The sequence below is a fragment of the Calditrichota bacterium genome, from assembly GCA_013152715.1.
Lineage (GTDB): Bacteria > Zhuqueibacterota > Zhuqueibacteria > Thermofontimicrobiales > Thermofontimicrobiaceae > 4484-87.
This window is the reverse complement of the sequence record JAADFU010000184.1, coordinates 1-51,826: the sequence shown is the minus strand read 5'-3', so window position 1 is coordinate 51,826 and position 51,826 is coordinate 1. Positions and strand designations below refer to the sequence as shown.

Annotated in this window: 41 protein-coding genes; 11 read left to right on the top strand and 30 right to left on the bottom strand. The window is 45.2% G+C overall.

All coding sequences use genetic code 11. The features are described 5' to 3' along the window. Nucleotides 1–166 precede the first annotated feature (166 nt). The gene (locus tag GXO74_14115; GenBank protein ID NOZ62803.1) at nt 167–1,021 is read right to left on the bottom strand and encodes a bifunctional methionine sulfoxide reductase B/A protein; all 855 of its coding nucleotides are present in this window, start codon (nt 1,019–1,021) and stop codon (nt 167–169) included. Between the two features lie 344 nt (nt 1,022–1,365). Here GXO74_14115 and GXO74_14110 point away from each other — a divergent pair, with 344 nt between their 5' ends. The 6 genes from GXO74_14110 (at nt 1,366) to GXO74_14085 (ending at nt 9,264) form a co-directional block, all read left to right on the top strand. Then, entirely contained in the window at nt 1,366–1,788 is a 423-nt protein-coding gene (locus GXO74_14110) for a hypothetical protein (protein ID NOZ62802.1), read from the top strand. Between the two features lie 64 nt (nt 1,789–1,852). Further along, the gene (locus GXO74_14105; GenBank protein ID NOZ62801.1) at nt 1,853–2,812 is read left to right on the top strand and encodes a diacylglycerol kinase family lipid kinase; all 960 of its coding nucleotides are present in this window, start codon (nt 1,853–1,855) and stop codon (nt 2,810–2,812) included. 160 nt (nt 2,813–2,972) lie between these two features. Continuing rightward, nucleotides 2,973–5,981, top strand: coding sequence for a tetratricopeptide repeat protein (locus GXO74_14100; protein NOZ62800.1), 3,009 nt, complete (start codon nt 2,973–2,975; stop codon nt 5,979–5,981). Beyond that, nucleotides 5,982–7,625: a TonB-dependent receptor gene (locus GXO74_14095; GenBank protein NOZ62799.1), complete on the top strand. Its 1,644-nt coding sequence runs from the start codon at nt 5,982–5,984 to the stop codon at nt 7,623–7,625. Between the two features lie 15 nt (nt 7,626–7,640). Further along, a complete protein-coding gene (prmA, locus tag GXO74_14090) occupies nt 7,641–8,513 on the top strand; it encodes a 50S ribosomal protein L11 methyltransferase (protein NOZ62798.1) in 873 nt (290 codons plus the stop codon). 82 nt (nt 8,514–8,595) lie between these two features. Next, the gene (locus GXO74_14085; GenBank protein NOZ62797.1) at nt 8,596–9,264 is read left to right on the top strand and encodes a DUF4390 domain-containing protein; all 669 of its coding nucleotides are present in this window, start codon (nt 8,596–8,598) and stop codon (nt 9,262–9,264) included. A 58-nt stretch (nt 9,265–9,322) separates the two neighbouring features. Here the strand turns inward: GXO74_14085 and GXO74_14080 are convergent, their stop codons facing one another. The 6 genes from GXO74_14080 to GXO74_14055 all read right to left on the bottom strand — a co-directional run bounded on the left by GXO74_14080 (nt 9,323) and on the right by GXO74_14055 (nt 16,018). Further along, nucleotides 9,323–10,282 carry a pyridoxal-phosphate dependent enzyme gene (locus tag GXO74_14080; protein NOZ62796.1) on the bottom strand — a complete coding sequence of 320 codons (960 nt, stop codon included), beginning with the start codon at nt 10,280–10,282 and terminating at the stop codon, nt 9,323–9,325. 385 nt (nt 10,283–10,667) lie between these two features. Beyond that, complete coding sequence (locus GXO74_14075) at nt 10,668–12,203, bottom strand: AMP-binding protein (GenBank protein ID NOZ62795.1); 1,536 nt, start codon at nt 12,201–12,203, stop codon at nt 10,668–10,670. A 192-nt stretch (nt 12,204–12,395) separates the two neighbouring features. Continuing rightward, nucleotides 12,396–14,153 (bottom strand): NAD+ synthase, encoded by a 1,758-nt coding sequence (locus GXO74_14070; GenBank protein NOZ62794.1) that lies wholly within the window; start codon nt 14,151–14,153, stop codon nt 12,396–12,398. Nucleotides 14,154–14,164: 11 nt separating this feature from the next. After that, nucleotides 14,165–14,578 carry a YjbQ family protein gene (locus tag GXO74_14065; protein ID NOZ62793.1) on the bottom strand — a complete coding sequence of 138 codons (414 nt, stop codon included), beginning with the start codon at nt 14,576–14,578 and terminating at the stop codon, nt 14,165–14,167. 195 nt (nt 14,579–14,773) lie between these two features. Beyond that, entirely contained in the window at nt 14,774–15,292 is a 519-nt protein-coding gene (locus tag GXO74_14060; protein ID NOZ62792.1) for a hypothetical protein, read from the bottom strand. Nucleotides 15,293–15,322: 30 nt separating this feature from the next. Next, nucleotides 15,323–16,018, bottom strand: a complete 696-nt coding sequence (locus GXO74_14055) for an HAD-IIIA family hydrolase (GenBank protein NOZ62791.1) — start codon at nt 16,016–16,018, stop codon at nt 15,323–15,325. Between the two features lie 356 nt (nt 16,019–16,374). Between GXO74_14055 and GXO74_14050 the strand changes: the two genes are divergently transcribed. Together GXO74_14050 and GXO74_14045 are read left to right on the top strand one after the other, a co-directional pair. Next, nucleotides 16,375–17,286 (top strand): serine hydrolase, encoded by a 912-nt coding sequence (locus tag GXO74_14050; protein NOZ62790.1) that lies wholly within the window; start codon nt 16,375–16,377, stop codon nt 17,284–17,286. 163 nt (nt 17,287–17,449) lie between these two features. Continuing rightward, entirely contained in the window at nt 17,450–18,916 is a 1,467-nt protein-coding gene (locus GXO74_14045; protein NOZ62789.1) for an aminoacyl-histidine dipeptidase, read from the top strand. A gap of 46 nt (nt 18,917–18,962) precedes the next feature. Here GXO74_14045 and GXO74_14040 read toward each other — a convergent pair whose 3' ends face one another. The 22 genes from GXO74_14040 to GXO74_13935 form a co-directional block, all read right to left on the bottom strand. Beyond that, the gene (locus GXO74_14040) at nt 18,963–19,289 is read right to left on the bottom strand and encodes a nucleotide pyrophosphohydrolase (protein NOZ62788.1); all 327 of its coding nucleotides are present in this window, start codon (nt 19,287–19,289) and stop codon (nt 18,963–18,965) included. Between the two features lie 25 nt (nt 19,290–19,314). Next, nucleotides 19,315–20,397, bottom strand: coding sequence for an A/G-specific adenine glycosylase (mutY, locus tag GXO74_14035; GenBank protein NOZ62787.1), 1,083 nt, complete (start codon nt 20,395–20,397; stop codon nt 19,315–19,317). Nucleotides 20,398–20,403: 6 nt separating this feature from the next. Next, entirely contained in the window at nt 20,404–21,204 is an 801-nt protein-coding gene (locus GXO74_14030) for a 3'-5' exonuclease (protein NOZ62786.1), read from the bottom strand. A gap of 158 nt (nt 21,205–21,362) precedes the next feature. After that, entirely contained in the window at nt 21,363–22,727 is a 1,365-nt protein-coding gene (locus GXO74_14025; GenBank protein ID NOZ62785.1) for a TrpB-like pyridoxal phosphate-dependent enzyme, read from the bottom strand. 40 nt (nt 22,728–22,767) lie between these two features. Next, a complete protein-coding gene (locus GXO74_14020; GenBank protein NOZ62784.1) occupies nt 22,768–23,622 on the bottom strand; it encodes a hypothetical protein in 855 nt (284 codons plus the stop codon). 269 nt (nt 23,623–23,891) lie between these two features. After that, a complete protein-coding gene (gene trxA / locus GXO74_14015; protein NOZ62783.1) occupies nt 23,892–24,218 on the bottom strand; it encodes a thioredoxin in 327 nt (108 codons plus the stop codon). 354 nt (nt 24,219–24,572) lie between these two features. Next, nucleotides 24,573–26,441, bottom strand: coding sequence for a PorV/PorQ family protein (locus tag GXO74_14010; protein ID NOZ62782.1), 1,869 nt, complete (start codon nt 26,439–26,441; stop codon nt 24,573–24,575). A gap of 30 nt (nt 26,442–26,471) precedes the next feature. Next, a complete protein-coding gene (locus tag GXO74_14005; protein ID NOZ62781.1) occupies nt 26,472–29,336 on the bottom strand; it encodes a hypothetical protein in 2,865 nt (954 codons plus the stop codon). 1,426 nt (nt 29,337–30,762) lie between these two features. Continuing rightward, on the bottom strand, nt 30,763–31,686 hold the full coding sequence (locus GXO74_14000) for a peptidoglycan DD-metalloendopeptidase family protein (GenBank protein ID NOZ62780.1): 924 nt from the start codon (nt 31,684–31,686) through the stop codon (nt 30,763–30,765). A gap of 324 nt (nt 31,687–32,010) precedes the next feature. Continuing rightward, nucleotides 32,011–32,805, bottom strand: a complete 795-nt coding sequence (locus GXO74_13995; protein ID NOZ62779.1) for an inositol monophosphatase — start codon at nt 32,803–32,805, stop codon at nt 32,011–32,013. Nucleotides 32,806–32,936: 131 nt separating this feature from the next. Continuing rightward, a complete protein-coding gene (locus GXO74_13990; GenBank protein ID NOZ62778.1) occupies nt 32,937–33,923 on the bottom strand; it encodes a dipeptide ABC transporter ATP-binding protein in 987 nt (328 codons plus the stop codon). 45 nt (nt 33,924–33,968) lie between these two features. Beyond that, complete coding sequence (locus GXO74_13985; protein NOZ62777.1) at nt 33,969–34,496, bottom strand: hypothetical protein; 528 nt, start codon at nt 34,494–34,496, stop codon at nt 33,969–33,971. A 64-nt stretch (nt 34,497–34,560) separates the two neighbouring features. Beyond that, nucleotides 34,561–35,820, bottom strand: a complete 1,260-nt coding sequence (locus GXO74_13980) for an adenosylhomocysteinase (GenBank protein ID NOZ62776.1) — start codon at nt 35,818–35,820, stop codon at nt 34,561–34,563. 154 nt (nt 35,821–35,974) lie between these two features. Next, a complete protein-coding gene (locus GXO74_13975; GenBank protein NOZ62775.1) occupies nt 35,975–37,108 on the bottom strand; it encodes a methionine adenosyltransferase in 1,134 nt (377 codons plus the stop codon). A 151-nt stretch (nt 37,109–37,259) separates the two neighbouring features. Continuing rightward, nucleotides 37,260–38,315: a bifunctional phosphoglucose/phosphomannose isomerase gene (locus tag GXO74_13970; GenBank protein NOZ62774.1), complete on the bottom strand. Its 1,056-nt coding sequence runs from the start codon at nt 38,313–38,315 to the stop codon at nt 37,260–37,262. Nucleotides 38,316–38,332: 17 nt separating this feature from the next. After that, on the bottom strand, nt 38,333–40,102 hold the full coding sequence (gene ptsP, locus GXO74_13965) for a phosphoenolpyruvate--protein phosphotransferase (protein NOZ62773.1): 1,770 nt from the start codon (nt 40,100–40,102) through the stop codon (nt 38,333–38,335). Nucleotides 40,103–40,104: 2 nt separating this feature from the next. Beyond that, on the bottom strand, nt 40,105–40,371 hold the full coding sequence (locus GXO74_13960) for an HPr family phosphocarrier protein (GenBank protein ID NOZ62772.1): 267 nt from the start codon (nt 40,369–40,371) through the stop codon (nt 40,105–40,107). Between the two features lie 134 nt (nt 40,372–40,505). Continuing rightward, entirely contained in the window at nt 40,506–41,264 is a 759-nt protein-coding gene (locus GXO74_13955) for a PTS system mannose/fructose/sorbose family transporter subunit IID (GenBank protein ID NOZ62771.1), read from the bottom strand. A gap of 49 nt (nt 41,265–41,313) precedes the next feature. Then, complete coding sequence (locus tag GXO74_13950) at nt 41,314–42,018, bottom strand: hypothetical protein (GenBank protein ID NOZ62770.1); 705 nt, start codon at nt 42,016–42,018, stop codon at nt 41,314–41,316. Further along, nucleotides 42,015–42,986, bottom strand: a complete 972-nt coding sequence (locus GXO74_13945; GenBank protein ID NOZ62769.1) for a polyprenyl synthetase family protein — start codon at nt 42,984–42,986, stop codon at nt 42,015–42,017. Before GXO74_13945 ends, GXO74_13950 begins: the two co-directional genes overlap by 4 nt. A gap of 140 nt (nt 42,987–43,126) precedes the next feature. Then, nucleotides 43,127–44,194, bottom strand: a complete 1,068-nt coding sequence (locus GXO74_13940) for an LD-carboxypeptidase (protein NOZ62768.1) — start codon at nt 44,192–44,194, stop codon at nt 43,127–43,129. Between the two features lie 18 nt (nt 44,195–44,212). Continuing rightward, entirely contained in the window at nt 44,213–44,701 is a 489-nt protein-coding gene (locus GXO74_13935; protein ID NOZ62767.1) for a RidA family protein, read from the bottom strand. Nucleotides 44,702–45,115: 414 nt separating this feature from the next. On the opposite strand from GXO74_13935, the gene GXO74_13930 reads away from it, so the two are divergent. Genes GXO74_13930 through GXO74_13920 form a run of 3 tightly spaced genes read left to right on the top strand, consistent with a single transcriptional unit; the run spans nt 45,116 to nt 48,584 of the window. Then, complete coding sequence (locus GXO74_13930) at nt 45,116–45,601, top strand: zinc ribbon domain-containing protein (GenBank protein ID NOZ62766.1); 486 nt, start codon at nt 45,116–45,118, stop codon at nt 45,599–45,601. A 14-nt stretch (nt 45,602–45,615) separates the two neighbouring features. Next, nucleotides 45,616–46,503, top strand: coding sequence for a hypothetical protein (locus GXO74_13925; protein ID NOZ62765.1), 888 nt, complete (start codon nt 45,616–45,618; stop codon nt 46,501–46,503). A 56-nt stretch (nt 46,504–46,559) separates the two neighbouring features. Then, nucleotides 46,560–48,584, top strand: coding sequence for an alpha-galactosidase (locus GXO74_13920; GenBank protein NOZ62764.1), 2,025 nt, complete (start codon nt 46,560–46,562; stop codon nt 48,582–48,584). Between the two features lie 194 nt (nt 48,585–48,778). On the opposite strand, the gene GXO74_13915 is transcribed toward GXO74_13920, so the two are convergent. Then, nucleotides 48,779–51,382 carry a tetratricopeptide repeat protein gene (locus GXO74_13915; protein NOZ62763.1) on the bottom strand — a complete coding sequence of 868 codons (2,604 nt, stop codon included), beginning with the start codon at nt 51,380–51,382 and terminating at the stop codon, nt 48,779–48,781. Nucleotides 51,383–51,826: the final 444 nt, after the last annotated feature.

Genomic DNA, 51,826 nt, shown 5'->3' with positions numbered 1-51,826 from the left:
CTGTGCGCAGAAATTATTTTTTCAATAATCGTCTGTCCCATTTGTGTCTCCGAATTTATTTTTTGATTTTAATTTTCAATATTTAGGAATGAAATATATTAAAAATTTAGTATTAAAGCAATGGGAAAATAGCAAAAGCAGAAATGGTGAAAATGAAAGATTCCGCTCAGTCAAATCTTTTTTGGAAAAAATGGCAATACGGCAGCGTGCCTTTTTTGTTGTAATAATCCTGATGATATCTTTCCGCTTCCCAGAAATAGCCCGCTTTTTCGACCTGCGTCGCTATTTTGTAGCCCTTCTTCTCCAGAAGTTTAATCAATTTTTCAGCGACCTTTTTCTGACTATCGTCTGCGTAAAAAATTACCGATCGGTATTGCTCGCCATAATCAGGACCCTGATGATTGACTTGCGTTGGGTCATGAATCTCGAAGAAATATTTTGCTACTTCTTCATAGGAAATTTTTTGCGGGTCAAATATGACTTCAACCGTCTCGGCGTGTCCCGTCATTCCTCGACACACGTCATCGTAAGTCGGCTCTGCTTTGTGACCTCCCATGTAACCGACACGAGTAGAAATAATTCCTGACAATTGTTGAAATAAATATTCCACGCCCCAAAAGCAGCCGCCGGCGAAGTAGGCTTTTTGGGGGTCAATTTTTTTAGCCGCCGGGATGAAATTGAGCGAAATGGAATTCACGCAGTGGCGCACATTTTTCGCAGTAAAACCTTCGCCCAAAAAGACGTGTCCCAAATGAGCGCCGCAATTGGCGCAGAGAATTTCCGTACGAATGCCGTCCGCATCAAGTTGACGTTTCACAGCACCGGGAATTTCATCGTCAAAACTGGGCCAACCGCAGCCGGCGTCGAATTTATTGTCCGAACGATACAGCGGCGCGTTACAGCGTTTGCACACGTAGGTCCCTTTTTCGCTGAACTGATAATATTTTCCGGTAAACGGCGCTTCCGTGCCTTTGTTGACGATGACGCGTCTTTCCTCCGATGTGAGAGAATTGTATTCCATTTTTTTGTCCTGACCTTGAAAACGAAACGGGTAAAATGTCGCACTCAAAAAAATGATCAAACTGGCGATATGCATAAACTGAAAAATTTTTTTCTTTTTCATGGACAAAGCCTCCATGATTCGTTTTTTATTTATTAGAGCGAGTATTCGCGGCAATGATTCACATTTTTTCATTTCTTATTTCAACATGGACAGTTGGCAAAAGTTCAAAAAAATTTACTCAGACGCCGATAAAATTCTCTTGACTTTTGCCCTGAACATCAGTACTTTAGGAATAAATACTACGACCAAATTTCCCGGTCAATTTTTTGAATCCCAGAAAATGCACGCAATGGAATTAGAAAATGGCAGCCTCTTATCTTGAGGAAAAATCTAACTTGAAATACAGAAAAAAATACTTAATAATCAATCTCCTTTTGCTGGCGCTGCTTTTTGGCTCGGTTTCGTTCAATAAAGAATATTTAAGGCCCCTTTTCAGAAATGTCCCCTTTATCGGGATTTTGTTAGGGTGCTTTCCGAATTTTATCGCCGCTTACGTTGTCAGTCTTTTCCCGATTGGCGGCGCGTTGGCGCGAAAATTAAGCAAGGGCAGAGCTATCATTTACTCGAGTGCGGGTTTGGTTTTCATTTTATTAGCCGCCGAAGAACTGAGACCTTTTTTCAATGCGAGCAAAGTATTTGACTTCTGGGATATTGTTGCCAGCGGAGTAGGCGCTTTGATGGCTGTGCTGACTTTTGAGCTCGTTGTTTTCTGGCGAAAAAAATGAAGATGGCTGGCAGTATTTCAAAAAAAAAGGAAACGGATTGAACATTCACGGAGTCTAACGAAAAATGGGACACGGCAAAAAAATCAGATTTATTTACAATCCGCGATCGGGCATAATTCACCCCAAGGGGCTCATTTTACGGCTGATTGACCATTATTTTCCGCCGAATTTATGCGAGTATGATTTCTGGATGACGGAATACAAAGGTCACGCCATTGAGCTTTCTAAAGACGCGGCGGAAAAGAATTACGACATTGTCGTTGCCATAGGCGGCGACGGCACAGTCAATGAATCTGCCACAGGATTAGTGAACACAGATACCGTTTTGGCGCTTGTGCCTTTGGGATCAGGAAACGGATTAGCGAGATCTTTGTCCGTACCCCTATTTTTTCGCAAGGCGCTTCAACTGGTGACTCGCGGAAGCGTTCATACCATTGACGCCGGAAAAGTGGGGGACAGATATTTTTTTGTCACGGCAGGTCTTGGATTCGACGCCATCGTCGGCAAGCGATTTGAAGACACAAAAGTGCGCGGTCCCGCTCCGTACTACGTTTTCAGCGTCCAGGAATTTTTCCGCTATCACGCGCCTCTTTTTGAGATAAAATATGAGGGAAAAAAAATTCGCACGCGAGCTTTGATCGTTGCGGCGGCTAATACAAATCAGTACGGCAACAACGCCATCATTGCGCCGGGCGCCCGTCCGGATGACGGATTGCTCGATCTGGCGATTATCAGCGATGTGAATTTAGCCACCACGCTTTTCTATTTGCCGACGCTTTTCACCGGAAAAATCGAAAAAACACCGGTCTATCAAATTTATCGCTCGACTCATTTTGACATTTATCGCGAGACGCCGGGACCGTACACGCTGGACGGAGAGGTTTTTGAAGGCGATCGCCACATTGAAGTTTCTCTGTTGCCGGGCGCGCTGAAAGTCATTGTCGGAGAAAATTATTTTGAAAATGCAAAAGAAGAAAAAGCGCGTCATAAAAAACAGCCGCAGGAGCTTGCCGCTAAAAAGTGATTGGAGAATTTCTTCAATAATGAAATTTTAATTTTGACATTCAAATACAATATTATGCGTTGCTGACTACCGGAAATGTTTTCCTGACAATGCAAAGGAAATTTTTTGCAATGAGTTCGTATAACAACAAAACAGAATTTCATTAAAATTAGGGACGTCGATGGGAAGGCATGTTTATCTGATAGCGACCATTTTGCTCCTTTTCGCCGTTGCCGGGCTGGCGCAACGATCACCGTCTTCTGAGACTCAGTCTTTTCGCACGGCAAAGGGCATTTATGACGACGGTCTGTACAAATTGGCTGCGGATCAGTTTGCTTCATTTCTGGCAAAATATCCGAAAAGCGAACTGACGACGCCAGCGACGTATTACCTCGCTGAATCATATTTTCAATTGAAAAAATACAAAAAAGCGATTTCTTTTTACGAAAAATTGCTGCAAAGCGACGCTGCTGTCAAATATCGTTCGCTCATTCGACTGCGTTACGGCGAGGCTTATTTCCACAGCGGAGATTTCCGCAAGGCAAAGCAACTCCTCGGCAAATTCATCAGCGAATCCGCTGAGGGGAAGCAACTGCAGGACGGCTATTACTGGCTGGCGGAAAGCGAGTTTCGGCTGGGGCAAACGGATGAAGCGCTGCGGCATTACCATGAGATGCTCAATCTTTTTCCCGAGGGACAGTTTGCCGATTACGCCCAGTATTCCATTTCCTACATTCAGGAAGGAAAAAAGCGCTACTCAGACGCTGTAAATTCCTATCGCCGACTACTGTCCCGCTATCCCAAAAGTCCGCTGGTTGCGGCGGCTCTCTATCGGGCCGGATTTTCAGCGAAAAAAGCAAACGACGATGCACTGGCGGAAAAACTGATTAAAGCCGCCATCGAAAAATATCCGGATTACAAATATCGCGGTCAGGGTGAGTTTCAACTGGCGGAAATCTATTTTCGGCAAAAAAAATATCAGCAGGCAATCGATCAATATCGGCGAATTATCAGAAAAAATCTGGCTCCCGAGTTGACTGATGACTGTTACTACGGCATCGGCTGGGTTTACATGGCGCAGGAAAAATACGTCGACGCTATTGCTCAATTCGACGCCATGCTCCAGCGCGTTCCGAACAGCGAACTTGCGCCGACCGCCATGTTTCAGAAAGGACGCTGTTACGAAAAACTAAACCAAAACCAGCAAGCGAAACAGACATTTTTGCGATTGGTCGAAAAGTACGGTAGCCACAAAATAATTCCGGCGGCGCTTTACGAGTTGGGAAAAATTGATTTCACAGAAAACAATTTCCCGCCGGCGCAGCAATATTTCGGACAAATAGTTGACAAATTTCCCGGCGACGATATTGCGCCGGAGGCGTCATTTATGATTGGCGAAACTTATCGCGCCCAAGGCAAACTTGCTGAAGCGGAAAAGGCGTACCGCGAGACGATTAGCAAATTTGCATCTCACAAAACTGCGCCGCTTGCTCTGGAAAAATTGGGCTGGACATTTTTAAAAGGGAAAAATTTTCAGCACGCCATTGATACTTTTAATCAACTATTAGAGGAATATCCGAATTACAAATCGCTCGATGAGGCGATCTTTGGACTGGCAGAGGCGTATTTCGGTTTAGAGCAATGGGCGCAAGCGGAGAAATTTTACCAGCAGGTTGTGACACAATTCCTTGAATCACATCGTCTGGCGGAAAGCTATTACGGTCTTGGCTGGTGTCAATTTCGTCTGGAAAATTTTGCTTCCGCAGTGAAAAATTTTGATCGCGCTGCGGAAATGTCCCGCGATGCTGCGGTCAAAGCCGACGCCTTGCTGCGCAGCGGAGATGCTCTGTTTAATTTGAAAAAATACACCCAAGCCATCAAAAGATACCGCCGCGTAATCAGGCTGGCGGTTGATCCTGAAGTCAAGGCAGAAGCGCAATTTCAAATAGGCCAAAGCTATTTTCATCTGTCAAATTTTACCTCCAGCGTAAGCGAATTTCGCAAAGTCACCCGCTGGTACCGCAACGCCAGTCTGGCGGCGGAAGCGCAGTTCATGACCGGAAAAGCCTATTTTCAGTCCGGTGATTACCGACAGGCGCTGCGGGAATTTGACCGCGTGGTCACGGATTTTCCGTCGAGCAAATTTTTGGCAAAAGCGATTTACGCCAAAGCGGATTGCTATTACAACCTCGGCGATTACGTGGACGCCATTACAAAATATCAGGAAATCATCGACAAATATCCGGACAGCGGTTTGCTGGACGAAGCTTTGAGCGGAATGCAATGGGCGATGATTCAGCAGGGCAGAACTTCCGAGGCGTTATCGCTGGTGGATTCCTATTTGAAAAAATTTCCCGATGCGGACTGGGCGCCGGATCTCATTTTTCGCAAGGGGGAGTTACTGTTCAATCTAAAAAATTACAGCGAAGCGAATAGCGCTTTTCAACAATTGGCGAAAAATTACCCGCAATCAAAATCGGCGCAGTCGGCGTGGTACTGGATCGGCGAATGTTATTTGAAAATGGATGAAAAACAAAAAGCGATTCAATCTTACCAGCGACAATTTGAGATGAACCCGGCGAATGATTTTTCAAAGAGTGCGCTGCTGACAATTGGGAAAATTTTGCAACGGGATCAAAAATACGAACAAGCAGTGCAGAATTATCAGGAATTAATCCAAAATTACCGGGGGAGCGAAGCTGCGGCGCGCGCGCGAGTGCAAATCGGATTTTGTCGGCTCAAACAGGGCGATTTGCTGACCGCACAGAAAGAATTTGAGACGGTAATTGAAAAATTTCCCGGCACGGAAACCAGTTTTCGCGCGCAGATCGAATTGGCAAAAATGGAAATGAAAACCGGCAAAGATGAGCATAGTCGAAAAATACTGGCAAAAGTTCTGAATTGTCCGTTTCCGAATTTGGCGGCGGAAGCCCAGTACTTCATCGGCGAGAGCTACTTTCAAGACGGCAATTATCAGCAGGCAATTGTTGAATATTTGAAAGTAAAATATCTTTACGGCACGGCGACGGACTGGGTCGTGCGCGGCATCTATCAGGCGGCGCTGGCAAATGAAGTGGTCAAACAATACGCCGAAGCGCGCCAGCTCTATCGAACGTTGATCGACAAATATCAGGATGAAGAATTCCGTAAAAAAGCACAACTACGATTAAATGAAATAGCCGGAAAATAGATGAGACAGATCAGAATTTTTATTTTTGGAATTTTTGTTGTCCTGGCCATGACGAACTTGCTGCTCGGGCAAACGCGATCCGCGAGCGATTCGCTGAAAAAGCAGCAGAAAAAATCGGCGCGGCTGCAATTGCCAGACGAAATCATTTATGGTCAGAACAAGAGCAGGCGAATCGTCAAAAAAAACAAAAAAACTTTTTCATCCGAAATCTCCCTTCTGCCGGCAAAAGTGGCGTCGCTATCTCCGGTGATTGAGTTTGCTGCTAACAAATCGGTTTTTTCCCGTTCAGAGAACACAAAAGATGCCAGAAAATCGCTTTTGCTGCACTGGGGACGCTTTCAGGACGCCAATTTTGCGGGGACATGGTCACAGCAGACGCGGCTGGTGAATTTTCGCGCGGCTGGTCAGTTTCGGCGTATTGGCGGACAATTTGAAAACAGCCAATTTCAGCGCACTGTCATCGCTGCTGATGTAAGCAGGAGCGTGACGGAAAATTTGTCCGCAGCGCTCTCCCTGGACGGAAATGTACGTGACTATGGTCTGTTTCAAGCGCGGCAATCCAACGCCGCGACACGCGATGTTCAGCAACTGCAGACTGATTTTTTTGTCAATTATTTAAATGAAAAAGGCCACGCGCTGAATGGGCGCATTTTCTATCGCGGAAACCATTTTGAGGATGCCGATTCCGCAAAAGTCAGCCAGAAAGATCGCTGGTTCGGATTTAATTTTGATTACAGCAAAAAAATCAATGCAACACTTCTGAGTGTCAGTAGCGATTATCAGCACAACAGTTTTGGCGAAAATCAACAACAGAGTATTTTTGAAGGGAAATTAGGAATTGGCTTTGCTCCGCTGCATTTTCTGCGCGTGAAAGTTAGTGCTTTTTATCAGGATGTCGAAGTCAGTGAATTGCAATCGCGGACAAAATTTTCGCCGGAATTGGAATTGATTTTTACGCCGCTGGAAAATTTTGGCGGAAAAATTTTTGCCAAACGCGAGATTGCGCCCATTGCGTTCGATCGCTGGTTTCAGGCAAATCCCTACCTTGATTTTTCCGCGAATTTGCAGCCGATGGAAAAAGACCTGCAATTGGGCGCGTCTTTTGAATATTTGCCCGCGGAAAATCTGGATTTGCGCGCTGATTTGAAAATTGAAAAGACAAAGAATGATGTTTATTGGACGCAAAGCCCGCAAACGGGCTTGTTCGGTCTGAATCGGCTGGAGTCAACAACAGTGACAAAATTTTCGCTGGCAGCGGCATGGGATTTGGCGCCGAACATCCGGCTTGACGGAAAATTCATGGCAACGTTCTATTCCATCGGCGACGATTCTCTCCGTGCCGCTGATGCGCACTTGCCCTACACGGAAAATTTCAGCTTACCGTTGTCGCTGGAATGGCAATTTGCCCGGAGCTGGCGTTTTGACCTGGGAATGAACTGGGTCGGAAGCCGTTTCACGGCAGTACAGAGAAATGAAAAACTTCCTTCTTTTCTGTGGTTGTCGGCGAAATTGGAAAAGAGAATTTTCTCACAATACCGCCTGTTTCTGCAAGGGACCAATTTGTTGAATCAAGCGGTTGAAATCTGGCAGAATTTCCCGGAGCGCGGCGTTTCTCTGCTCGCCGGCGTTCGCGCTGAATGGTAAAGTCGGGAAGAGCAAATGAAGTCCTCAGAGAAAAATCGTTGGGTGAAAATCTCCCTGCCGGTCGACGAGCAATCGGAAGAGTCGATCGCGAATTTCCTGTTTGAGTTGGGCAGCGCCGGCTGCCACACGGAAAAAGGGATTTTGCACGGTTATTTTTCGGACAAGGATTGGCGTCAGTCAAAGGCGGAGAAATTTGACCGTTATTTGCGGGAATTGGGAAAGCTTGGTTTCAAAATCCAAATCGAAAAAATGAAAGTCCGTGTTTTTGCTGATCGCGACTGGAATGCGGAATGGAAAAAAGGGTACAAGTCCGTCGAAATCGGCGGGAAAATTTTGATCAAGCCAAGTTGGGAAGAAAAAGTTGCTGCGGCGGATAAGATCACCATTGAAATAGATCCGCAGATGGCGTTTGGCACGGGCACGCACGAAACTACTCAGCTCATTCTGGAAATAATGCTGAAACAAAAGCGGGATTTCAAACGTATTCTCGACATCGGCGCCGGAACCGGTATTTTGTCGATCGCAGCGGCAAAGCTTTTTTCCGGAAAAATTTTTGCCTTTGACCGCGATCCCGTTGCCGTGCAAACGGCGCGCAAGAATGCCGCGAACAACGGCGTCGGCGAGCGGATTTACTTTTTTTGCAGCGATCGCCTCTCTCTGTCACCGAAAAAATTTGATCTCATGTTAGCAAATATCGATCGCACCGCGCTGGAAAAGATGCTTCTCGATATCGAAGGCAACCTTTCTCCTGACGGGCTGGTCATCTTTTCCGGCATATTGGTCGAAGAGCGGGATCAATTTTTATTTTCGCTATCGCCGACAGCTTTACGCTCACGGGATGAAGCGACAAAAGAAGAGTGGATCGGAATAACGGCGGGCAGAAATTGAAATTTTCCATGAGAAATTATTTTTGCGAAAGCCAAAATTCTGAAGTGAAATTTTTCAGGCATGACGGCACAGGGCACGTTGAATGAAAAAAATTTATTTGCTAATTCTCTGGTTGACCTTTTTGACTTCTTTTTTGCTCGCTGATGAAAAAAAAGTGTTCATTGATTCCATCGGCGTCAAAGAAGGAAATCTTGTCGTCAGCTTTCACACCCAGGGAATTTTTGACGACAAAACCATGCAGGGGCTACGCCGCGGACTGACCAGTACTTTTCAGTACGAAATTCAATTGTGGGAGCGCAAGAGCCGCTGGGTCAATAGTTTAATCGCCGGCCAGTCCCGGCGCATTAAAGTCTATTTTGATAATTGGGAAAAGAAATTCGTCGTTCTGAGCCCCGAGGAGCGGCGGCTGACCCCTTCTCCGGAAAAAGTTCAGCGATTGTGCACCGAGATGAGCGACATGGGTTTGCTTCCGCAGAAAAAAATTTCAGCGAAGAAGAAATATTTTGTCACCGTGAAAGCGATTTTGCGGCCTCTTTCCATGGAGAATTATCAGGAAATAAAAAATTGGCTCTCCGGCAGCGCGAAGAATTTAGACTTGAAAAATTTAGATGATTCAAAAGAGCAGGAAAAACGCTTCAAAGGCGGGTTTTTGAAATTGTTGCTCTCTTTGACCGGTTTTGGCGACAAGATTGTTTCGGGAAAAAGTCAGGTTTTTCAAATGCAGGAAGGAAAAATTTTATTCCAAAAATGACGCGCAAAAAACACCTGCTCGCTCAATCCGGTCAATGAGCGAACGCCAGCCTCAGAAATTACGTCCGCAAAATTTTTTTTACAATTTTCAAATCAATATTTCTCCCGGAAATAACGATGGCAATGTTTTCGTTTTCCCCTGAAAGGTGTCTGTTTTTGACAGCAGCGATGCCGACGGCAGCGGCGCCTTCGACGAGAATGTGTTTTGTCTCCAGCAAATAAAGCATGGCGTCGACGATTTCTTCCTCCGAAACAAGGACAAAATCATCGACGTACTTCTGAACCGTTGCCAGCATGGTCGGACTGACCAGTCTGCCGGCGAGGCCATCCGCGACGGTTTCCCTGATCGGAGATTCGATTGCCTGATTAGATTTCCAGGCGCGGTACATTGCCGGCGACGCTTCGCTTTGCACGCCGATAATTTTAATGTTAGACTTAATTTGTTTCGCCGCGATGGCAACTCCCGAAATGAGTCCGCCTCCGCCGACGGGGACGACGATCATGTCTGCCTCCGGCAGCGATTCCAAAATTTCCAGCGCGATAGTTCCCTGACCGGCGATAATGTAGGGATCTTCAAAAGCGTGCACAAAAGTGAGCTGACAGTCATTTTCGATGCGATGTGCTACATCTTCGGATTCGTCGTAATCACGACCCGCCTGCACAACTTCGACGCCGAAATTGTGCAGCATTTGAATTTTTGTGGGAGCGGCGGAAACCGGCGCCACAATCCGCGCCTTTATGCCCAATAATTCGCTGGCGTACGCTACGCCCAAACCGTGATTCCCGGCGGAAGCAGTAATCACTCCATCGGATTTTTCTTTTTCGCTGAGAGTTAGCATACGATTCAATGCGCCGCGCACTTTGAACGAGCCGGTTTCTTGCCAATTTTCCAATTTCAAAAATATTTTGTTGAAGGTTTGTTGCGACAATTCTTTGAATTCATCGAGGGGCGTGTGGCGGATATATTTTTTGATTCTCCGCAGGGCAGATTTGGATTTGACGGTTGTTTCCGAATACATGAGCATAGGTTCTATCGGCCTTTTTTATCGTCAAAAATTTTTCAGGTCTATTTCAAAATCAGGATGGCGCGTGCTTATGATAATATAAAATATATTCTAAAATGTCAAGTTAATTTTGCGACAAATTGAATTTTCTGTGATTGTCAGCAAGCAGAGAAAGCCGCAGAGACCACCGAAAATTTTCAAAAATCTTTTATTGGACTCGGTTTTCATGTTTTTGTGTCTCTCTGGCTGAAAAAGCGCTCTTTCTTTTTGAACAAAAGACACAAAATTTTGCAGGAACGAATAGAGGCTCATTGCAATTAAGATTTTTTCAAAATCGGTAAAATAAAAAAAGAGCGGGAAATTGTCGAAAAGTCCCGCTCCTTGAATTTTTCTGCTAATGCTATGCTTCAGAATTATTTTCCGCTTGTAGTTTTCGCCGCACGATACGTCCGATCGTGCGAAAATCTATTTTGCCAGTGCCCATTTTGGGCATTTCTTCAATCACAACGAATTTGCGCGGCATGGCTATCGGCGGCAATTTTTGCGAAAGTTTCGACACAATTTCTTTCTCATTGAGGGGTTGGGTAACAGCCGCGACAATTTTAGAGCCTTTCAAGGAATCCGGCACATCAACGATGCAGCAATCGACGTCGTCGGGAAGCAGGCGTTCCAACTCGATCTCAGTGCGCACCAGGGAGACCATTTCACCGCCGATTTTGACGAAACGTTTGAGTCGGCCTTTGTGCCACAAATACCCGTCTTCGTCTATTAATCCCATGTCGCCGGTATCGTACCAGCCGTCACGAATGTGCAGAGAAGTTTCCTCTAAATCGTCCAGATAGCCTTTCATGATAAGATCGCCTTTCACCAGTATTTTGCCTTCTTTACCAGGAGGCAATTCCTCGCCGGTGTCCACATCAGTAATTTTCACCTGCACACTGGGAAAAACTTTCCCAATACTACCCGGACGATTATGTTCTGGGGAATTGGCGGAGACAACCGGACTTGTTTCTGTGGCGCCGTAACCTTCAAGTAGAACTTTGTTGTGTTTCTTCAAAAATCCTTCACGCAAAGAATTAGGCACTTTATCCGCGCCGGCGATAATGATGCGAAGACTGTCGAAATCTCCCGGACTTGATTCACGCAGATAGCCGGTCAAAAATATCGGCGTGGCGGCGACCATGGTGGTTTGTTCTTCTTTCATATATTTTGGAACTGATTTGTATTCCAACGGATTGGCGACAGTAACTGCTTTCATGCCAACGGTAAGTGGTAGCCAGAAATTCACGTTGTGTCCGAAGACGTGAAATAGCGGTAAAATGGACATAATAGTGTCGTCTGGCGTTAATTTGAAGACTTGAAGAATATCCTGAATGTTGGAGTAAAAATTTCTGTGCGTCAACTGAACCGCCTTGGGATCTTTCTCGCTTCCGCTGGTGAAAAGAATTGTCGCGTTATCGTCCGGGTTTACTTTGGGCAGAGATTTGATGATTGCCGCGGCGGGCATTTTTGATTTCAACGCAGCGGCTAACTTCTGGCCTGTAGTGATTTGTTCCATGATATCTTCGATGAAAACCATGCCCTTGACCAATCTGCAGCCTAATTTCTCTAGCAATCCTCTGGAGGTAATGATCGTTTTGAAACCGCATTTGTCCTGGGCATATTCGCAGTTATCGGAAGCGCCAGTCGAATAATTTATCATGACCGGCACCCTGCCCGCCATCAACGTGCCTAAAATGGAAAGCATGGCGCCCGCCGAAGTAGGGATCATGATGCCAATGTAGCCTTCTTTGTATTTCCCGATTTTTTTTGCCAGAATGAGAGCGGCGATGAGCGCCCTGGAGTATGTGACCTCCCGATTGGTAGTTTTATCGGAGATCGCGACTTTCTTGCCGTATTTCTTAGCTGTTTTAATAAACTCATGGTGAAGAACCATTTTTTCCTCCTGTTATTGAACTATTTTTCCAAAAATGAATGACATTCATTTTTATAGTTTAATAAAAAAAATGAAATATGCAAGTAAAATTTTTAATCGACATATTTTACTACGCGATCAGAGCTTTCAACAGGATTCCGCGCGTCCTTTTGTTTAACAAAAAATTCAACGAGCTTAACATGTTCAAAGCCGCTAATTGTCAGAAGAATGATGATAATGATTGGTAATTGGCATCCGCCTATCCTTTCCGAAAGCGCGCGGCGTGATTTTTATTCCCGGAGGCGCCTGGCGTCGTTTATATTCCGCGCGGTCAACCATGCGTACGACGCGGCGAACAATGTCAGAATCAAATCCCATGTCAATGATTTCCTTGATGGATAAATTTTGTTCTACATAAGCCTGCAAAATCGGATCAAGAATTTCGTAAGGCGGGAGACTGTCAGAATCTTTCTGGTCGGGGCGCAATTCCGCTGACGGCGGCTTCGTGATCGTATTTTCCGGAATAATTTCATGGTCGCGATTCTCGTTCAAATATCGCGCGAGTTGATAAACCATCATTTTGGGGACGTCTTTGATCACGGCGAATCCGCCGACCATGTCGCCGTAGAGCGTGCAATAGCCAACGCTGAGTTCGCTTTTGTTGCCCGTGGTCAGCGCCAACCAGCCAAATTTGTTGGAGAGCGCCATGACGATATTGCCGCGAATTCGCGCTTGAATATTCTCCTCGGTGACGTCATAGGGAAGATCGGAAAATTGCGGTTTCAACATTTGCAAATATTGATCGAATGTATTTTTGATAGGGACTATTTTGTATTCAATCCCCAAATTCTGCGCCAGTTGTCGAGCGTCTTCCAGACTGGAATCTGAAGAAAACTGCGACGGCATGGCGATGCCGACGACATTTTCAGCGCCTAACGCATCCGCTGCGACGGCGGCGGTCAGCGCCGAATCGATGCCGCCGCTCAATCCTAAAACAACTTTTTTGAAGCCGTTTTTGCGGACATAATCTCGCGTACCAAGCACCAAGGCATGGTAGATTTCTTCAATCTGAGTGAGGGACGAATGCTGCGACTTCTCAATCGGATTTTTGGGGAATTGTGCAATGGATTTTTTTAACTGAATTTTTTCAAATTTGAATTTCTGCGGGAAAGACGCCTGGCGCTGCTGAAATATCTGGTCTTGTGATCTATTTTGTCTGATCGTTGCCACATCAATATCAACCAGAACAAGATCTTCGGCGAATTGGCGGCAGCGAGAAACAATTTTACCCCCATCGTCAACGACAAGGCTGGAGCCGTCGAACACTAACTCATCCTGACCACCGATGAGATTGACGTAACACATAAAAATACGATTTTTACGCGCGCGATCAATGACCAGAGCTTCCCGCTCTTCAATTTTGCCGGAACAGAATGGCGAAGCAGAAATATTGATCCCGACGAGACAGTCGCCCCAAAGCGCCTGACTGTCGATCACGCTGTCCGGAATCCAGAGATCTTCGCACACGCTGAGTCCCACTGAAATATTATTCACAGTGAAAATTAGCGGTTTTTTTCCTTGTTTAAAATATCTTTTTTCATCGAAAACGCCATAATTGGGAAGATGGATTTTGTGGTAGATGCCTTTAATTTCTCGATTTTGGACGACAGCGGCGCCGTTGAAAAGTCCGTTTTGCTGTTGGTCTGCGAATCCGACAATGGCGACGACGCTGTCACAGGCGGAAACGACCTGTTCCATCGCCGCGTGATTGTCAGCGACAAACTGTGGCCGCAAAAGTAAATCTTCCGGCGGGTATCCGGGAATTGTGAGCTCCGGAAAGGCGACGATGTCCGCCTGTTGTTTTTTTGCTTGATGAATATAATTTATTATTTTTTCCACATTGCCAGCCAAATCGCCGACAATGACATTAATTTGCGCCAGGGCAATGCGCAGCGTTCCATGTGAATCCATCGATTTTTCCTTTATTCGCCAATCGCCTTGATGATGAGTCTTTTTCGTCTTCTGCCGTCAAATTCGGCGTAGTAAATCTGCTGCCAGGGACCCAAATCCAAATCACCGTCAGTGATAGGAACGATGACTTCATGCCCGATGAGGAGATTTTTCAAATGCGCGTCGCCGTTGACCTCACCGGTGCGGTGATGGCGATAGTCAGGGCCTTCAGGCGCCAGCTTTTGAAGCCATTCCTCAATATCCTGAATCAATCCGGACTCGGCGTCGTTGACGTAAACGCCGGCGGTGATGTGCATGGCGGAAACCAAAACCATACCTTCCTTGATCCCGCTTTCCCGAACGACACGTTCGACTTCTCCGGTGATGTTAATGTACTCTCTTTTTTTCGATGTATTAAACCACAGGTACTCGGTTTTTGCTTTCATGGAAATTTCCTCAAATTTACATGATTATTATTTTGAAAAATAAACTTGATTTTTTGATTACAGCCGGAAAAATCACCCTTAAAAAGAAATGAGACTCAAATTTTTAAACTCCGTTTTCCCGATAAAATGAAGCGAATGACCGGGCAAGTCATCCGCCGAACAAAAAAATCAACTATTCAGTGCGGACAAAATAGATCAAGCCTCATCTTCCTGACCCAGAAATATGAATTCCCGCTCTGTCAAAGATTGGTTGAAGCCGTCAATCAAGTCATAGATATGAGCCAACAGATCGGGCAACTCATGTTCTGCAAATTGGTCGGGCAAATGCGTAAACTCGTCTTCCAAAATCAGCATCTGTTCCACCAGTTTGCTGTCGTGGTCGTGCAATTGATCGATTTGCTGTTGCGTCAGGCGATTGTTCGCTATTTTCCCTTGGCTGCAATAACAGGGATTTTTTAGCGATTCAGCGACCGCGTCCATGCTCTGGAGAATATTGCTAATCATTTCCCGGTAATTCTCCCGGCCCGAAGACAGAAGCTGATCTTTTTTTTCATTGAATTGGGAAGTCGCGAGACGCAATTTGTCGCTCAAATAGCGACGTAATTGATTGTCGCTATTGTCGAGATCATTCCTGTTCTGATAGCCGGAATAGCCCGGAATTTCTTTATTCAAAGTCAGAACAGGGTCCGCGGCCGCGCTAATTTCATCTTTCATTGCATTGCTCCCTGAATAGTTGAAATATGGTTATAGATTCAATACTTCAAAAATTGCCGATAAACTTTGAATTTCCCAATCTGGCTTTGGCAAATATTCGTTAAAAATTTTTCCGTGTCGATTTATCCAGATGGCGCGTATACCAACATTTTTTGCCCCGCCAATATCTGGCGCCGGCGAATCACCAACCATGATGGCTTCTGCAGGCGAAAGCGCCAATTTCTTCAGCGTCAGCTCATAAATTTTTCGATCTGGCTTATAACATTTTGCCTGCTCGGAAGTGACGATCGCATCAAATTTTACTCCGCAGCGGCGAACTATTTCAAGCAGCGGATCATCAGCGTCAGCGTTGGAGAGCAGCGCTAATTTGAATTTTCCGGATAGTTTGTGCAAAACCTCGGGAACCTCAGGGTAAAACTGACACGCCGCCAAAGATTCCCACAGAAAATTCAGATCATTTTCAATGTTGCGGTCAACGTTGAAGTGGCGGTAAATTTGCTGCAATCTCCTTCGGTGAATTTCGCGAACCTTGACAAAGGGATTTATCTCGGGCCAATTGAAAAGTTGTCTGGTAATCTTATCATAGAGCTCAAAATAAAGCTCTCGATTGACCGTCACGCCCGATTTTTCAATGAGTCGCCAAATTCGATCTCTGGGAAATCCGGAATCATCAACGAGCGTTTTGTGGACATCGAAAATGACTCCCTTTAAATTTTCAATAACCATAGCTTCAAAATAATTTCAGGGCGAATACAATATCGCGTCAAACTTCTATTTCAAATTGTATTAAAAAAACCATCGGGGAGGAATTTATTTTAGATTTCTGACAAACAAAATATTTTTTTCACATCACAAATCGCTACGTCGTCGCTTTCCTACTTTGTCAGATTTGTGCAGGAATTTATGTATGATAAAATTTGAATTAGCGGGAAATTCATTAGCGCCTAAAGTTAATTAATTGAAATTAAAAAATCAAGAGAAATTTTATAAAATTTGAATAACACCATGAAAAAACTTGATTTTAATGAATTGTTTCGCTATTATAAGGGCGGTAATTAAAATGAGCCTGCAGGAGATCGGGAATGAAACATTTTTGGAAAAAAATACCGCTAATTTTATTGACAGGGATAGTTTTCATGTTATCTGGTTGCGCCAAAAAAACATTGGATACGGAAAAATTAAAACAGGAAATCGAGCGTTTGTGCGCAGATTTTCCGCAGGCAACAGTCGCCGTCGCTTTTGAAGATTTACCGAGCGGGGCAAGTTTGTTCATTAACGAAAAAGTGCAAATGCACGCCGCGAGCACCATGAAAACGCCGGTGATGATTGAAGTTTTCAAGCAAGCGCAGGAAGGACGTCTTCGCTTGACCGATTCCATTGAAGTGAAGAATGAATTCAGATCCATTGTCGATGGCAGCAAATTTTCGCTCAGCGAGATCGACGACAGCGATGATATTGTTTATCGACATCTGAATAAAAAGATGACCATCCGGGATTTGGTCTATCAAATGATCACGGTGAGCAGCAATTTCGCCACAAATTTGCTCATCGATCTGGTGGGCGCTGAAAATGTATCAGCAACCATGCATTCCATCGGCGCGAAAAATATTCAGGTGCTACGCGGAGTAGAAGACCTCGAAGCGTTTCGCGCCGGATTAAATAACACGACCGATGCTTACGATATGTATTTAATCATGAAAAAAATTGCGCTGAAAGAAGTCGTCTCGCCTGAGGCGTGTGACGAAATGATTGCCATTCTTGTCGACCAGCGATTCAAAGATAAAATTCCGCGCTATTTGCCTTCCACAATTCGCGTCGCGCACAAAACCGGCTGGATCACCGGCATAGATCACGATGCGGCGATTGTCTATTTAACGCCGGAGCATCCTTACATTTTGGTCGTGATGACCAAAGGCATCAAGAATCATGTTCAAGCGCAAGAATTAATAGGCCAGATTTCCAAAAAGATTTTTGAAGAAATCAATTCTATCTAAGAAGGCAATTTTCGGGTAACGGCTAAAATTTGTATTTTATGTTTGACACTGAACAATTTTTTTATTATATTCAAGTTCAATTCCATGACAAAATTGGATTTGTTTGTTTGATTTGATTTTTTTAACATACTGTGCGTTTTAAAATTAAAATGAGGAGAAATTTATGGAAATTGCCCACGCAAAGACCCGAGAAGTTTTGAAGTGGTTTGAGAAAATCACGCAAATTCCTCGCTGTTCCAAGCACGAAGAAAAAATTGCCAACTGGCTCAAAGATTGGGCGAAGGAACACGGATTTGAGGTAAAAACCGACAAAGTGAACAACATACTCATTAAAGCGCCAGGGACTCCCGGCTATGAAAATTCTCCTGTCGTCATACTTCAGGGGCACATGGATATGGTATGTGAAAAAACGCCGGAATCCACACATGATTTTACAAAAGATCCCATCAAGCTGGTTTATGAAGGAGAGTGGCTGACTGCGGACGGAACTACTTTAGGAGCGGACAACGGAATCGCTTTGGCGATGGCGATGGCAATAGCGACGGACAAAGAAATGGAACATCCGCCGTTAGAACTATTGTTTACAGTTGACGAAGAAACCGGTTTGACGGGCGCCAATGAATTGCAGCCAGGATTCCTGGAGGGAAGAATCCTGATTAACGTTGATTCTGAAGACGAAGGCGTTTTTACCGTTGGCTGTGCCGGAGGAATCAACACGACGGCGTCTGTGCCATTTGAGACAGAATCAACGCCGGCAAACTACAAGCAATTTAAAATTATCGCCGGCGGCATGAAGGGAGGCCATTCCGGAATCGATATTGCAATGGAAAAGGCCAACGCTATTAAAGTATTGTGCCGCGTCATGGATAAGATAGTCAAATCCGGCGTGGACTTGAGAATTGCCGATTACGTCGGCGGCAGCGCTCACAACGCGATTCCCCGCGATTCTGAATCAGTGGTATTCTTCCCGGAAGCGGAACTGAAAAAAGTAGAGTCTGTCATTTCTGACATGGAAGCCACGCTGAAAAAAGAATACAAAAATACAGATCCCGACTTGACTATCAGCATCAAAGAAAACAACGCCACTTTTAACAAAATCGCGACCGCAGACGGCACAAAAAAAATAATCAACTACGTTTACGCGGTTCCTCACGGCGTCGCTGCGATGTCCACCGACATCGAGGATTTAGTAGAAACTTCCAACAATCTTGCCAATGTCAGTATTGAAAATGGCGAAGTCAAAACTTTGACCAGCCAACGCAGCTCGATTGTGTCGCGATTGGACGCATTGACCTACAGAATCGAAGCGATTGCACGATTGGGAGGCGGACAAGCCAAGAGCGGCGATGGTTATCCGCCCTGGCCGCCAAATATGGATTCCAAGTTGCTGAAAAAAAGCGCTGAATTGTACGAACGCATGTTTAACAAAAAACCGATCGTGGAAGTCATTCACGCGGGATTGGAGTGCGGCATCATTGGCGACAAATATCCGGGAATGGATATGATCTCCATCGGCCCGACCATCAAATACCCGCATTCGCCGGACGAAAAAATTCATGTCGAATCAATTGGCCTGGTGTGGGATTTCATGGCGCAATTGCTGAAAGAGATGAAGGAAATTTTTGCTTAATTTTTTCGCTTGCCAGGAACCAGATTTCTTTAAAAAATCTGGTTCCTTATTTCAATTTCTCATTATTCCGATGTCTGGAAAAATCGCGACGGGTTCTCTTTTCCATTCCTTTCTGAAAGGCTTCCGTCAAATCGATGCCCGTCTGATTGGCAAGACAGACGAGCACAAAAAACACGTCTGTTAGCTCCTCTGCCAAATCTTTGCCCTGATCGCTGTCTTTGAAACTCTGATCCCCGTAAGTGCGGGAGATAATCCGCGCAACTTCGCCGACTTCTTCCACTAATTGAGCGAGATTTGTCAATTCCGAAAAATATTTCACTCCTACGGTTTGAATCCAATCATCGACAATATTTTGACATTGGCGGAGAGTAATTTCTTCCATTTTTTCCTTTCTGAAATTATTTCAATTCCTCTTTTTTCAAAATTTCAATTATTTTCAGATGAGCGCCGTGGATGGGCAATTCTCGGCTTTCTACAAAATTTACCCAGACAAAATCATCGTGATCGCGAAGCACCAGTTTCGCAACGACAGGCTGGCAGAGAAAAATTTGAACGACGATTTTGAAATGAGAATAGGAATGTTTGACGACACCGATATTTTCCCCCACGGTGACCGCAATTCCGCATTTTGCCTGAATTTGTCGCGCGCACGCATCGGCTGCCGTTTCTGCGGCTTCGATTTTTCCGCCGGGAAATTCCCAGAAACCGCCGAGCAGTCCGAATGGATTTCGCCTCACGAGCAGAAATTTTCCCTCGTTTAAAATTACACCAACGGCGAGACGACGTTCGGGTATCGGATTCTTATTCTTTTTTCGGGGAAAATCTTGTTGCGTTGAATTGGCAAAAGACGCGCAAAATGGACTGAGCGGGCAGTCGTCGCAGCGCGGATTTCGCGGTTTGCAGATCAGCGCGCCCAATTCTATCATCGCCTGATTGAATTCGCCGGGGCAGCGATCGTCAAAAACTAACCGCACTGCCTGATTGACGGCGCGCTCTCCGGCGCTGTTAGTCATTGGTTCCGCAATCTCAAAAATTCTGGCGAAGACGCGTTTGACATTGCCGTCGATAGCGGGAAGCGGCGTACCTTTCGCCAGACTGTAAACAGCAGCGGCGATGTATTCGCCAACGCCGGGCAATTTTTTGAAATCACTCACACTATTCGGCGCGCGACCGTCGTATTCATCCAGCAAAATTTGCGCCGCCCGGTGCAAATTGCGCGCCCGGGCATAGTAGCCGAGTCCCTGCCAAAGGCGGAGCGTTTTTTCGAGCTCCGCTTCCGCGAGCGTTTTGACATTCGGAAACTGCTCCAAAAATCTCTGGTAGTAGTCGATGACTTTGACGACCTGGGTTTGTTGGAGCATGACTTCCGAAACCCAGATCGAGTAAAAATCGCTCGTCTTTCGCCAGGGAAGTAAACGGCGATTCTTCTTGTACCATTGCAATAAACGGCGGCGGAACTGTGCGCGTTGCTGGTTTGTCATTTGTGATCAATCACCGTTTTCAGCAGATTCATTTTTTTGAACGGGAAATTTTCCTTTGAGCGCTGATCTGATGATTTGGCGAGTGGGCTCAGAAAAATCCTGATTCAGCATCCACTGCAAATAGTCGGGATTTGAAGCCACAATTTTTTCCAGCGGTTTCCCACGGTACTTTCCGAAATTAAAGCAGGCGATGCCGTTATCCCAATAAAATTTTCTGTCAGGATCGACAAAACGATCGTTCCGTTGATTGCAAAAACTATGAAGGTCTTCCGCTGTCTGCGGCAGATCGTCATATTTTTCAGTCTGCGCTTTTAAAATCTCAAATGTCGCCTGCGCGTCCTTTAGCGCGCTGTGCGCGTCTTCTAATTCTTTGTGGCAATAAAAACGGTAAGCAGCACTCAAATCGCGGCGTTCTTTGCGCCGGAAAATCGTCAGCACATCCACGACATTCACATTTTCCGTGGAATAGTCAATTCCCGCCCGCCTGAATTCATTGATCAAAATCGGAATGTCGTAATTGGTGAGATTGTAGCCGGCAAGGTCGCTGTCTTTGATTATTTCATAAACGTCCCTGGCAATTTCACGAAATGGAGGTTTGTCCATGACGTCAAAATTATTGATGCCGTGAATCTGCGTCGCGCTGGCGGGAATGGGAATTTCCGGATCGACAAGCGTGAGAAAAGTATCCTGCGACCCGTCAGGAAATAATTTCAAAATGGCAATTTCGACGATGCGCGCGCTACTCGTATCCAATCCGGTGGTTTCCAGATCGAAAAAGACTAACGGTCGCTTGAGATCAAGCCTCATGAGAAATTCCGTTTTTACTATTGAAATGATATTATTTTTGATTTGCCTGAATTTAAGAAAAAAAAATGAATGAATCAAATATTATTTCAATAGTCGATTTTTTTTTTGAGGAAAAACTCCCCGGAGCCGCAGACGAGAAAGTGCTCCGGGGAACCAGATTAGTCGATTTGCGGATAATTTTTGGTCACTTCCAGCGCTTTTTTAATTTCGTCTTCGGGAAGCGCGTGGTCTGGTAGTTTTCCGTCGAAATAGGCGTCGTAGGAAGCCATGTCAAAATGTCCGTGACCGCTGAGATTGAACAGAATGGTTACCGGAACGCCCGCTTCTTTTGCCTTCAGCGCTTCGACAATTGTTGCATGAATGGCGTGAGTGGACTCTGGCGCTGGAATTATTCCTTCCGCGCGGCTGAAAAGCACGCCTGATTGGAAAATTTCCAATTGTTTGTAAGCGACAGCTTCCACATATTTTTCGCGGACGAGATGGCTAATAATCGGTGCCATTCCATGATAGCGCAAACCGCCAGCGTGAATTGGCGGAGGCACAAAATCGTGTCCCAGCGTATACATCGCCAGCATCGGCGTCATTTGTGCTTCATCGCCAAAATCGTAGGCATAGGGGCCGCGAGTCAAAGTCGGACAGGAAGCCGGTTCGACGGCGATGGCACGCAATTTTTTTCCTTCCAATTTATCTTTGATAAAGGGCAAGACGATTCCGCCGAAATTGCTGCCGCCGCCGACGCAGCCGACGATCACATCCGGGTAATCTCCGGCAATTTCCATCTGTTTTTTCGCTTCCAGACCGATCACTGTTTGGTGCAGCAGCACGTGATTTAACACGCTTCCCAGCGAATATTTCGTGTCGTCCCGCGTCGCCGCATCTTCCACGGCTTCGCTGATGGCGATTCCCAAACTTCCCGGCGAGTCCGGATATCTTTCCAGAACGCTTCTTCCGGCGTTGGTATCCGGGCTTGGACTGGGGACAATAGTGGCGCCCCAGGCGCGAATCATCGACTTGCGGTACGGTTTCTGATCGTAGCTCACTTTCACCATATAGACTTTGCATTCAATATCAAAAAAATTACAAGCGAGACTCAGCGCGCTACCCCACTGTCCGGCGCCGGTTTCTGTCGTGATCCGTTTGACGCCTTCCTGCTTATTGTAATAGGCCTGAGCAATCGCCGTGTTGGGTTTGTGGCTCCCGGCAGGGCTGACTCCCTCATACTTGAAATAGATTTTTGCCGGCGTATCGAGCGCTTTTTCGAGCCGACGCGCGCGAAAGAGCGGAGACGGTCTCCAGAGACGATAAATATCCCGCACTTGCTCCGGAATATCGATCCATCGTTCGGTGCTGACTTCCTGCTTGATGATTTCCATTGGGAACAGAGGCGCCAGGTCGTCGGGCCCGATGGGCTTATGAGTCGCCGGATGCAACACGGGCGGCATTGGCTTGGGCAAGTCCGAAAGAATGTTGTACCACTGTTTTGGCATTTCATTTTCCGATAGGAAAATTTTTGTCTGTTTCATCGCTTACTCCTCATTTAAATTAGTAGGTCAGGTTGATGATTTATTCATCAAATAAAAATGTTGGTTCATGATAAAATCGAATGGATTTGTCTGAAATTTGTTCATTGATGCGCTTCTGCAGCCAATGATTTTTTTGGTCAATAGAAACGTCGAATCTTAGAATATCCAATGGCGCGTTGACGCGCAGAGCGCGCTTAGGCAAGATGACTCGCGTAATGCCGCTGGGAATCAGAATTTTCTTTTCCGTTAGCTGGACCAATTCCTCTTTGGTGAATTCCCGGAAAACGACAAGCGCACAAAAATCAGGATAGTTGTGTTTCAGATGCTGCAGATTGGTGTAGCTGACGCGATCCATGTAATAGGAGCCTTTGTAGAGTGCGGTGATTTGTTTCAAATCTTCGACTCTTTGGAATAAATCCGAGTGAGCGCGCACTGCGTAAAGGCTGCCGTCTCCAAACAGAATCTGGCAAAGCAAGTCCCCATTTTCATTCGACTGCAGCGTACCAGCCGCCATTCGATTGATTTTAATTGAAGGGATTTGCCGGAGTTTGTCCACAAATTCCCGTTTGGAAAAATGTTCCACAGCGTGACGCCAATGAAGAAAAATAAGCCCCTCATCGAACAGGTCAATCACTTGCGCCAGAACATCGGGAATTTGCAATCGACGCAGTGCGGTAATTCGATTCGCTCCGTCTAATAAAATGTAATGATTATTTTTACCGTAAGTAGCGACGACAGGAGGATTTTTCAGTTTATTCTCTTTGCGCAAATACTCAATGAGTTTTCCGGAACGCTCTTCATCCGGCTCTTCGTGAAAAGTAATATTCGCGATTGGCATAATTTGCAGTTTCGGCAATTCTCCGATCTTTAGCTGTTGGTCGTTCAATGTGTTCACTTTCCCTCCGAATTTAGGCAAAAAAAAACCCACCTTCATAAAAGTGGGTTGAATTTATTTTTCTCATATTGTTATCGTTGAAATTAAGTCGTCAATAAATCCTCCCCAAATATGGACGTACGCCACCACCACCAATTACTATCGGTTGTCAAAGCGAAGTTCATATTTGAGACGATGATTTTATTCACGATTAATTTCCCATATAATTTTTTATAATATAATACGCATAGCTGAAAAATGCAAGCGAAAAATTCGTTTTTTTGATTTTTTTATGACAAAACAGCCTTTACTTTTTCAGCGATATGATGTTTGGGAACAGCGCCGATAATTTGTTCTTTGACTTCACCGTCTTTGAAAATCAGCACAGTGGGAATGCTACGGATGCCGTACTGCGAAGCAATCGCCTGATTGCTGTCGACATCGCATTTGCCGGCTTTCAGTTTTCCTGCGAATTCTTTCGCCATGTCCTCTACTATCGGGGCAATGAGTTTGCAAGGGGCGCACCAAACAGCCCAAAAATCGATCAGTACAGGCACGTCGGATTTCAATACTTCGTCTTCAAAATTTTCCGTGGTAATTGTCACCAGTTCGCTCATTATTCTTCCTCTGATTGCTAATAGTTATTCATTTAATTTTTTTAGCCAATAAAGATAATCAGATTGTTGCAAAATTGCAAGGAATTTTTTTAAAAAATTTGAACAAATTTTTCAAACCTATAGCAAAAAAGACACACCGCGTTTTTTTGCAAATTTTTTTTCACCGCAAAGACGCAGAGAACGTGAAGCTTAACAATGAGTTTTTTCCTCGGCACACTTTGCACTTTTGCAGTGAAATTAGGCAGCTTGCTGTGCTGTGAATAGTTGGTTATTGACGGATATGAATTCAAAAAAGCCCTTGTGCTTCTTCATTTTCACAAGGGCTTTTCGAAAAGAAAATGAGCTGTCTCATGACTATCTAGCGCGAATATAAACGATATTGTCTTTTGTGGCGATGTCATATTTAATTGGCGATTTCAAATCCAGCACTATTCGCGAAAATTTTTCGTCAGGATGATATCCCACACGGGCGCGAAGGAAAATATCGTTATTGAAAGCGAAAGTGGCTTTTGTTGACAAAAGGAAAATTTTCGGAAAATCGATCACGATGCGGTCCGGGTTGGTCATGAATTTGTGTTCAAATTTTACCTTCCCATTGCAAATGATTTGAACAGTGGAATCGTCTCTCATTTCAACAGATTTTATCGCGGAACCTTCCGGCACAGGAAGGGCGTTGTCTGTGGTGTAAATGACGAAATCGACGCGCCTGTTTTTGAAGCGGCCTTCGCGCGTATTGTTGTCTGCAATTGGTTTCTCTTTGCCGTAACCGATGGGATAATAAAATCTATCGAAATCCACACCCTCTTTTTTGTTCAGAAAAACCATCACGCTATCCACGCGACGATGAGACAGTCGTATGTTATATTCTTCGGTGCCGATGAAGTCGGTGTGTCCGGAAATATGAACTTTCGTGCCAGGGTAGGTGTTAAGAATTTTTCCGATGCGATGCATGGTTTCAAATTCATCAGGACGAATGTTTGCCCTGTCAAAATCGAAATTAATCCGCATGGTCACCCAAACGCTGTCGGTCGGAGTTTGTGTGTGAACTTCGATTTTGCCTTTACTCTCTTTGGCGATCTGCTGCACTTGATTCAATCGATCCGCCATCAATCTGGCCACTTCTTTTGCCTGTTGTTCGGCTTTTTCCGTTTCCAAACGAGCTTTTTTCGCCGCATCAAGTTGCTGTTGAAGCTCGGCGGTCATCTCAGATATTCTTGTCTGATCCACTCCTAATTCAGGTCCCAGACTGCGAAATTCAAAAAGCATGGAAAAGCGATGCGTTGAACCGCCGAGCAAATCAAGCGGAGAGTAAGAATAATCAATTCTCACTTTGGACCCGTTAAGCCATTTCATCGGGATGTAAAGACCCATCCCTGCTGCCCAGCGATTGACCTCAAAATTGTGAAATTTGTATCCGCCGCGCAGCGCGATAATATCACCGATGATAACTTCGCCGCCGCTATAAATGCGGATTTTTTGGCTTGCTAACCAAGCAACATCTGTCGCCAGATTGATTTTTAAATTTTTTCCCAATTTTGTGTTAAATCCGATTCCACCGCGATAGGTTTCTGGTAAAGAAAATTCTTTTTCGAGGAATTTTAATTTGGTGATGGAAAAATTTTGAAGAGACGCGCCGTAAGAAAATCGCCCCTTTTTCAGCAGAACCCCCAAATCCATGCCCAGAGCGGTGGCTGAGTGTTCCGCCAAATTTTGTCGAATAACTTTCGCGGCGCCGCCAAAAGAGGCCTCCATGCCGAGAATCCGTTTGCGAAAACCTCCGCCAAAACTCATGGCGACATCAGTACTGTTCAAAATAGCGCCGGTGGGATCGAAATTGTTGTTAAGTTCGGTGATTTCGCCCTCATTGAAATAAATAATATCGACGCCGACTACGGCGAATCCCAGCGGCATGGCTATTCCCATCGACCCTTGCTGAGTGTCGCCAATCCACTTGTGGTAATTCAATCCGAGCGTGGTTTTTTTGAGCATACCCAAGCCGCCGACGTTAAAACGCATTAAATTGACGTCGTCAGCCAGGCCGGTAAACGCGCCTCCTAAGGCGACTTGCCTGGCCGAAGAATTGATTTGCAAAAATGAAGCGCCGTATTTGCCTATCCCTGAGCTGCTCTGAGCAAACAGTAGAGAATGATAAAGAAAAATGAGACTGAACACTAATATCGGCAGATAGACAGAGAATTTGAGTGACTTTCTATTTTCATTCATGGCTATATCCGTTTTTTGCTAAAAATTTTATCATCGAATGACCACTAATTTCCGAATCGAGCTGAGACGCGCGCCGGATTCTACAATATGACCGGATACTTTCACAAAATAGGTGCCGCTGCTCACCAGATCGCCGTTAGCATTTTTGAGATTCCACCAGTTATCAGCAAGCCCATACTGGTGCTTTGGAATCGGGTAGTTGTAATAAAACGAAAGTTGGCCGCTTAAAATCTCTCTGATCTTTGCGCCTGACAGAGTGAAAATTTCAATTTTGTCAATCGCAAGAGTGCCAATGGAACTGACAATGCGGATCCGCAGGGCGTCGCCGTCTTTGGGGCGATACGGCTGAGGAGCAAAATCAAATTCCAGCGCAGAGCTATTGTAATTCCAGAGCGTATCGGGCGCAGCGCTGCCGGTAGCGACTTCTAAAATAGGGACGTCAGAAATTGTGTCCAGATATTCGATTCCGATCTGGCTGCCGGAAATGGTTTGGATGTTGCCGTCGTCGGTGGTACGAACATTTTTCAAAATAATTGGCAACCCCCTTGTTGACAAAAAATTGCCTGTGAAATAAACATTCAGCGAGTCAGGCTGTTCAACGAGGGTGATTTTTTCCTGATCGCTTGTTTTATAGTCAAACACAGTGGCATAAATTGTATCCTGAGCGAATGAAATATTCCTGTCATTTTCGCCGGTAATGCGGACAAAGATCGTATCGCCTACCGTCGCCGTATCTATCGGCGCGAAGTACTGGTTTAAAAATGTAATGACGCCGCTTTTGTCCTCAATAACAAGCACCGAGTCCCCACTTTGATCGTCAGAATTAGTAGGATCGGTATAGTTGACAACAAGCGTGTCCCGATCAAAAACTTCAAGGAAACCGTTATCGGTAGCGGGAACTCCGATACTCAGAATAATGCCGGGGATGCTCGGTTGCAGCAAAAAGCCGCCGTTTGTCTGCCTGTTCAAGGTGATCTCTTCGCTGTCGTGGCTGAGCAAAGAATTGATGCGCACGGAAATCAAATCCGATACTTGCTCTAAATTGGCGTCATTCAGCAGAACCGTGACTCGATCAATATACGGTTGCCCCGGTTGTATTCTATCGGAAAAACGATAACTGGTGACCGGCTGAAAATTCGGGTCGACAAATTGAATTTCCGAGGGAGAAGAAGACGTAGATTCCCATTCCAATTGCCAGGAATCCAATGCCGGCGAGACTGAGCTATTATTGGTTTTGAATGTCGCTTGCAAATAGATGGCTTGTTTTTTCTCGAGCTGGACAACATTGGAAAGGGCCTCTTCATTCGATGTATCAACGTTGCTCGCCGTAAAGCTTCGAATAGGTGAATGGCTATACGCGTCCTTAATAGTAATTTTCAATTCTACTTTGTTACGATTTGCCGTATTTTCCGGTAGAACCGTTTTAAAAATGAGTTTGCTCCAGCGAGTAATGATATTATCAGCAGAATCTTGTATGACGGTGGTTGTGATCCTTCCTGTGGTGTTTACATCGTAGTAGAAATAATTTAAGATTACATCGTTCAATGTCGGCGTGTACAACGGATTCTGCGTGATGAGTTTTGCTTTGAATTGATAAAAACGGTGTCCGTTGTGCGCCGAATTGATGGCTGTCGAAGGCGAGACGTAAAAACTATCCGCCTCGCTGGGTCCATGCCAGGGGGCGGATTCCAGATCTCCCAGCGTATTAGCCGAACGTAGCTGCAGCTTCACAGATGTCACAGTTGCCATCGTATCCGCGTTCCAGATCAAATTTGTAAAACTCACTTCTTTGCCAATGTCGCGGGGATCAGAGACAAACTCTGATGTCGCGTATCCAATTCGTTCTGGTAAATTACCGTCCACAATTAAATGTTTGTTGTCCGGAAGTCGGTCAGCGTCCTTTAAATTGTCAAATCTTTTGCCGAATTCCCAAACGACCTGGCCAGCATTATTGACTTCGATGAGTCGATGATTTCCGGCGTCGGCGATCAAGATATTTCCATTGTCAAGAAAGTCGGCATCGGCGGGAAGGTTAAGTCCTTTTGAAAGTGAGTCCGGCGTTCCATTCGATGTGCCAAAGCTCCAAATAATGCCGTTTGTGTCCAGACTGACAAGAATAACGCGATGATTGCTCTGATCGGTAATGAGCACAGCGTTTTGCGCTTCGCTGTAGTCAATGTCCACCGGGTTGTTCAAACCGCTGTTATATTTCCATTCTATCGTGCTGTCTGCCTCGTTCACCAAAATAACACGATTATTTCCTTTGTCGCAGATGAAAATTTTCCCGGAATCAGGCATCGGTACGGCGTCTGCCGGACTCGACAGATAACCCGCAGCAGTGCCTTCAACATCAGCGTGGCCGTAGCTCCATTGAATATCTTTGGTCGCCTGGATTACTTTAATAACACGGTGCCGCCCCTGATCGGTGATTAATACTTTGCGAACGTTATCTGTGCCTTCCATTTCAGTATAACTGCAAGCATCGACGGGAAATGCCAAATAACGCGGATCATTCACGCTCTCGCCTGAAAATTCCCAGATGAGCGACCCTGTCGTGGGATTGATCTCCAGAACCTGCTTGCCGGCGCCGTCAGTGACCAGATAAAGTTCAGAACCAAGGAAAAGCCGAGCGTCAATGTCTTCGGCTGATTCCACTTTTATTTTGCTGGGCCAAAGCCAATCCTGTCCGGAAAGACTGAATTGAAAACCAGCAGGCTGGGAAGAAGATCCGTACAGCGGATTTAAAGTTACGGTCGAACCGATCTGTGCGTTCTCCAAAGAATCAATGTGCACAAAAAAGGGCGTCCCATCCTTCCACGTTCTCGTTTGCCCCCAAAGGGAAATCGAGAAAATGAAAAGAAGCGTTAACGTTAAATTTAGATATCTTTTTTTCATGACGAATCTGCTTTTTATTTTTTGGGGGTTACATTTCTGGTAACATTTATTTTTTGCAAAGAATTACATAGAATAAATATAAACAAAAATTATAAAAAAGCAAGTATTATTATTGTTTTGCAATATTTTATGATAAATTATGGAGAATTCTAAGTCGGACAACTTCAGCCCAATGAATTATTGAAAGCAATACCCCAAAACATGGATTTTTTCCAGATAACAAGTAATAATAACAGTTAGTTATAACATAAAAATATCTTCCTTTAGTTGTCATTTTTTTTAAAAAAACACAAAATATAAAGCGTGAAATTTAAATGACAGAAATGAAATTCAAATAGCTTTCAGAGCAAGAAGTTTTTCAGAAATAAACTCACCAAAATGGCAACGATCAAAACAACTACATAAATTAGCCAATCTTTTAGCGTTTTTTTGGGTTTCAATACACTTTGTGAGACCCAACCCCGATAGCCGCAACTGTGACATCGGTATGGTCTCTGTCGAAAAAAGAACTTACGAAATCTTTCGTAGGAGTTTTTTGTATGTGATTTATGGAATTGATATTTGCCGCATTCCGGGCAAGCTAACATTGAAGGCATGTAGCATCTCCATCTTTACTTGTGGGGATTTAAAAGAATTGAAAACGGCTGGATATCGCCCATATTCAATCAAAGTCTCTGTCCAGTCAAATGAATTCAGCCGTGCGACGGATTTTATTCTGCATTAAATATAATAAAAAATGGCAGGCAATGCAATAACAAAATAGCAGATGAATGAATTGTTTGTCGTTGAGCGGTCTGTATCTGATTCGATATGGCAGCTATATTTTCATGGATCGCAAAATTTGACTGAATCGCCTTATCATAAGCCGACTGAAATAAGCATGTGCGAAATGAGAAAACTCAGCAACAGAATGACAGCAAATATGGCGAGATGCCGCTTTTTAAGGCGAGGTAGCCCAATAGGCATTTGAATCCATGTCCGATATCCGCACTGATGACATCTGTACGCGTTTTGAAAGAGATATTTGTTGCGTAGTTTTTCAAAAATATTTCTGGTTTGAGACTGATAAAATTGATATTCGCCGCATATCGGGCAGGGTAAGATTGACGCCATAACGCCCCCCAAAATTTAATTTTCTTTTGCCACGTGATCAATAATATATATTGACAACCGGATTATTTTGCTGAAAAATCTTTTTGGGGATGATGAGCAAAATTGATCATTGCCGATAGTAAATGAAGTTACAAATTTTGTGCCGTGGCTGTGCGCAGATTTCATAAAAAAAAGCCCTCGCACTGAGAGCTTTATAGTATTATCAGTTAAATCTTCGTTTTTTGGGCAAAAGTTTAATTGTTCTCTTACATTGTCAATTTTTCATTTTCACTTGCTTGTCGCTTTATGCAGAGAAAATTTTTCCGGTCAAATTTTATTCGTAAATATAATTGAGCGGATTCATTTTTTTGCCGTAAGCAATGACTTCGTAATGGAGATGAGGCCCCGTGGCGCGGCCGGTCTGCCCCACTGTGCCGATAACGTCCCATCGTTTGACTTTTTGACCCATGCGAACTTTGACGCTGTGCATGTGACCGTACACAGTGCGGTAGCCATTGCCGTGGTCAATGACGACATATCTGCCGTAGCTTTTATGCGGCTTGTATGTCTTTACCACTTTAATAACGACACCGTCTGCGGGAGCGAAAATCGGCGTCCCTTCCGGCGCACCGAGATCAATGCCCATGTGTTTGGCGCGCGCTCCGGTGAAGGGATCGATCCGATAGCCAAATCGGGCGGTTAATCTACCTCTGCGCACTGGTTTAATGGTGGGGATGTGGCTGATTTCGTCGCTTCTGTTTTTCAAGGCTTCGTCTATTGCTTTGCGGCTTTCCGTTAGCAATTGCAGTTGTCGTTTGAGCTGATCGATTAATTCGGAAGTTTCAACCACTTCATTTTTTATCGGATGAGGCAATAGATCAAACTCCTCGGAGTAGGCGATTTCAGGACCGCCAACGCCCGCCATGCGAACATCCTGGCTCAGTGTATCCAACCCCGCCATAAGCCGCATTTCATCATCTCGCTGTTCCCATACGCGGATTTGGTGCTTTACCTCCTGAATGTTGTCGCGTATTTTTCCTAGCTGTTTCATCAGACTGGCATTCGCTTGCTCGAGTGATTCAACTTTAGTGTCATCGAGCCAGCCAGTAAAATATTTGATGCCGGCACCTACCGCAAGCACCAAAAAAACTATTGCCAGCAATGAGATGAACAACAGCTTTTTTCCGTCTAATGCGTAATCTTTGACTTTCGAATCACGCAAAGAAAAGAAAATCAGCTTGATCTTTTTATCACGCATGCCCACTTCCTCGTTTTGATTCCTTCCGACCCACAAATTAGTGTGTGCAACACTATAAAATTGGCAGGGAAACTAATGGTAAGTTGATATTTTGCAACAAAAAATATACAAAAATAATTTGGGTTTGTCAAGTAAAAAATTAAATTTTTGTAAAAGCTAGTACTAACTACCCTAAATACAGATAATTATAGGTGAGCCGATTCCTAATCTTAAAAATAATCTTATGTTACATAATATAATCACTAATGATCTTGAAGTCAAGTAAAAAGAATGTTTGGAGACATTAAATTTATTTAACATTTTGATTGATTTTGGCATGTCGCATCAAGGATTGCATGAAAAAATATTTTGAATTTTTTTCAGTAAAAAGTCGTGAATATGGCCGTTGGAAGCCACGACATCGCCGCTCCAGACGTGTTTTTTCCCACCTTCAAAGTCGCCAATCTGTCCCCCGGCTTCTTCGATGAGTAATGATCCCGCCGCGATATCCCACGGACTCAGTTTTAGTTCCCAAAAGCCGTCGAATCTGCCGCACGCCAGATGCGCCAGATCAAGCGCTGCGGAACCCGTTCGTCTGATTCCGCTGACGCGCATGAATATTTCCGCCAGCGCTTCCCAGTATAGCGTTAAAAAATTTCTATTTTTGAAGGGAAATCCCGTCGCAATCAGACATTCCGACAACTTATCGCGGTGCGATACGGAAATCCTTTTATCATTCAAAAAGCTGCCTTTTCCTTTTTCCGCGTGAAATAACTCATCGCGGAACGGATCGTAAATTACGCCTAAAACGATTTCGCCTTTTTTCTCCAGAGCAATTGAAATGGCGCTGTTGGGATAGCCGTGAATGAAATTTGTTGTGCCGTCCAACGGGTCAATGATCCATCTGGGCGCGTTTTGCGCGATGGATTTAACGGATTCTTCAGCGTAAATTTCGTGATCAGGAAATTGATCCGAGATGAGCTTGATAATCAGTTGTTCTGATTTTTTGTCAATTACAGTTACGTAATCGAACGGATTTTTATTTTCAACATCCGCGCTACCGATGGTGCCAATGGCGTTTTTCACTAAATTTCCGGCAGCAATGGCAGCGGTGATCGCCGTTTCTTTTTCGTTCACAATTTGAATCCGTGCAAAATTTTCACCAGCAGCCTTTACGAGGCTGGCTCGAATGGCAGACCCATCAATTAAAAATATCTAAAATACAACGTTGCTATTTGACTAAAGTTTCAAATTTTAAACAAAAGAAAATTTCAATCATACAAATGACATCTCACCCAATGGCCTTTTTTTACCATTTTTAGGTCAGGCGACAATTGCGTGCACTGAGAAAATTTTTTAGGACATCGCGGATGAAAACGGCAACCGGCCGGGATTTGAACGGGAGACGGAATGTCGCCGGTGAGCGACTTGCCTGCTTTCTTTTGATTGGGATCGGTCCTGGGCATGGCTTCCAGCATGGCTACGGTGTACGGATGCCAGGGAGAATTGTAAATTTGGTCAGCCCAGCCCAATTCCACGATTTGTCCCAGATACATGACAGCAACGCGATCCGCAACGTGTTCCACAACGCGAAGGTCGTGCGAAATGAACAAATATGAGAGAGAAAATTCTTTCTGCAAATCAATGAGCAAATTGATCACCTGCGCCTGCACCGAGACATCCAGTGCGGAAACAGGTTCGTCGGCAATGATCAGTTTCGGATTCATGGCGAGGGCGCGCGCGACGCCGATCCGCTGTCTCTGCCCTCCGCTAAATTCATGAGGATAGCGTTTTGCCTGTTCAGGGCGCAATCCGACTTTTTCCAGCAAATTTGCCACGAGCTCTTTTTTTTCTCTGCCGCGCGCGATGCCGTGATAACTGACTGCCTCGCCGACGATGTTTTCCACGTTCATTCTGGGATTAAGCGAAGCAAGCGGGTCCTGGAAAATAATCTGGATATGGCGACGAAGCGGTCGAAATTGCTTTTCATTGAGCGAAAAAATATCTGTGCCTTCGAAAAGCGCTCTGCCGTCCGTCGGCGGAATCAATCGCAGCAAGGTCCTCGCCAGCGTCGATTTTCCGCAGCCCGACTCGCCCACCAGCCCGAGTGTTTCGGAATGATTCAACGTGAAACTCACGCCGTCCACGGCGCGCGCGTAATTTTTCGATTTTGCCAACAGCCCGCTGCGCAGCGGAAAATATTTTTTGACATTTTCGCAAACGAGCAGCGGCTGAGATTGTGAGTTCGATTCATTCATTGATATTAGTGCAAAAATTTGACTGCGCTTTAGGCAAGGGCATCTTTATTGAATCAAATCGCTCTTAAGTTCCAACATCACAGCGACGCGATTCTCTGGCAGCCGTTCTGTTTTGACGATTCTGCCGCCGCTGAAATTCGCCTGGATTTGTCCAAAATTGTTAAAATCCGGATTTTTTGCCCAGCGCTTGATGTAAGCGCACCAACGATAAGCGTCCGCTTTTGCCGCCTGCTCCGCCATTCTCGTCGCGATAGCGTCCGTTTTGGAGCTATCCAGCGGCTCGCTCATTCCCACGGCCATGATCGTTTCCCACGTTGTGTCATAGCCGGCATTCACCAAATTTCGCCGCAGTTGAACATCATTGGGGTTTTCGCGAATGGATTGAACAATTTGAGTTAAAACGACAAACATGGAATCGTAATTGATGGGAGTTGGTTTTATCGTCAGCGTGGTTGAGTCGGAAAGTTGGCCTTGTTCCTGTTGATTGACGGCGCCGGATTCCATGTTTTCTTTTTTCTTCTGGCAAAATGTGACCGCCAGCAGGAGCAAAAAAAGAAGCGCTAATTTTCGCATGATGAACTCCTTCTAAAAAAGCTGCTCCGTCCCATTAAAGAGGCGGAGCAGCGTAATGACGAAATCAAGTTCCCATTTCCCACGAAGACAGATATTCTTTTTGTTCTTCAGTGAGTTCGTCGATGTTTACGCCCATGGCTTGCAGTTTCAGCCGCGCGACCCAGTCTTCAATTTCTGCCGGGACACTGTACACTTTCGGCTGGAACTCAGCGGCGTTTTTGACCACAAATTCCGTCGCCAACGCCTGCGTGGCAAAACTCATGTCCATTACGGAAGCCGGGTGTCCTTCGGCGGCGGCTAAATTAATCAATCGGCCTTCAGCGAGTAAATTGATGCGATGGCCATTTTTCAGCACGTATTGATCGACAAAGTTCCGTACCTGTTTCCGTTCCTCCACGGCAATATTTTTCAGGCCGGGGAGATCCAGTTCAACGTTGAAATGACCGGAATTAGCGACAATGGCGCCGTCTTTCATTTGTGCGAAATGTTCAGCGCGAATGACATGAATATCGCCGCTCAATGTGCAAAACAAATCTCCGACGAGAGCGGCTTCTTCCATTTTCATCACGCGGTAGCCGTCCATAGTCGCCTCCAGCGCGCGAATCGGATCTACTTCTGTCACGACAACGTTGGCGCCCATGCCGCGACAGCGATTGGCAAAACCGCGCCCGCACCAGCCATAGCCGGCAACGACCACCGTCTTTCCCGCTAACAGAATATCTGTGGCGCGAATGATGCCGTCCACTGTTGACTGGCCTGTGCCATAGCGATTGTCAAATAAATTTTTCGTCATCGCGTCGTTGACCGCAATCACGGGAAATTTGAGCGCACCGTCGCGTTCCATGGCGCGAAGCCGGATAACGCCGGTGGTTGTCTCTTCCATGCTGCCCAGAATTTGCGGCGCCATTTCTGCATGTTCAAAATGAATCGTGGAAACCAAATCCGCGCCGTCGTCCATGGTAACCTGCGGCGAATGCGCAATGGCGGCTTGGATGTGTTTGTAGTAAGTTTCCGTATCTTCCCCGTTGATGGCAAAAATCGGAATTCCGTAATCCTTCACTAAAGACGCAGTAACATCATCTTGCGTGGAAAGAGGGTTAGAAGCACACATGACGATGTCTGCGCCGCCTGCTTTGAGCGTTCGCGCTAAATTTGCGGTTTCCGCTGTCATGTGCAGGCAAGCGGACATTTTTTTGCCTGCTAAAGGCTTCTCTTTTTCAAATCTTTCACGTACTAATTTCAAAACCGGCATATCATGATCCGCCCATTCGATGCGTTTTTTTCCTTCGGGCGCCAAATTTATGTCTTTAATGTCGTAATCCACAAGTCCTCCTAAAATGATTTCAAAAATAAAGTTCAGAGTTTAAAGTTCAAAGTTTTAGGTGTCGTTCAAAAATCGCCTGAGAATCTTTATTTGACAAATGACAACAAAAAAAATGCAAAAATAGAGACGCGCAAGCAAAACTCGAAACCAGGAATTAACCAGCCATTACGTCCACCAGATCTGTTTTCTCCCAGGTAAATGTTTTTTCCTGACGACCAAAATGGCCGTACGCTGCGGTGGCACGGTAGATCGGTTTGCGAAGATCCAATTTTTCAATTATTCCCCGCGGCGTCAAATCCACGTGTTTTTTGATTCGAGCTTCAATCTCTTTCTCCGCCATTGTCCCGGTACCATGAGTATCAACCATCACGGAGACCGGCTCCGCCACGCCGATGGCGTAAGCGATCTGAATAGTACATTTTTTCGCCAGTCCGGCAGCAACGATATTTTTCGCCACGTAACGGGAGGCATAAGAAGCGGAACGATCCACTTTTGTCGGATCTTTCCCGGAAAAAGCGCCACCGCCGTGAGGCGCGTAGCCGCCGTAAGTATCGACGATAATTTTTCTTCCCGTTAATCCGGCGTCTCCCTGAGGTCCGCCAATCACAAATCTTCCCGTGGGATTAATGTGAATCACAATTTCGTGATCATTCACCATCTCTTTCGGCAAAACGGGCTTGATGACGTGGTCGATGATTTCTTTGCGCAGATCGACAAGTTTCACGTCCGGGCTGTGTTGCGAGGAAATAACCACTGTGTGTACCCATTTCGGTGCTCCGTCGACGTACTCGATTGTGACCTGAGATTTTCCGTCCGGGCGCAGAAACGGCAAAATATTTTTCTTGCGCACTTCCGCCAGCCGACGTGTCAATTTATGCGCCAATTCAATGGGAAGCGGCATAAGATTTTCTGTTTCATCACAAGCAAATCCGAACATCATTCCCTGATCGCCGGCGCCGTCTTTATCCACGCCCATGGCGATGTCCGGAGATTGGTGGTCAATTGTAGAAAGAATTCCTACCGTATCGGCGTCGTAGCCAAACGAAGCGTCGATGTAGCCAATGTCTCGAATGACTTCCCGCACCAGCGTGGGAATATCAACGTAAGTGTTCGTGGTAATTTCTCCGCCGACAATAGCAAGACCGGTGGTAACAAATGTCTCGCAAGCAACTCTGCCGTTCGGGTCTTTTTCAAAAATCGAATCCAGTACCGCATCGGAAATCTGATCGGCCATCTTATCGGGATGACCTTCCGTCACTGATTCTGATGTGAACAAAAATGATTTCATCTTTCTCTCCTAAAAATATGTCATTTAAAAAATTTTATCAACATTATGATTTTGTTCAATACCAATTAATTGCGCAATTCGAGCAAAATTTTTAATAAAAAAAATGTAACTATTCCCTGTCGCGACAAAAAATTCTTTTGCTCAGAATTGCTTAATTTTTGATTTGACTTAATTTGTCTTTGAGAATCTGGATTTTCTCAATCGGAGTCGGATCTACTTTGTTGCGAATGGCAAGATAAAAACTCGTCATGTCGCCGAGATAAATGAGCGAAAACAGCCGCGCCAGACGCGACTTACCCAGAGTTTGGAACGAAAGAACGGAATTAGTGACTTGTTCCAAAATCTCTTTTGTGATCGACATGCGCGCTGCATTTCGCGGGTTGTCTTGCGCGTCTTTGAGATAAATTATCTGAAATTTACGCAGCAACTCCGGCAGTTGATCCCAACCGACAATTTCGTTGTGATTCAATTCCGGAAAAACATTGGCAAAAGCCAATTGTTTGGCATTTTCCGAGAACTGACATTTCCAGCGCAGGGCAACTGAATTGAGCATGTCATTGCTGCTGTAAATTACGGGAATTTTTCCGGCGAGTTGCTCCGCGGTCCGCATGGCCAGATTTTCAGCGGACTGAGGCGAATATTTTTCCGCCAATTCTTTCAACAATGCAAGTGTTTCTTGAAAATCTTCTTTTTCCACACTGACCAGCTCGTTGCGCGAAAGCAGCAACAGCGCCGGAACGCTCAAATATCCCAGGGCACAGCGCGGCGGCATGCCACCGGGAATCGTGATGACCGGAATTTTATTCTCCCCGGCGTGTTGTTTTAATTTTCCCCCCGAAGTCACGCAAACAATTTGCGCTTTCCGATTGAGCGCCTCGCTGAAACAGCTCAGCGACTCTTCGGTGTTGCCTGAGAAACTGAAAACAACCACCAACGTATTTTCATTAACAAAATTTGGCAAAACATAATTTCGGTTCACCTGCGCGGGCACGCGCAACTGATCCCCGACGCAGCTAATGATGACATCGCCGCCGATGGCGGATCCGCCCATGCCGACGAATAAAATATTTTTTATTTTTTCAGCGGCCAGCGAAATGTTTGCATTGTTGCCGATTTCCATGGCTTGATTAAATTGTCTGGGAAATTCGCGCAGCAATTTCACCATGTTGCTTTTGTCAATAGTTTCGATCTGATCCGTTCCCATCATTTTCAGCTCCGTTTTCATTAAATTACTTTCATTCGATATCTTGTTCGATACACATTTTTCAAATAAGTTTCAATTTGATCGGATGTCTTCATTTGCAATGCTTTTTCAGCAATCTGTTCCGCATCTTTAAAAGTGACCAAGCGGATGATTTTTTTCACCTCCGGCAACATCGGCGGGCTCACGCTGAGTTCGTCGATATCAAGTCCGAGCAGCACAAGAATAGCGAGAGGATCCGCCGCCATTTCGCCGCAAATACCGACCCACACACCCTTGCGATGTCCGGCAATGATCACGTCTCGAATCAAACGCAGCACCGCGAGAGGCATTCGTTTGTAAAGATGGGCGACTTTGATATTGCCGCGATCGACTGCCAGCGTGTATTGTATCAAATCATTGGTGCCAATACTCAAAAAATCGACATCTTCGGCTAAAACGTCAGCCATCAAAGCCGCAGAAGGTGTTTCGATCATAATTCCAATTTCGATATTCGGATCGTAGGGAATTTTTTTTGAGCGCAAATCTCCTTTCACCTGATCGATAAGCGCTCTGGCGTGGCTTATTTCTTCGTGGCATGAAATCATTGGCAAAAGGATTTTTACATTGCCTTTTGCGCTGGCGCGGAGAATGGCTGTCAATTGAGACTTCAAAATTTTCCGATGATCCAGACTGAAACGAATGCCGCGGCTGCCGAGCGCCGGGTTATCTTCTTCCGGAAATGAAAGATAACGCGGGTTTTTGTCGCCGCCAATATCCAGCGTTCGGATGATCACCGGGTGCGGATAAATGCTTTCTGTAATGCGACAATACTCGGCAAATTCTTCTTCCTCGGAAGGAAGCTGGTCGCGCGTAAGATAAATGTATTCAGTACGAAAAAGTCCGACACCCTGAGCGCCATAATTGATGACCGATTTAATTTCGTCGGCAAAATCCAGGTTCGCCGACAGCTCCACATCTTTTCCGTCGAGAGTTCGGGAAGGCAAATTCCGAAAAGCGGACAGGCTTTTTGTTAATTCATCGTATTCGGTTCTCAAGTAAACATATTTGTCCAAAATCCGCTTTGACGGATTGATGATGATGTCTCCGTTGTTACCGTCAAGGATGACCAGATCGCCTGTCTGCACTAACTCGGAAATATTTTGCGCGCCGACGACCGAAGGGATCTCCATCGACCGCGCCATGATTGCCGCGTGAGAATTTTTGCCGCCTTTGTCTGTAGCGAACGCCAGAACTTTATTTTTGTCCAGCATGACCGTCTCGGACGGAGTCAGGTCGCGCGCCACGATGACGGATTTTTTCACCAGACTTTTAAAGGAAACGGGTTTTTTTCCCTGAATGTTTCGAATCAGTCTCCGTTTAACGTCCTTGATGTCGGCGACTCTGCCCATGAAAAATTCATCGTCAGCATTTTCCAGCGAATCCTGGTATTTTTTCATCAATTGATGATAAACAAAATCGGCGTTTTTCAATTGATTGGCAATTTGCAACTTTGTTTCTTTGATGATAACTTGATCGTCAAGCAACATTTGATGGGCGTCAAAAATTTCGCTGGCGTCTTTGTCAATTTTGTCGCGAGCTTGTTTTTGAATTTCATGCAATTCCTGCCGCGTCAAATCGATGGCTCTGTCGAATTTTTTGATCTCCCGATCCACTTCCTCTGGCGGAATGTCACGTTCCTCGACCTTAATGACATCGCCGGATAGCTTGTAAACCACCCCGATGGCAATACCCGCAGACGCTGCAATCCCTTTTATTTGAATATTTTTTCGTTTTTTACTTGTGGGTGTCATTTCTACTCTTCATCAAATTTTCTCTCAAATAAATCGATTAATTCCGCCAGCGCCTTTTCTTCGTCAGGCCCGTGGACCTGCAACGTTAATTCGGTCCCTAAAGCCGCCGCCAGAGTCATGACTCCCATGATGGATTTCCCGTTAACTTCCAGACCGTTTTTCGCCAGCGCTACTTCTGATTTGAACTTCGACGCAATTTTTACAAGTTGCGTTGCCGGACGCGCGTGCAGACCTTCTTTATTTTTAACAGTGACTTTCCGTTTGATCATCTTTGTTTTCTCTGTAGATAGCAAAATTAATTTATCAAATTTTAAACAATTATCTTTTTTGTCCTTATGAATCTTGGAAACTTCGAGGCTGAATAATTACTTTGAAAATAAAAGAATGCAATGTTTTTACATAGCTAACCAATAGTAATCAACCCAATGATGATCGAACTGATCACCACAATAATCAAAATAAAATCGACTGATAATTTTTTTTGACGAGCAAGAAAATAGCAAAAAATCAACGACGCTGAAAAAATTATCGCCTCGACCACTTGGTGCGGCGTTTTGTGCAGCGAAAATAAAACCGCTACCGTCGCTGCGCCGGCTAACGCCGAAAAAATCTGGGCGGTGATTTGAAAATACTTTTTTGTGCCGCGCAGAGATAAATCTCTGATAATATCGAATCCCTTGACAAAACCTTTGACGAGGCCGCGAATGCGAATGTAAAGATGGGCTGTATTAAAAACAATCAAAAAAATGAACGCTCCCGCGATTCCGAAAAGCCATGCCACTGTCACGCCGATAAGCGCGCTCATGGGCAGATAGTATTTCCAGAAAAGTGTGTCCCCGATGGCGCCGAGAGGCCCGATGACGCGCTTTTTGAATACGCCGATGGGCCGCAAACTATCCCATCTTTTGAGAATGGCCTGCTGTTCGAGATTTGCCACAGCGCCCAGCGCATAGGTGACGAAAAAAGGATGCGAATTGAAAAAATCCAGATGCCTTTCCATGAAATTGGCAAATTTCTCCGGGCTTTTGAACAATCTCCTGGCAATCGGCAGCAACGCGAAACAAAATCCCAGCCCCAACATGCGCTCGTAATTAAACGCCGCTTGGACAAAAAAAGATCGCAAAAAAACGCGCGCCAGGTCTCTTTTTCTTATTCGCGCCATGATTTCTTCTGTTTGTTTGTCATAAGCAATTTAATAAAATTTGAATTTATCAAAAAAACAAAAGCCAGAGCCCCACGCCGATAAACGTCGGGACCAAGTAGCAGCGCTTTGTCTCTTTGTTTGTCAAAAATAGCGTCAGTACGCTGCCAAAACCCACGCCCAAAATGCCAAATTTTGCCATGCCAAAGGCGTCGTTAAAATTTGGATGAATGAATTTGATAATGACGGGAAGCACCAAATATCCACTGATCAGTCCCGCTGCCGTGAGTGCGAGGCCCATCACGAACGAGTGCGCCGCTCCCGTTAAATTCAAAACAGTAATCTGTGAAAATTCGCCCCGTTGTATCGCCAAATCCGCTTTTTGCACCAGGGATAAATTTTTTTGTCGAACAAACTCAATAAAATTAGCGCCGATTTTAGCAATTCCCATGCCAAACAAAAAATTGATAATGATAATAATATTATCCTGATTCAATTTTTGGCGAAAAAAAACGATGGCTAATCCGGCGGCGACGACGGCTCCCAGACTATTTTCCGAACCGTGCTTCCCGCCCAACGGCATGTCAATCAACCACGGCAATTCGAATAATATGCCGAAAGTGACGCCGACTTCGGTCATGCCGAAAATAGCGCCCGTCAAAGAGCATATTACGATGGGGCGGTTTATCATAAACTGAAACGCCGGAACTGCGTCAACTGCAGCAATCCCGCCAAGAATACTCACAATTGCAAAAATCAGTACTGTTTCCATCATGATTTTCGGTTTAAAATGTAAGTGAGCAATTGTTTCAAATCTCGCTGAGCCTGATTTTCGGGCAAATTATTTACATGGCGCTCAGCTTGCAAAATTCTTGATTTTACTTCTTCGTGGGCAAATTTTAACGTACCTGTCGATTCAAAGATTGATCGAACTTGTTGAATGTCTTCTGAGTCGATTTGTTTTTTTTGGTAAATTTTTAGAAATTTTTGTTTAATCTTGTCATCTGCATTATTCAACGCATGGACATAAAGCAATGTTTTCTTCTTTTGCCGAATGTCGCTGCCAAAAGTTTTGCCGGAAGTGATTTCCATGTCCAGAACATCGTCCTGAATTTGAAACGCCAAACCCAACTGCCGGGCATATTCGCGCAAATCTGAAATTTGCTCCCCCCTCGCACCGGCAATTTCGCCGCCGATTTCCGTGCACAGCATGAGCAGACGCGCTGTTTTTTTTTCGATCATTTCCAGATATTGCTCGACGGAAATGTGGTTTTGATTTTCGAATTCCTTGTCTAACGCCTGGCCTTCGCATAAATCAATAATACCCTCGGTGAAAATGCGGGCGATCTGTTGAATTCGCTCGGATTTTGTCAGCAACAAATGCAAATAAGACAAGGCGACCAAACCGTCTCCCGTGAGAATGGCGGTGGCTTCGTCCCATTTTTTGTGCACGGTTTCTTTGCCGCGGCGGAGATCGTCCTGGTCCATGATGTCGTCGTGCACAAGAGTAAAATTGTGCAACAGTTCAACCGCAATGGCCGCATCCAGACAATCTTCGACGTGCCCGCCGGCGGCTTCGCACGCCAAAATCAACAAAATGGGACGGATTCTTTTGCCCTCAGTTTGCAAAACATAGCGCACCGGCTCGTAAAAAGATACCGGCAATTTTTTTCGGGCGACTTTCTCCAATTGCTGATTTATCAGATTTCGATAATTGGCAAATCTTTGCTTAAAATCGTTCACACCGCCTCAGGTAATTGCAATTTAACTATCTTAAATTTTAAAAATTATAAAATAAAAAGTACAAAAAATTATTTTAGAAAGCAAGTAAAACTTTGTTAGCAAATCAAACGTGCGCCATCGGCGGCTTTATTTTAAGCCAGCTAAATCACAGCTCCTTCATCAAAAGAAAATATTTTTTTGTCCGCATCCAGCGTGACCTGAACGCCTAACGGCATCGTTGGCTTATCCGCCTCATGTCCGACTTTCAAGCCGAAAAGCGCCGGACACTTCAAATGTCCCAGCCGGTCTTGCAGAACTTCTTCCACGCTCAAATTTGTCGGAAAAGCCGGTTTGTAATCCCGCGGCGCGCAATCGGGACAGAGATCGAAAATAATGCCATTGACCCGATCCAATTTTCCCGAGAGCAACAATTGCGTGAGCATGCGATCGATGTCGTAAGGCTCCTCGCCGGTTTCTTCCAGAAATAAAATAGCTTCTCGGAAATCCGGCTCGTATGGCGTTCCCAGCAGCGCCGTCAACAGCGTCAAATTACCTCCGACGAGTCTGCCTGTGGCCTTCCCGCTGCGAATAGTCGCCAGATGCGCTGTCGGTCTGAGCGGATTATCCGGCTCGGGCAGTTCCACTTCGCCGATGGCTGCCGTGGATTGAACGCTTTGATAAAAATAGCGCTGCGTGTATTCGGAAAAACTGGAAATCGCCACAGGACCATGAAACGTCACCAGCCCTGTTTTTGCATAAATTCCCAGACAAAGAGACGTGATGTCGCTGTATCCCATCAAAATTTTCGGATGGGAACGAATCAACTGGTAATCAATCAAATCGAGCAGACGCATGCTGCCGTAACCGCCGCGCAGGGCAAAAATCGCTTTCACGGAATCATCGCGAAACATGTCGTGGAGATCGGAAACGCGCTGTTCGTCCGTACCCGCCAGATAGCCGTATTTTTCCGCGATGTGTTTTCCGGTTTGCACTTTAAAACCCAGCGATTGCAGCGTTTCAATGCCTTCGCGAATCGTCGCCGGCTCAAAAACACAGCTCGCCGGCGCAATTAATCCCACAGTATCGCCTTTTTTCAAACGAGGCGGTTTGATAATTTTTCTGCTTGACTCGCTGCGCAAAATTGTCGGAATTGCTGCTGCGCCAGCGGCAGCCGCTCCCATTGAAGCTAAAAAATGGCGTCTGTTCACCGCTGTTTTATTTTTTCCCATTTGTAATGCCTTTTTTGATTAATGAACTGACACAATTTCATCGGTTGGAGTTTTAATTTTGACAATCATTTCTAATTCCACAGGAACGTTGAGTGGCAGTTCAGCCACACCAACCGCGCTGCGGGCGTGGACGCCTTTTTCGCCTAAAAGTTCGCCCAGAAATTCGGACGCGCCATTGACGACCGCGGGCTGTTCCGTGAAACCTTCCGCGCTGGCGACAAACCCGACAACCTTGACGACCTGCTCGATTTTCTCCAGATCGCCGATCACGCCTTTGATGGCTGCCAGGGCGTTCAATGCACAAAGTTTCGCCGCTTCGTAAGCTTGTTCTTTGGTCACTTCTTTCCCGACTTTTCCGGTAAATTGTATTTTTCCGCCGGAAATGGGAATTTGTCCGGAAGTGTACACCACATCTCCCGACAAAATCGCCGGAATGTAAGCAGCCACAGGCTTTGGCGTCGCCGGCAAAGAGAGCCCCATCGTTTTTAATTTTTCTTCAACGGTCATGTCGATTCCTCTCATTGTAATTTATAATTTTTCAATCATTTTTATCAAAAATGCGAATGACCAGTTAAAATTGAAGATAAGACGCTAATCGATTGTTTTTAAAATCGATTGTTTTTAAAAGGCTGACGCCTTAACTCCAATCCAATTTCGGAATTAAGCCGTAAGGCTTTTATTGTTTTTTATTGCTATTTTACTAAAAAATTTTCAACTGGTCATTCATATCAAAATACGATGAGCAGAGAGTTACTATAAATTAAAAAGAAATGGGTAAAAATCAAGGAATTTGTTAACTTTCCAAAAAATAATGCTTATCGCTTGACATTTTGATAAAAATTTTTAAATTTGGAGAAGCTCGGTTACAGGAATCGTTGGATTTGAAGAAAAACGTGATAGCCGAAACAGGAGAGGTGAAAGATGCCGATTTATGAATTTTATTGTGGAAAATGTAATGTCATCTACCAATTTTTTTCCCGGACAATTAACACAGAAAAAATTCCTGCCTGTCCCAAATGTAGCAATCCACAGTTGGAACGCGTGGCGTCTGTATTTGCGACCATTTCGGGCGAGAAAGAAGAAGACGATTTCGATCTGCCGATTGACGAGTCCAGGATGGAGCGGGCGATGCAGATGTTAGCGAGGGAAGCGGACAAAATCGATGAAGACGATCCGCGGCAGGCGGCAAATTTCATGAGAAAATTAGCCAAAGAAGCCGGGCTCAAATTGGGCCCGAAATTGGAAGAAGCAATGCAGCGCATGGAACAGGGCGAAGACCCGGACAAGTTGGAAGAAGAATTCGGCGACGAACTGGATGTGGACGATATGTTTTTGCTGCAGAGCCACAAAAAATTAGCCGGACAAAAGAAAAAAATTCGACGCGATGAGAATTTGTATGATCTTTGATGCAGGAGAAATTGATGAAAAAATTTTCCAAAGACAAATTGCTCGTTGAGGGCAAAACGAAAAAAATCTGGAGCGTCAAAGAAAATCCCAATTTGATCATTATTGAAAATAAAAAAGACATCACTGCTTTTGACAATCCGGAATTCACCAAACGATTCGAGATGAAAGCACGTTACGCGACAGCGACGACCTGCCGCGTGTTTGAGTTGCTGCAACGGAAAGGAATTCCCGTGGCGTACGTAGAACAAATTTCCGACACGGAATTTTTGGCGCCGGTTTGCGAAATGATTCCGTTGGAAGTTGTCGCCCGGCGTTACGCCGTGGGCAGTTTTCTCAAAAGGCATCCGGAATTTGCACGCCGGGGGGATGAAAAACCGTTTCGATTTGACGACTTGAAAATTGAATTTTTTCTGAAAACGACACAAGGGAAATTAATCAATCACGCCGAAAAAGTTGTGGTTGAAGGCTTGGATGCAAAAAAGGGCGAAGAAGACCCGCTGATCGAAAATCCGAATTCTCTGAAATGGAAATTATTGCATCCGAAAAAGCAGCCCTCTGATCCGGCGAGCGACTTGAAACGCGAAATTGCCGCCGTGGAAGTCGTGAATAATCTTTCGGAAATTTCTTTCATGAAAGACACACTGAGAAAAACTTTCCTCTCTCTGGAAAAAGCATGGTGGGAAACCTGTCGCTACCGGCTCATCGACATGAAGATTGAATTTGGCAGGACGAAAAAAGGCGAGGTTCTCATCGCGGACGTGATTGACAACGATAGCTGGCGCCTGCGCGATGAAAATTGGCAGGAATTGAGCAAAGAAGCCTTTCGCCAGGGCGAGGAACTTAGCGAAGTGGAGCAAAAATACGGACTGGTCGCCGAACTCGTTGAAAAATGGAAAAAGTGAGAACGATCAAAAAATAGGAGCCAACCATGACGAAGATGCAATCGGATTTTTTTGAAATGAGTCAAAAACTCATCGTTTTCTTATCTCTTGTTATGCTCATTGTCGGAGGCGCATTTTCCACATCGATGGCGCAAACTAAAATCTTCTACCTCGACGAATTGGATTTGTCAACCATGAACCAGGACTGGGGCTATCCGCAAAAGAACTTATCTGTTGACAAAAATCCGCTTTCCGTCGCCGGAAAAGTTTACTCCCGCGGCGTGGGGACACATGCCAACTCGCTCTATTTGCTGGAGTTGAACGGAAACGGTGAACGATTTTCTGCCATGGTCGGCGTCGATGATGAAGTGAAAGATCGCGGAACAGTTGAATTCATCCTTTTAGGCGATGACACCGAGTTGTATCGCAGCGGCGTCATGCGCGGCGGCGATCCGGCAAAAAAAGTCGAGGCCGACTTGTCCGGCGTGAACAAATTTTTTCTGCAAGTCTCCCAGACGGACGATAACATCAACTACGATCACGCGGACTGGCTCGAAGCAAAAATTAGGATGAAAAAAGGGAACCCAAAAATTGGGAGAATTGTGTCCATGGAACCTTACATTTTAACGCCCAAACCGGGGAAAGAGCCGAGAATCAACGGAGCAAAAATTTTTGGCGTTCGTCCGGGGACGCCGTTTCTGTTCACGGTGCCTGCCACCGGAGAAAGACCAATGACTTTTTCTGCGGAAAATTTGCCCGCCGGATTGCAGATCGACGCCGAAACAGGACGCATCACCGGAACCATTCAGAGCCGCGAATTTCAAACTTATCACATCACGCTGAAAGCGAAAAACAAGTTCGGTGAGGCCAAACGCGATTTTCGCATTGTTGTCGGCGAAAAAATAGCGCTCACGCCGCCCATGGGATGGAATTCCTGGAATTGCTGGGGACCAACAGTCAGTCAGGAAAAAGTTGTTTCGTCAGCCAGAGCCATGGCGAAAAAAGGTCTGATTAATCACGGCTGGACTTACATCAACATCGACGACGGCTGGCAGGGAATTCGCGGCGGAAAATACAATGCCATCATGGGTAACCGCAAATTTCCGGACATCAAAAAAATGATTAGTGAGATTCACGCCCTGGGTTTGAAAGTCGGGATTTATTCCACGCCCTGGCGCGGCACATACGCCGGACACATTGGCGGTTCGTGCGATAATCCGGACGGCACTTATGGTTGGATTAAATCCGGCGAGCACAACGAAGACATGCGTCACAAAGAGCGAAAAAATATCCGTAACGATTACACCTTCGGAAAATATTCCTTTCTCTGGGGAGATGTCCAACAATGGGCAGAATGGGGATTTGACTATTTAAAATACGATTGGAATCCCATTGACGTGCAAAATGTGGGAATCATGTCTTCCCTTTTGCGGACTTGCGGCAGAGATATTGTGTTTTCTCTCTCCAATAGTGCTGTTTTTGAAAATGCACCATTTTACGCCCGATTAGCTAATGCCTGGCGCACCACAGGCGACATCACCGACAGTTGGGGCAGCATGGCAGGAATCGGTTTTAATCAACACCGTTGGACGCCCTACGCCGGACACGGTCACTGGAACGATCCGGACATGCTCGTCGTCGGAAAAGTTGGCTGGAGCGACAATCTGCACCCGACGCGTCTGAGCCCGGACGAACAATACACCCACATCAGCCTCTGGTGTTTGCTCAGCGCCCCGCTTCTTTTAGGCTGCGATCTGGCGCAATTGGACGATTTTACTTTGAATTTGCTGACAAATGATGAAGTGATCGAAGTGAATCAGGATCCGCTGGGCGATCAGGCGGTGCAAGTGAATTCCGATGAAAACTTCCCTGTTTACGCCAGGAAAATGGAAGATGGCTCGCTGGCTGTCGGTTTATTCAATCGCGATTTCCGCGGCAAAAAAGAAGTTACCGCCAAATGGGAAGACCTGAAAATTTCCGGCAAATGGAAAGTCCGCGATCTCTGGCGGCAAAAAGACCTCGGCGTTTTTGAAGGGAAATTTTCCGGTGAAGTGCCGGTGCACGGAGTGGTTTTGGTGAGAATGTTTCCAAAGCAAGATTAATGAAATAATCAGATAGCCGAATATTTTGTAAGGCGGACGCGCCGCAGGTGACTGCGCCTTCGGCGCATTTGCTCTGATTAAGCTGATTTTCAGGGATTTTTCAAATCACTCCCTGAAAATCAGCCAAATCCGTGGGCATCCGCGTGCAAATTGGATCTTAAAATTTGTTCAAAAAAACTGATTTATGAGTTTCGCTATTTCTCACCGCGTTTTTCCCGCCTCTGTTTGAATTGTTCAACAATCTTTTTCGTATCAGCGGTAGGCAAAATTGTTCGCTCATGCCACACAATTCCCGTTTTGAGCACACGATTCATTTCGCCGTCTGACAATTCATTAAACTCTGATTTTTTCATGGAATTTTGAATTTGATCAAAAGCAGCAATAATTTCTCGAACATTTTGTTCGCGCTGTTGATGCAAATAATAGAAAAGCACCTCCATCAGCAAGGAAATGGCAGCGCCGAAATTCTGATTGGCAAATAGCGACATCGCCAACTGGCTTTTCGTCTTGGCAATGAGTTCTAGGTCATCCGATTCCGTCATTTTTGTCAGCGCCTCTTCGTAAAATTGTATCGCTCGGCCTTGCAGATTAATTTGCTGATAGGCGAAAGCCATGTTTGCATAAATTTTTGCAGCGAACCGGTCATTTTCCGGCTCCGGATATTCCAGTCCTTTTTCGTAGGCAATTATTGCTTGCTGCCAATCTTTCAGTTGCAAGTGGAGTTCTGCAATATGAAAATAATTGTCAGCTAACAGTTTCTGATCTCCTAACTGCTCCTGAATGCCCAACGCTTTTTTGTAATACGCGAGAGCTTCTTCCCCTTTGTTCCCTGCTTCGAGGATTTGAGCCAAATTTATCTGGGTTAAAAATAAACTTTGCAAATCGTCAATCTGACGAAATTTTTCCGCTGCCTGTTGGTATGCCTCAACGGCTGCCTCCGTTTCCCTTTGCTGTTGATAGACCAGCGCCAGGTTGTTGTAACTTTGAGCGGCTGTTTTTATATCATTTGCTTTTTGCGCTTCTTCAATGGCTTTTTTGAAATATTCATTCGCTGCTTCAAGATCGCGTCTGGCTTTGAAAATCATCCCCAGATGTCCGCACACGCGCGCTGAGCCCTGGGGGTCGTTTGCTTTATTGAAAAATGAACGCGCCGATTGCAGATGAATAATCGCCTCGTTCTGCTGATTTTGTTTTTTGTAAAAATTAGCTAACGTAAGGTAGAGATTTGCCGTTCGCTGGTGATTTTTGGTGCGCTCTGATTCGCGGACGGCATTTTTGAAATGGTCAATCGCTTTTTCCGCGTCTCCTTTTTGCTGAAAAACTTGCGCCATGTTAATCAGGCTCTGTATCGAAGCGGCAATTGCCCCAGTGGACTGAAATCGTTCGTGCGCCAAACGATAGCATTCCAGAGAATTGTCCCAATCCTGCAATTTTTGATAAACCAATCCCAGATTGCTGTACGCCACGGTGACCCAGCCCGGCAATTCCTTCTCGCGCGCGAGTTCCAGCAATTTTTCCCAATTGCGCGCCGCGCTCTCGTGAGCGCCGATCTCCGCGTAAAAAATAGCTACCTGATTGAACAATTCCGGCTCCGAAGCGTGCAGTTTCAACTCCAGTAAATTAGGAACCGTATTTTTTATCAATTGCGCATCACGAAATCCGTGGTAAAAACGGATGCACAGCTTGGCAGTTTCAGTATTGCTAATCGACTTGATGCCGGCGCTCGCTAAAATGAGGGCAGCGGCGGTCTTGAAAGTGTTCGCGCGAAATTTTTTGTAAAATAACAGCAACAGTGAGAGAATGGTCATCAACTCATTGGGTTCGGATGAAGCAACGAGTTCGTGAAAGGCGGGATTAATCTCCCCCATCGGAAAATAAAAATTCTGGGCAATGAATTCACCCAACAATTCAGGCCTGAAATGAATGATGTCGTTGGTCACGTAAAAATAGCGCAAATTTCTCAATTTGACATACGAGCGAAAGGTCTTTTTACAAAACGGATGGCTGCGATGAATGCCCTGCAACATCACCGAGCGCGCAATGAACTCGATGCCCGGAGCGCCAAATTGCTCGTAAATGTCCCGATAAATTGCCTGCAACAAATCGGCGGAATCCGAAATTTTAGATAAAAATTTTAAGACGTCAAACGCATTGTTTTCTTTTATTTTAAACTGAATGAACTCGTGCGCCAGGGCAAGGATCTGCGGGTTTTTGTTGGCAATTTGTAGCAGCCGCTGTTTGATTTCCACGTTGAGGTAATCCGCGTTTTTGACCGTCAAAAGTTCGCCAATATTTTCCAGGGAATTCAATTCAAACGTGCGGTAACTTTCCACGCGGAATTCTTTCAGCACGTCAGTCAGGTCTTGCAAATATCTCGTCAAAAGAATGAATTTCACTTTTGCGCTAACAACGCGTAAACAGAACTGAACAGCTTTGCGCGGATTCAAATGCACATCGTCGAGGATGATGAATTTTTTCGCTGATGGCAGCCGCTGGAACGACTCACTCAGTTCGACAGCATCGATTGCATCGTCGTTCCAATTGGCGAAATAGCAGGAGTTCTTCTTCTGCGTGTGAGCAAATTCGTAAATAGCGCGCGTTTTCCCGCTGCCGGACGCGCCGAAAATGATGACGAACGGCGCGCTGTTATTTTTCATCAGCGCAGCGATCTCACGAACAACGTCAATCGGCTCGATATTCCCGCTGACGTACTGTTCCCGCGTCGGGAGCCAGTCGAAGCTGAAGATCGCCGCTGATTCAAATTTTTGATTAATTGTTTCAAATATCAGTTCGGACATGAGCGCCTTTTTTTGTAGAGATTCTTGAAATTGTTTTTCGTAACTATTCAGCTACAAAGGCTCGAAGATTCCAGGTTTAAATTAGTAACAAATTAACACAAACTACATTCTCACGTAAGAGAATGTTAAAATATTGAAAGAATCTATTGCCAGTGTTTTCGAAAATTGAGATGGCAATATTGTTTAGGCAAAAGTTAGAAACACTTTTACGTCAGACTTTTTAAAACGATATGATTCTCGGATTCAAACAATCACCACGCATTTGTTTTGGACAAATTGACTGAGTGCAACCTCTGAATGAACATGGCGCTTGTTCAAAACACAGTTTTATTCAAAGCAGTTCCCCAAAAATTATTTTTTTCTAAATAATTAAACATTAGAGCCTTGGCGGCTTCGAGGCTGAATAGTTACTATTTTTCAAAAATTAAATCTGGAATATCAATT

Bases quoted from the DNA above. Each gene is read 5' to 3' on its own strand.
- GXO74_14115 (NOZ62803.1), bottom strand. From the start codon at position 1,021: ATGGAATACAATTCTCTCACATCGGAGGAAAGACGCGTCATCGTCAAC.
- GXO74_14110 (NOZ62802.1), top strand. From the start codon at position 1,366: ATGGCAGCCTCTTATCTTGAGGAAAAATCTAACTTGAAATACAGAAAA.
- GXO74_14105 (NOZ62801.1), top strand. From the start codon at position 1,853: ATGGGACACGGCAAAAAAATCAGATTTATTTACAATCCGCGATCGGGC.
- GXO74_14100 (NOZ62800.1), top strand. From the start codon at position 2,973: ATGGGAAGGCATGTTTATCTGATAGCGACCATTTTGCTCCTTTTCGCC.
- GXO74_14095 (NOZ62799.1), top strand. From the start codon at position 5,982: ATGAGACAGATCAGAATTTTTATTTTTGGAATTTTTGTTGTCCTGGCC.
- prmA (NOZ62798.1), top strand. From the start codon at position 7,641: ATGAAGTCCTCAGAGAAAAATCGTTGGGTGAAAATCTCCCTGCCGGTC.
- GXO74_14085 (NOZ62797.1), top strand. From the start codon at position 8,596: ATGAAAAAAATTTATTTGCTAATTCTCTGGTTGACCTTTTTGACTTCT.
- GXO74_14080 (NOZ62796.1), bottom strand. From the start codon at position 10,282: ATGTATTCGGAAACAACCGTCAAATCCAAATCTGCCCTGCGGAGAATC.
- GXO74_14075 (NOZ62795.1), bottom strand. From the start codon at position 12,203: ATGGTTCTTCACCATGAGTTTATTAAAACAGCTAAGAAATACGGCAAG.
- GXO74_14070 (NOZ62794.1), bottom strand. From the start codon at position 14,153: ATGGATTCACATGGAACGCTGCGCATTGCCCTGGCGCAAATTAATGTC.
- GXO74_14065 (NOZ62793.1), bottom strand. From the start codon at position 14,578: ATGAAAGCAAAAACCGAGTACCTGTGGTTTAATACATCGAAAAAAAGA.
- GXO74_14060 (NOZ62792.1), bottom strand. From the start codon at position 15,292: ATGAAAGATGAAATTAGCGCGGCCGCGGACCCTGTTCTGACTTTGAAT.
- GXO74_14055 (NOZ62791.1), bottom strand. From the start codon at position 16,018: ATGGTTATTGAAAATTTAAAGGGAGTCATTTTCGATGTCCACAAAACG.
- GXO74_14050 (NOZ62790.1), top strand. From the start codon at position 16,375: ATGAAACATTTTTGGAAAAAAATACCGCTAATTTTATTGACAGGGATA.
- GXO74_14045 (NOZ62789.1), top strand. From the start codon at position 17,450: ATGGAAATTGCCCACGCAAAGACCCGAGAAGTTTTGAAGTGGTTTGAG.
- mutY (NOZ62787.1), bottom strand. From the start codon at position 20,397: ATGACAAACCAGCAACGCGCACAGTTCCGCCGCCGTTTATTGCAATGG.
- GXO74_14030 (NOZ62786.1), bottom strand. From the start codon at position 21,204: ATGAGGCTTGATCTCAAGCGACCGTTAGTCTTTTTCGATCTGGAAACC.
- GXO74_14025 (NOZ62785.1), bottom strand. From the start codon at position 22,727: ATGAAACAGACAAAAATTTTCCTATCGGAAAATGAAATGCCAAAACAG.
- trxA (NOZ62783.1), bottom strand. From the start codon at position 24,218: ATGAGCGAACTGGTGACAATTACCACGGAAAATTTTGAAGACGAAGTA.
- GXO74_14010 (NOZ62782.1), bottom strand. From the start codon at position 26,441: ATGAATGAAAATAGAAAGTCACTCAAATTCTCTGTCTATCTGCCGATA.
- GXO74_14005 (NOZ62781.1), bottom strand. From the start codon at position 29,336: ATGAAAAAAAGATATCTAAATTTAACGTTAACGCTTCTTTTCATTTTC.
- GXO74_14000 (NOZ62780.1), bottom strand. From the start codon at position 31,686: ATGCGTGATAAAAAGATCAAGCTGATTTTCTTTTCTTTGCGTGATTCG.
- GXO74_13990 (NOZ62778.1), bottom strand. From the start codon at position 33,923: ATGAATGAATCGAACTCACAATCTCAGCCGCTGCTCGTTTGCGAAAAT.
- GXO74_13985 (NOZ62777.1), bottom strand. From the start codon at position 34,496: ATGCGAAAATTAGCGCTTCTTTTTTTGCTCCTGCTGGCGGTCACATTT.
- GXO74_13975 (NOZ62775.1), bottom strand. From the start codon at position 37,108: ATGAAATCATTTTTGTTCACATCAGAATCAGTGACGGAAGGTCATCCC.
- GXO74_13970 (NOZ62774.1), bottom strand. From the start codon at position 38,315: ATGATGGGAACGGATCAGATCGAAACTATTGACAAAAGCAACATGGTG.
- ptsP (NOZ62773.1), bottom strand. From the start codon at position 40,102: ATGACACCCACAAGTAAAAAACGAAAAAATATTCAAATAAAAGGGATT.
- GXO74_13960 (NOZ62772.1), bottom strand. From the start codon at position 40,371: ATGATCAAACGGAAAGTCACTGTTAAAAATAAAGAAGGTCTGCACGCG.
- GXO74_13955 (NOZ62771.1), bottom strand. From the start codon at position 41,264: ATGGCGCGAATAAGAAAAAGAGACCTGGCGCGCGTTTTTTTGCGATCT.
- GXO74_13950 (NOZ62770.1), bottom strand. From the start codon at position 42,018: ATGATGGAAACAGTACTGATTTTTGCAATTGTGAGTATTCTTGGCGGG.
- GXO74_13940 (NOZ62768.1), bottom strand. From the start codon at position 44,194: ATGGGAAAAAATAAAACAGCGGTGAACAGACGCCATTTTTTAGCTTCA.
- GXO74_13935 (NOZ62767.1), bottom strand. From the start codon at position 44,701: ATGACCGTTGAAGAAAAATTAAAAACGATGGGGCTCTCTTTGCCGGCG.
- GXO74_13930 (NOZ62766.1), top strand. From the start codon at position 45,116: ATGCCGATTTATGAATTTTATTGTGGAAAATGTAATGTCATCTACCAA.
- GXO74_13925 (NOZ62765.1), top strand. From the start codon at position 45,616: ATGAAAAAATTTTCCAAAGACAAATTGCTCGTTGAGGGCAAAACGAAA.
- GXO74_13920 (NOZ62764.1), top strand. From the start codon at position 46,560: ATGAGTCAAAAACTCATCGTTTTCTTATCTCTTGTTATGCTCATTGTC.
- GXO74_13915 (NOZ62763.1), bottom strand. From the start codon at position 51,382: ATGTCCGAACTGATATTTGAAACAATTAATCAAAAATTTGAATCAGCG.